A 55,897-nucleotide genomic window follows, 5' to 3' on the forward strand; every position below is an offset into this window, starting at 1 on the left:
GAGTGACGGTCGGATGCCCCGGCACGTCCCCGACCCCCCACACACCCCAGGGGCGCGGGGAACTGCGCGACCAGCCCCCACCAACCCGCACCCAACAAACAACCCACCCGCCCAACCGCCGGAGCCACCCCCACCCAGCCTCCAAAATCACCCACCCGGCCCCACCCCCAGGTAAAAAAACGGGCCCCGCCCACCCGGACGGGACCCGAAAACCGCAACCACCAACCGTCAGCCAACCACCGTCAGCCAACCGCCGTCAGAGCCGAGCCACACCCTCAGCCCGAGCCGCCGCGGCGACAGCCGCGGTAACCGCCGGAGCAACCCGCTCGTCGAACGGCGACGGAATCACGTAATCCGCGGCAAGGTCGTCCCCGACGACCGCAGCCAACGCCTCGGCCGCCGCGATCTTCATCCCCTCAGTGATCCGAGAGGCCCGAACCTGCAGCGCCCCGGCAAAGATCCCGGGAAACGCCAGCACGTTGTTGATCTGGTTCGGATAGTCGGAGCGCCCGGTGGCGACGACGGCCGCGTACTTGTGGGCGACGTCGGGATGCACCTCAGGATTCGGGTTCGCCATGGCGAACACGAACGCACCCTCCGCCATGGAGGCGACGGCAGGCTCAGGCACCGTCCCGCCGGACACCCCGATGAACACGTCGGCCCCGGCGAGCGCGGCCTCCAGCGACCCCGACAGCCCCGCCTTGTTGGTCAGCGAAGCCAGCTCCCGCTTGACCGGAGTCAGATCGTCCCGGTCGGCCGAAACGATCCCCTTGCGGTCCGCGACAGCGACATCCCCGAGCCCCGCCTCCAGCAGGAACTTGGCGATGGCGACCCCGGCCGCACCCGCACCCGAGATCACCGCCCGCAGATCCCCCAGCGTCCGCCCGGTCAGCCGAGCCGCGTTCCGCAGGGCGGCCAGCGTGACGACAGCGGTCCCGTGCTGGTCGTCGTGGAAGACGGGAATGTCCAGCCGCTCCTGCAGCCGCCGCTCGATCTCGAAGCACCGGGGTGCCGAGATGTCCTCCAGGTTCACGCCCCCGAAGGACGGCGCCAGCCGCACCACGGTCTCGACGATCTCGTCGACGCCCGTGCAGTCCAGCGCGATCGGCACGGCGTCGACCCCGCCGAACTGCTTGAACAGAATGGCCTTCCCCTCCATCACGGGAAGGGAAGCCTCGGGACCGATGTCCCCCAGCCCCAGAACCGCCGTCCCGTCCGTCACCACGGCGACGACGGACGACTTCCACGTGTAGTCGTAGACGAGCTCCGGCTTCTCCGCGATGGCGCTGCACACCTTCGCGACGCCGGGCGTGTACGCCAGGGACAGGTCGTCCTTGTCACGGACGGGCACCGTGGCCCGCACGGCCATCTTGCCGCCGCGGTGCAGCGCGAACGCGGGGTCGAAGGCGTCGAGGGGCTCGGCCCCGCCTTCCGGACCCGTATCGCCGCGCGTCTTGCCGCCCGCGCCACCGGCCGTACCGCCGACCGTACTGCTGTCGCTGCGAGGATTGACGATCTCCGCTGCCACTTTGTTTTACCCCTTAAGTCTTAAATGGTTGAGGGTCTCCGCTCCGGGTGAGGAACGGGCGGGCACCGCGCATGTCCCTGATGACTGTTACGTACGGGTACGTACGGCACATGCGCGACGGGCGCGCCGCACACGCGCCCTGAGCCCCGGATGAGGGGTGTAAGGAACCTTCTTACCGGACGGACCACACCGCGGACGAGTCCATAACGCGTAGATCACACGCCGACGAGCGAAGACCGCACGTCGGCGGGCGACGGGCGCGCACCGGAGAGCGGAAGGCCATATACCGGATAGCGAAGGTCACATACCGGTGACAGGACTCCCGGCCGAATATGCCGAACGCGCCCAGTTTGCGAGTGATCCACCGGTACGCCCCGAGGACGCGGCAAGTGCGAAGAAGCAGCCGCCCATATCGCGCGCCGCACCGAAGATCTTCCGGCCGTATCAGACATTTCCTGCACAAGATCCGGTCTTGTTGTACCGGCCTGGCGGGGTTCGGGGGTCACCCGTTATCCGATTTTGACATGGCGAGCACCCTGAAGGCGTAAGTCCGAATGGCAAGATGCCGTCATTACACGAGGTCGCGACACCCAATGGTGTGTGTTCTCGTCGACCCATCGGCTACTGCCGACCCATCGGCAACTCCACTCACCCGCCGGAGGAACCCACCATGACCGCAAGCTCCACCCGTCGTACGACCGCCGCGCAGTCCCGGATAGCAGCGGTCGGTGCGATCGCGGTCGCAGGCGCCCTGCTGCTCACCGGCTGCGGTGACCAGACCGACGACAGCAACGGCGGCTCGGACACAGCGGAGACCAGCGCGGCCCCGCTGGCCGACCAGCTGCCCAAGGCCGTCCGCGACAAGGGCGTCATCAAGGTCGGCTCGGACATCGCGTACGCGCCGGTCGAGTTCAAGGACGACTCCGGCAAGACGGTCGGCATCGACCCGGACCTGGCCGACGCGATGGGCAAGCAGCTCGGCGTGAAGTTCGAGTTCGAGAACGGCACGTTCGACACGCTGCTGGGCGGTCTGCGTTCCAAGCGCTACGACATCGCCATGTCGGCCATGACCGACACCAAGGACCGTCAGGAAGGTGTCGACTCCGACACCGGCAAGAAGGTCGGCGAGGGCGTCGACTTCGTCGACTACTTCACCGCCGGTGTCTCGATCTACACCAAGAAGGGCGACGACCAGGGCATCAAGACCTGGGCCGACCTGTGCGGCAAGAAGATGGTCGTCCAGCGCGGCACCGTCTCGCACGACCTGGCCAAGGCCGAGGCGAAGAAGTGCGCCAAGGACAAGCCCCTCGGCATCGAGGCCTTCGACAACGACCAGCAGGCCCAGACCCGACTGCGCTCCGGTGGCGCGGACGCGGGTTCCTCCGACTTCCCGGTCGCCGCGTACGCGGTGAAGACGTCGGGCGGCGGCAAGGACTTCGAGCTCGTCGGCGAGCAGGTCGAGGCGGCCCCGTACGGCATCGCGATCGCCAAGTCGAACACCGAGCTGCGGGACGCCATCAAGGCCGCGCTCGACGCGATCATCAAGAGCGGCGAGTACGACAAGGTCATCGCGAAGTGGGGCGTCGAGGCCGGCGCCGTCAAGCAGGCCACGGTCAACGGCGGCAAGTGATCGCGTACGACGGATCCCGTACGACGCGTCATTGAAAGGCAACATCCGTGACTGTTGACATCGGCAAGACCAGCCCGGAGGACACTCCGCCGGCCGGACCGGAGGCCATCAAGGCCATCCCGGTCCGGCACTACGGCCGGTACCTCTCGGCGGTCATCGCTCTGGGCATCTTCGGCCTGCTCGTCTGGGCCTTCGCCAACGGCGACATCAACTGGGGCGCGATCCCCGACTACTTCTTCGACGACCGCATCCTCAAGGGCGTCCGGGAAACCCTGCTGCTGACCGTCATCTCGATGGTCATCGGCATCGTCGGCGGCATCCTCCTCGCGGTGATGCGGCTGTCGAAGAACCCGGTGACCTCGTCGATCGCCTGGTTCTACATCTGGTTCTTCCGCGGCACCCCGGTCCTGGTCCAGCTGTTCGTCTGGTTCAACCTGGGCTTCGTCTTCGAGTACGTCAACCTCGGTCCGATCTACAAGGACCAGTGGGCCGACTTCATGACGCCGTTCCTGACGGCGCTGCTCGGCCTCGGCCTCAACGAGGCCGCGTACATGGCGGAGATCTGCCGCGCCGGTCTGCTGGCCGTCGACGAGGGCCAGACCGAGGCCGCGCACGCCCTGGGCATGAGCCACCAGAAGACCCTGCGCCGGATCGTGATCCCGCAGGCGATGCGCGTGATCGTGCCGCCCACGGGCAACGAGGTCATCAACATGCTGAAGACGACCTCGCTCGTCGCGGCGGTGCAGTACCCCGAACTGCTGCGGTTCTCCCAGGACATCGGCACGACTTCCGGTGCCACGGTGGAGATGCTCTTCCTCGCCGCCGCCTGGTACCTGATCCTGACGTCGACGCTCAGCGTCGGGCAGTACTACGTCGAGCGGTACTACGCGCGCGGTTCGAGCCGCCAGCTGCCGCCGACTCCGCTGCAGAAGATCAAGGCGAACCTGCTGTCCCTGTCCAACCGCCCGGCAGGAGGCGTCTCCGCATGACCGCCATGGTGAAGGCCGAGGGCGTCCACAAGTCCTTCGGCCACCTCGAGGTCCTCAAGGGCATCGACCTGGAAGTGAAGTCCGGCGAGGTGTTCTGCCTCATCGGCCCGTCCGGCTCCGGCAAGTCGACGTTCCTGCGGTGCATCAACCACCTGGAGCAGATCAACGCCGGCCGCCTGTACGTCGACGGAGAGCTGGTCGGCTACCGGCAGAAGGGCGACAAGCTGTACGAGCTGAAGGACAGCGAGGTCGCGCTGAAGCGGCGGGACATCGGCATGGTGTTCCAGCGCTTCAACCTGTTCCCGCACATGACGGCGCTCGAGAACGTCGTCGAGGCACCGATCCAGGTGAAGGGCGTCGGCAAGGCCAAGGCGCGGGAGCGCGCGGCCCAGCTCCTCGAGCGGGTCGGCCTCGCCGACAAGGCGGGCAGCTACCCGTCCCAGCTCTCCGGTGGCCAGCAGCAGCGTGTCGCCATCGCCCGGGCCCTCGCGATGGACCCGAAGCTGATGCTCTTCGACGAGCCGACGTCGGCCCTCGACCCGGAGCTCGTCGGCGACGTACTCGACGTCATGCGCGATCTCGCCGAGTCCGGCATGACCATGGTCGTCGTCACCCACGAGATGGGCTTCGCCCGCGAGGTCGGCGACAGTCTCGTCTTCATGGACGACGGCGTGGTCGTCGAGTCGGGCAACCCACGCGACGTACTGACGAATCCGCAGCACGAGCGCACGAGGTCGTTCCTGTCCAAGGTGCTGTAGCCTCCGGCGGCTGAGCGGGTGCAGGAAGGGGCGGTACGGAATCATCCGTACCGCCCCTTCCCCCCCCGCGACCGCACGTCCGGTCCACGGCCGGTGGGTGGATCACTACAGCCGGCGGGTGGATCACCGCGCGGGTGCGTGAGGGCTTGGCGCGCGGTTCCCCGCGCCCCTTACGGGGCCCGATCGACTCTGGTTACTTGAGGGCCAGTACCAGCGCGTCCGAAGGCGAGCGCCACACCGCCCGCGCCTCCGCGAAGCCCTTCTCGCGCAGTACGCGCGCGTGCCACTCGGCGGACGGGGTGTCGCCGTCGGCGTGCTCGCCGTAGATCTCGAAGCGGCGGGCGGTCGGCTCGGCGAGGACCGGGTCCTGGGCGGCGAGCTGCCACCACTCGGTCCAGCCGAGTACACCGGCCTCCTTGGCCCGGTTCATCCGCGCGTGCCGCTGCGCGCTGTCCGCCGCGTTGATCCCCGGAGTGGACTCGTCGGTCATGTGGTCCGCGTTCATGAACACACCGCCGTCGCGGACGACGTCCGCGATCTGACCGTAGAGGACCGCGAGGGGTTCGCTGTGCAGCCAGTGGAGGGCCGTGGCGGTGAGGACGGCGTCGTACGAGTCGTACGGCAGTCTGCTCGCCCAGTCCGGGTCCTTGAGATCGGCCGTCACGAAGGTGACCCGGTCGTCGCCCGCGAAGGTGCCCTCGGCGATGGTCAGCAGCGCGGGGTCCAGGTCGACGCCGGTGCTGACGGCGTTCGGGAACCTTTCGAAGAGCCGGGCCGTGATACTTCCCGTACCGCACGCGAGGTCCAGGACACGCGGCTCGGGGCCCACCAGGGCCTCGACCATGTCGAGCATGACCCGGAAGCGCTCCTCACGGTCCGGGAGGTACCACTCCTGCTGCCGGTCCCAGCTCTCCTGCCACGCGTGCCAGTCGGCTCCGGTGGTGGTCGTCATGAAATCCCCTCTCCCTCCAGTGTGTAATACCCTGGAAGCACGATCAGCCATTACCCGTCCGCACTCACGACCATAGAGCGCCCTCGTAAGGACTACAAGTGGAACTGGCCTATTACTCCGATTACGCCGTACGTCTCGTCAACAGCGAGGAACCGGCCCGGGGCAAGGACGCGCTCACCTCCGTCGAGGCCGTCCGCGACCTCTTCGGGGGCAACGCGTCGGCGGCCCGCCGCGCCACCGACGCGGACGTGACCCGCTTCCGGGGCGTACGGGCCCGGCTGCGCGCGGTCTTCGAGGCGGCCGACGGCGGCGACGAGACGCTCGCGGTGGACCTGCTGAACTCACTCCTCCTGGAGTTCCCGGTGAGCCCGCAGATCTCGGGCCACGACTTCCGGGACGACAACGGCCGCCCGCTGTGGCACATGCACCTGGCGGACCACCCCTCGAACGCGACCGCCGGCTTTGCCGCGATCGCCGCGATGGGCCTGGCCTTCCACCTCACCGAGTACGGCGTGGACCGCCTGGGCCTGTGCGAGGCGGCGCCGTGCCGCAACGCCTACCTCGACACGTCGACGAACCGCTCCCGGCGCTACTGTTCGGACCGCTGCGCGACCCGGGCGAACGTCGCCGCCTACCGCGCCCGCAAGCGCCTGGAGACGGACCGGTCGGACAGTACGAGCCGGGCGGCGGACAGCACCCAGCGCGCGACCGCGAACGGCGAGCGCTGATCCTTCTTCAGCGGCCGGTACCGGAACCGCACCTTCCCGAGGACGAGCTCCTCGGGCACGGTCCCGTAGTCGGTGCTGTCACCACCGGCGTACGCGTTGTCGCCGAGCACCCACCAGCCCCCCTCTCGCCGCTCGGCCGCGCGCTTGACGACCAGCAGGTCCTGTTGGAACGGATGACGCAGAACGATCACGTCACCGGGCCTGACCCGCGCCCCGTACTGCACGACGAGCTGGTCACCGTGATGGAGCGTCGGCACCATGGAAGGCCCCGTCACCTCGGCCACCCCAAAGGGCAGCACGGCCCTCCCGCGCTCGGTCTCCTGCGACAGCTCCGGCATCACCCGGCACCTCCCCGGTCCTATCCTCCACGAGTCCCAGTCTCACCCAGGACTTTTGTCCTAAGCCCATGGGGGCACTCGCGAAAACCCGTCCCTCACGGAGTAATGTCCCACCTGAGAAGACGATCACGAGGAAGGACAGCTATATGCTTTCCCGCCTGTTTGCCCCCAAGGTGAAGGTCAGCGCCCACTGCGACCTGCCCTGTGGTGTGTACGACCCGGCCCAGGCCCGCATCGAGGCGGAGTCGGTGAAGGCCGTCCAGGAAAAGATGGCCGCCAACGACGACCCGCACTTCCAGGCCCGCGCCACCGTCATCAAGGAGCAGCGCGCCGAGCTCGCCAAGCACCACGTCTCGGTGCTGTGGAGCGACTACTTCAAGCCTCCGCACTTCGAGAAGTACCCGGAGCTGCACCAGCTGGTCAACGACGCCCTCAAGGCCCTCTCGGCCGCGAAGGCTTCGACCGACCCGGCCACGGGCCAGAAGGCGCTGGACTACATCGCCCAGATCGACAAGATCTTCTGGGAGACCAAGAAGGCCTGATCCAGGGCCGGCTATTAGTTCGCCATGACCGGCGGGCGGTGCACCCTCGCAGGTCAGCGGGCATCTTGAAGGGGTTCGGCCGGATTTTCGGCCGGGCCCCTTCGGCATGCTGCGGGGCGTCACCTTCACCACGGAGAACTGCGGCGCGACGTACGAGCGCACGCGGTAGGGGAAGGCACCTGACTCAAGCGGCAGGAGACAGGGCCTGACTTACGATCGCCCGATGAGCGAGGGCGTCGTGAATGAGGGTGTTGAGGGTGCCATGAGTGAGGGTCCGATCCGCTGGACGTATGTCTTCGTCGACCGGCCCGCTGAGGGTTTCGGCCGCGCCTGTGACTTCTGGACGACGGTCACGGACACCCGGCTGTCCCCCCTCCGAGGCGAGCGGGACGAGTTCGTGACGCTCCTGCCGGACGGTGCGGACGCCTGCGTGAAGGCGCAGGGTGTGGCGGCGGGCGACGGGGGCGCGCACCTCGACCTCGCGGTCGAGGACGTTCCCGCACTGGTGGAGTCGGCGCTGCGGCTCGGTGCTTCGATGGTGTCCGATCACGCGGGCTGGGCCATACTGCGGTCGCCCGGCGACCAGTTGTTCTGCGCGGTCCCCTGGCACGGCGAGTCGGCCCGGCCGCCGGTGGTCGGGGCCCCCGACGGCACGACGAGCCGCCTGGACCAGGTGAGCATCGACCTGGCACCGGGGGCGTACGACTCCGAAGTCGCGTTCTGGACGGACCTGACCGGCTGGGAGTCGCACCCGGGCGCGCTCCCCGAGTTCCACGTGGTGAGGCCCCCTGCCGGGCTACCCGTCCGGATCCTCCTCCAACGCCTCGGCGACGACCGCCCCACCGCCGCCCACCTCGACCTCGCCTGCTCGGACATCGAGGCGACCCGCGCCCGGCACGAGAAGCTGGGCGCCACGTTCGTGAGCCGGGGCGCCCGGTGGGCGGTCATGCGCGACCCGGCCGGCGGCACGTACTGCCTGACGGGCCGGGACCCTGAGACCGGGAGCGCGCCCGCGAGCTAGTCCTTCGTCACGGACAACAGCGGTGCTGGAATGTTCTGTTGCTCAGGGGCGGACGGCGTCGGCGGCTCCGCCGAGTCCTGGAGCCACAGGGTGAGGGCACCGCCCACGAACACGGACACCGCCCAGACGACCGCAACTCGTCGCCATCGTCGACCCCCGGTCACGGATGCTCCCAGGGCTCCACGGCGGTCACCGCGTCCACCGGGACCGGCCCGTAGATGTGCGGGAACTCCTCGCCGCCCGGTTCCGGTGCCTCGTACTTCAGCGGCACCCCGAGCCGCTCAGCGTCGATGACCAGGACAACCAGTTCGTCGGGGCCCTCGTACGCGCCGTACAGGAAGTCGGCCACGCGCGGGAGCTGGGTCCGGGTCGAGCAGTGGATGAAGCCCTCTTCCTGGAGGGTGCGGCCGCGCGTCGACATCTTGTACGCACCGGTCTCGCGGGCCGCGTCCCACAGGGATCGCTCGGTGATGTGCAGAAGCTCGGGTATGGGTTCGGGCATGGGTTGGGGCATGGCCCACACGCTAAGCCCTTGATGCAGCCGAGACCTCAAGGCCTCACGACCGCCTCACAACCTCAAGGCCGCCTGACAACCTCAAGGCCGCCCTGACAACCTCAAGATCCCAAGACCTCAAGACCTCAAGGCCTCAAGCGGTCAGCTCGGGACTGGAGGTAGCGCTGTTCCGGGAGGCTGAGGGTCTTCGTGGCCGCCGACTCGTAGGCGGCGCGGGCCGCTTCGGGGTCGCCGGCGCGTTCCAGCAGGTGGGCGCGGACCGCGTCGAGGCGGTGGCTTGTTGTCAACTCGGCTTCCAGGGGAGCCAGTTCGGCCAGGCCCGCCCTCGGGCCGCGGACCATGGCGACGGCCACCGCGCGGTTGAGGCGTTCGACAGGGCCGGGGACGAGGCGCACGAGGACGTCGTAGAGGCCGAGGATCTCCTGCCAGCCGGTGGCGTCGGGCGAGGGCGCCTCGTCGTGGACGGCGGCGATCGCGGCACGCAACTGAAAGGGGCCTGGGCGATGTTGGGACAGGGCCCGCGTCACCAGCGCCACACCCTCCTCGATGGCCGCCTTGTCCCACAGTGCGCGGTCCTGCTCGTCGAGCGGTACCAGCTCGCCGTGCGGACCGGTGCGCGCGGCACGGCGGGCGTCGGTGAGCAGCATGAGCGCGAGCAGGCCGGTCACCTCGCAGTCGCCGGGCAGCAGGCGGTGCACCGTGCGGGTCAACCGGATGGCCTCGCCCGCGAGTTCGGCGCGCTGGAGCGCCGACCCGGACGTCGCCGTATACCCCTCGTTGAAGATCAGGTAGAGGACGTGCAGGACCGCCGGCAGCCGCTCCTCCCACTTCTCGGGACGCCCGAACCGTGTGCCCTTCACCTTCTGCTTGGCCCGGCTGATCCGCTGCGCCATGGTCGCCTCAGGCACCATGTGCGCGCGGGCGATCTCGGCCGTCGTCAGACCGCCGACCGCGCGCAGTGTGAGCGCGATCTGCGCGGGCGGGGTGAGGTCGGGGTGGCAGCACAGGAAGAGGAGGGTGAGAGTGTCGTCCTCGGAGGGCGCCCGGTCCGCACTGTCAGATCCAGGCGGTGGCACCCAGAAGGCATCACGCGGTGCGAGGGCCGCCGCCCGCTCCTCCCGCAGCCGCCGCGCCTCCTCACTGCGCAGGGCGTCCGTCAGCCGCCGCGAGGCCACCTTGATCAGCCAGCCGCGCGGATTGTCGGGCACTCCGCCCGCCGGCCACTGCCCGGCCGCGGCCAGCAGCGACTCCTGTACGGCGTCCTCGGCGGCGTCGAAGTGCCCGTACCGCCGTACGAGCGCGCCGAGGACCTGCGGCGCGTGCCGGCGCAGCAGGTCCTCGGTCTCGGTCATACGTCTCGGCGGACGCCCGGGCGGATGGCTCACACGTCGCCGCCGCCGTCGTCGATCGGCCGGATGACGACCGGGTAGTTCTTCACGCCTGCGGGTTCGGGGCACTCGAGGACGCGCTCGGCGATCTCCGTTACCCGCTCCAGGCTCGCGCAGTCCAGGACCCAGTAACCGGCGAGCAGTTCCTTGGTCTCGCTGTACGGCCCGTCGGTGATCACGGGCTTCCCGTCCGGTCCCTTGCTGACCAGCCGCGTCCGCGCCGGCTCCACCAGACCGTTGGCGTCGACCAGCTCCCCGGACTCGGCGAGGTCGTTGTTGATCGCTCCCATGTGTTGGTACATGGCCTGGATCTCCTGCTCGGTCCAGGCGGGTGCGTCGGCGGAGGCCTTGCCCCGCATGCCCTCGTAGTCCGCCTGCGACCACTGCACCATCACGAGGTACTTCATGAGTCCGCTCCTTCGGCTCGGGCCGCCCGCGGTGGGCGGCTCTCACACGGGACGTCGGAGCCGGCCCTGGATTCTCTACACGCCGGCGAAAAGAATTCTTCGGGCGGGAGGAAATCGCTCAGGAATCCTGCTCAGTCGGCTTGTCGGGTGCGTCGGTCGGCCCGGGCTCGGCCGTGAGAACGGGAGCCGTCTCGGACTCCGCCTCCTCGTACGCCGCGCACTTCGGGTTCTGGCAGGGGCCGGGGCCCCACACGGGCACGAAGACACCCAGGGTCTTGTGCCGACGCACGACCGTATCGACCGGCTGCTTACAGACCGGGCAGACATACTCATCGCTGGCCATGCGTCCAGGGTATGGCGGGATGGAGCAGGCGGACAGACGAGCGGCCGTACGGGCGCACGGCGCACGAGGGGGACGGGCGCACGAGGGGGACGGCATGAGCAGGCGAGGTGGTCCAGGCGGGCCGGGGTCAGCGCTTCCTGCTGTACTTCCGCACGACCGCCCCGTTCTTGAACGTACGCACCTCGCCGAGCTCGAACTCGCCGATCGCGAAGCCGGAGCCGAACATCGGCATGCCGGAGCCCAGCACGATCGGATACGACTTGACCACGAGCTCGTCGATCTCGTCGATCAGCTCGCCCGCGAGCCGCGAGCCGCCGCACAGGTAGATGCCGAACCCGCCGTCCTCCGCCTTGAGCTCGCGCACCTTGCCGACCAGATCCTCGGCGATGATCTCGACGTGCGGGTCGGGTGACTCCTTGAGACTGCGCGAGGCGACGTACTCGCGCATGTGGGCGTACGGGCTGGTGACGCCGATCTCCAGTGCCAGCTCGTAGCTGGCGCGGCCCTGGATGACCGTGTCGTACTTCTTGTTCACCAGGTCGTCGATGCCGAGAGCGCGGCGGCCGGGGGTCGGCAGGGTCTCCGGATACTCGGTCCTGAGGAACTCGAAGAACTCCTCGTCGACGAAGGGGACCATGAACTGCGCGTCGCCGCTCGGGTCGCCGATGAAGCCGTCGATCGAGCAGGCGATGAAATAGGTGAGCTTTCGCAAGCCGGTCTCTTTCCGTAGGCTGAGTGAACCACTCCACTAGTAGTGCTTCATTCATAGTGCTTCACCTGTAGTGGTTGCAAGGAGATTTTCGAGGGTTTCCCGTACGGGGACTCAAGTGGGAGAGGTGATTCCGCATGGCGAGCAACCCGGAGCGCCGGGCCGCCCTGGTCGACGCCGGTGTAGAGGTGCTGGCGCGCGAGGGGGCACGCGGGCTGACGTTCCGCGCGGTGGACGGCGAGGCCGGGGTGCCGGTGGGCACCGCCTCCAACTACTTCACCGGCCGCGACGACCTGCTCCGCCAGATCGACGCCCGCCTGCACGAACGGCTCGCCCCGGACCCGGCGGTCCTGGCCCAGCTCATGAAGGCACCGCGGGACCGCTCCCTGGTCACGGCGTTCATGCACGACCTCATGGCACGCGCACAACGGGACCGCACGGGCTACCTCGCGCTCCTGGAAATGCGCCTGGAGGCCACCCGGCGCCCGGAACTCCGAGCCTCGTACACGAAGACGATCCGCGCCGACCTCGAGTACGGCATGGAGTTCCACCGCACGGCCGGCCTCCCCGGCGGCGACGAAACGGTAACCGTCCTCTACCTCGCCATGCTCGGCCTGATCCTGGAACACCTGACACTGCCGGGTGTACTGGACGGCGTCCTACCGGGGGTGACCGTGCCGGAGGGCTTGGTGGAACGCATCGTGGAGACGGTGGTGCCAGACCTGGACGCCTGAGGCGCGCCCAGGCGCGTCCTTCAGGGGCGCGAGGAACTGTGCGACCAGCCCCCACCGACCCGCACGCTACTCACCGACCTACCCGCGGAGGGGCTCACGCCACATCGGCCACATCGAGGGGCCGGACGGGAGGTCGAGGGGATCGCCGACAGTGAAGCCGAGGCGTTCGTAGAGGACTCGGCTTCGCGAGCTGCTCGCCTCCAGGTACGCGGGCAGGTGCTCGCGGTCACACCGTTCGAGTACGTGCTCGATGAGCGCCGTACCGAGGCCCTCGCCCTGTCGTTCGGGCGCCACGGCGATCAGCCACAGGTACTCGTGGGCCCTGCCCGCCGGGTGGATCTCGGCGGTCAACCGGCCGATCAGCTCGACCCGTTCGTTCTCGGGGTCGACTGCCTCGCGCAACTGGGCCGGCCCGTCCTCGTCCTCCTCGTGGGCCTCCGCCGGCACCGACAACCACAGCGCACAGGCCGAACCGTCCTCGGTGACGTCCACGTACCCCTCGTCAAGCACAAGGTCGAGGAAAGCCCCCATGAGCAACGGATGCGTACGCCGACGGTGTTCCGCGTCGGGGAAGACCCAGCGGCTCACCGGGTCGTCCTGGAACGCCTGGTCAAGGAGCCGCGCCAGGACCTCCCGGTCACCCTCGCCCGCTCGACGTACCGCCACGCCCATGCCCCACCCCTCAGCCTCAACTGACCACGCCCACTCGGCTGTTGCAGCGTAGGCGATCGCCCCCTCACAGGGCAGCGGGCCCCGCACACCGTGGGGATGCGCGGGGCCCGCCTCAACCGGAACCCCTCCGCCACGCCGTGCCGTCAGGCGCCGCGCGGCATGAGTGGCTCCGGCGTCTCATGCGCGGCACAGGCCGCTACGCGGTGCAGGCCGCGAGATCCGTACGGCTTCATGCGTCCCGCCCTTTGCCTTTCCCCTGCCCCTCCTCTGCCTCTCCCCCGTCTTCAGCCATCGCGCCACTCAGGAAGCCGACAACCCGCCTGCACTCGCTCCCCCCACCCACGCTCGGACGCCGCACGGCTTGGACTGCCGCGTGATCGCGGGCACCGCACGGCGCCGACCGCCCCACCTCTACACGTGTCCCATCCGCTCACTCACGCTTCACTCGTCACCGCCCTTCACTCGTCACCGCTTCGAGCGCCCGATTCGGTGCTCCGCCGAATCAGTGCTCCGCCGAATCAGTGCTCCGCCGGTTCACGTGCTCCTTCGCGTCACGAACTCCGCCAGCGACAGGAGTCCTCCCGCCGCCTCCGGGTCAGGGACGGCACGGGACAGGTGGTGGAGGGACCGGGACATCCGGTCGGCGGCCTGGAGCTGGGCCCAGTCGCGACCACCCGCGCGCTCCACGGCCAGGACCGTGCGCTCCAGGTCTCCGTCGGTGTACGGACCCCGGTACAGCTCGGCGAGTTCGGCCGCGGCCGGTGTGCCGGAGGCGAGCGCGGCGACCACGGGCAGGGACTTCTTGCGGGCCATGAGGTCCGCTCCGGCCGGTTTGCCGGTGCGTCTCGGATCCCCCCAGATGCCGATCACGTCGTCGATGAGTTGGAAGGCGAGCCCGGCCTCACGACCGAACGCGTCCAGCGCCTCGACATCCGCCTCGTCCGCCCCCGCGTACAGCGCCCCGAGGGCGCACGCGCACCCGATCAGCGCCCCCGTCTTGGCCTCGGCCATGGCGAGAACCTCGTCGAGCGTGACGTCGTCGGGCCCCCGTCGCTCCATCGCGGTGTCCGCGTGCTGCCCCGCACACAGCTCGACGACACAGCCGGCGAGCCGCCCGGCCGCCGCCGAGGACGCCGGATGCCGGTCGTCGGCGAGCAGCTGATGAGCCAGCGCCTGCAGGGCGTCCCCCGCGAGGATCGCGTCGGCGTCGCCGAACACGGTCCACGCGGTGGGCCGATGCCTGCGGGTGGTGTCCCGGTCCATGACGTCGTCGTGCAACAGCGTGAAGTTGTGCACCAACTCCACGGCGGCAGCCGCCCGTACGGCTGTCGCGTGCTGCCCGCCGAGCGCCCGGACCGCGGTCAGCACGAGCGCGGGCCGGATCGCCTTGCCCGTGTTCCCGGCTGCCGGGGTGCCGTCCGCGTGCTCCCACCCGAAGTGGTAGAGCGCGACCCGCCGCATCGAACCGGGCAACGAATCGATGGCCCGGCGCAACTCGGGGTCGACCGACACCCGAGCATGCTCCAGAATCCCCACCGCTTCCTGTCCGTCGAGCGGATCGCGTCGCCCAGCGGGGCCGGGCCGCCCCACAGACTCCTGCCGCCCTGGACTCGGCAGGGGTCTGGGCACCGGCCTTCCCGTCGGCCCCGACTCTCGCCTGTCGGCCGACCCCAACTCTTGCCTGTCGGCCGACTCCGACTCTTGCCTGTCGGCCGGCCCTGCCCCTTGCCGATCGGCCGGCGCCTGCTCTCCGACGGGCCCTTGCCCGTCAACCGGCCCCAGTCCTCCGGCCGGCCCCGGTCCGTCAGCCGATCCCGGCCCTCGGACCGATCCTGGCCCTCGGACCGATCCTGGCCCTCCGACCGATCCCGGTCTTCCGATCGGCCGCTGCCCGTCAACCGCTTCCCGCCCGTCGGTCAGGTCCCGCCCGTCGATCGGATCCCGTCCTTCGACGGCCGCCGGTAACAGGCTCTGCCGCGTCTCCGTCATGGGCTCACCCGTGGATCCGCCTTGAAGGGTTCGCGGACGGTGGCGGCTCCGCTGCCGCCGGGCGCGTACCCTTCCGGTCCACCCGGGCGGGACGGGCAGACAGGCGGGAACACGGCACCCGGCGTACGGGACGTCACCGCCAGCGGCCGATCTCGACGTTCTCCAAGACCCCGAGTGCGTCAGGCACCAGGACCGCGGCCGAGTAGTAGGTCGTCACCAGGTACGACATGATCGCCTGCTCGCTGATGCCCATGAACCGCACGGACAGGCTCGGCTCGATCTCGTCCGGGATGCCGGCCTGCTGGAGTCCGATGACACCCTGGTCGGCCTCGCCGGTACGCATGGCGATGATCGAGGTCGTCCTGGCCTCGGTGACCGGGATCTTGTTGCACGGGAAGATCGGCACGCCGCGCCAGGTCGGGATGCGGTTGCCGCCCATGTCGATGGTCTCGGGGACCAGCCCCCGCTTGTTGAGCTCACGCCCGAACGCCGAGATCGCGCGCGGGTGGGCGAGCAGCAGCTTGGTGCCGCGCCGCCTGCTGAGCAGTTCGTCCAGGTCGTCCGGGCCGGGCACGCCGTCGTGCGGCTGCAGCCGCTGGTCGTACTCGCAGTTGCTGAGCAGACCGAACTCCCGGTTGTTGATGAGCTCGTGCTCCTGGCGCTCCTTCAACGCCTCGACGGTGAGCCGCAACTGCTGCTCGGTCTGGTTCATCGGCTGGTTGTAGAGGTCTGCCACACGCGTGTGGATGCGCAACACGGTCTGGGCGACGCTGAGTTCGTACTCTCGTGGCGCCGCGTCGTAGTCGACGTACGTCCCGGGGATGGCCGGCTCACCGGTGTGGCCGGCGGCGAGGTCGATCTCCTTCTCGCCGTACTTGTTGGTGCGCTGCTCGGGAATCGCGCGCAACTGCTGGAGGTGCTCGTTCAGCGACTCGGAGCGCTCGGCGATCTGGTCGAGGTCCCGGCGGGGCAGCGCGAGCACCGTACAGGCGGTGACCGCGCGGGCCGTGTACTCCCAGATGGCGTCCGGATCGATGATCGCCTGCTCGCCGAAGTAGGCCCCGTCGGCGAGGACTCCGAGAACCGCGTCGTCCCCGTAAGGACCCGTGCCGATCTTCTCGACCTTGCCGTGGGCCAGCAGGAATACCTCGTCGGCCTGGCTGCCGAAGGAGGCGAGTACGTCGCCCGGGGCGAACTCCCGCTGCTCGCAGCGCTGGGCGAGCTCGGCGAGCACCTCCTCGTCCTCGTACGTGCGCAGCGCCGGAAGTTCGCCGAGCTCCGCGGGGATGACCTGAACGCGGTCACCGGTCTTCACAAACGTGACGCGGCCGTCGCCCATGGCATAACTGAGCCTTCGGTTCACGCGGTATGTACCGCCCTGCACATTCACCCACGGAAGCATGCGCAACAGCCACCGTGAGCTGATCTCCTGCATCTGTGGCGCGGACTTGGTGGTGGTGGCCAGGTTCCGCGCCGCGGATGTGCCGAGACTCTTCTGCGGCTGATCCTGGTCCGCGCGGATCTCTTCGCCTACCGACATGAAAGTGTCCTCCCCATCGTGCAATGAGCTGCGACGACAAGCCTTCCATCACGGATGGCGTCGGTGCTATTACACGAAAGAGCGGGAATGGATCTTCGTTTTCGGGGCACAACGCAGGACCCGCCCGACCGGGCGGACGGGTCGGGGCGACAGGGCCGACGGGTCGGGGCGACAGGGCCGACGGGTCGGGCCGGCCAGGCGTGCGCGCGTTTTCAGCCGGGAACTCCAAGATCCGGTCGCCCGTTGAATCGGCAAGAGACGAACGACGAGGAGAGAGCAATGGCAGGCTTCCTGGACCGCGCCAAGGAACAAGCACAGCGCGGCCTCACGCAGGGCAAGCAGAAGATCGACGAAGTCCAGGAGAAGCGAGCGGGCAGTGATCTGCTGAAGAACCTCGGCGCGGCCTACTACGCGGAGCGGCGCGGCAGCGGCTCGCCGCAGACCACACAGCAGGCCCTCCAGGCGCTGGAGAGCCACATCGCGACGCACGGGGACGCTTTCCTGCGCGCCTGACGCGGTCCGCCCGCGTACCGCTGACCGGATCGGCTCGCACGCTGTGCGAACGATTGGTCCCGGCTCGGGAGTTCCGGGTAAAAGCAGCGGTACGAGGCGGCCGCGACCGGCGGCCGTCGCGCCCTGTGTAAGGAGGCGCTCATGGCCTCACCCATGTCCGCGGGCAGCTTTCTGGCCCGGCTCAAGGCAGAAGGACTCACCGTCGTCGAGGTCGGCGACTGGGAGCATCACAACCGCAATCACAAAGGGCCGTGGGGCCCCGTCCACGGCGTGATGATCCACCACACGGTGACGTCGGGAAGCTCGCGGACGGTCGAGATCTGCCGCGACGGCTACAGCGGCTTACCGGGCCCGCTGTGCCACGGTGTGATCACCAAGGACGGCCGGGTGCACCTCGTCGGCCACGGCCGCGCCAACCACGCGGGCCTCGGTGACGACGACGTACTGCGCGCGGTCATCGCGGAGAAGGCCCTCCCGCGGGACAACGAGGCGAACACCGACGGCAACCGCCACTTCTACGGCTTCGAGTGCGAGAACCTCGGCGACGGCGAGGACCCCTGGCCCGAGGCCCAGCTGGACGCGATCGAGCGGGCCGCGGCGGCGATCTGCCGTCATCACGGCTGGACGGAGCGCTCGGTGATCGGCCACCTCGAATGGCAGCCGGGCAAGGTCGACCCGCGCGGCTTCACAATGGCCGCCATGCGAGAGCGCGTCCGCGACCGCCTCAAGTGACAATGGCCGGGTGACCGGCCCCCACGTCCCCGACAACCCCGAAGCGCTCGACCTCGACGTCCTGCGGCCGCGACTACCGTCGCCGCTGCGAGAGACCGCGGACGAGCGCTTCGCGCGGCACGGCGTACGGCTGCTGCTCAAGCGGGACGACCTGATTCACCCGGAGCTGGTCGGCAACAAGTGGCGCAAGCTGGCCCCGAACCTGCGCGCGGCGGCGGGCCGCCCGATCCTCACCTTCGGCGGTGCGTACTCGAACCATCTGCGCGCCACCGCCGCCGCGGGCCGCCTGCTGGGGCTGCCCACCATCGGTGTGGTCCGCGGCCACGAGCTGGCGGACCGCCCGCTCAACCCGTCCCTGGCCCGGTGCGCGGCCGACGGCATGCGGCTCCACTTCGTCGACAGATCGATGTACCGCCGCAAGAGCGAGCCGGGGACGCTGGCCGCCCTCCGGCGCGCGAGCGCCGCCGAGGACGCGTATGTGATCCCCGAGGGTGGCAGCAACTCCCTTGCCGTACGCGGCTGTACGGCCCTCGGTGACGAGCTGCGCGGCCACGGCGGTATCGACGTGGCCGCGATCGCCTGCGGCACGGGCGGCACGCTCGCGGGCCTGGCCGCCGGTCTCGCCCCCGGGCAGCGCACGCTGGGCATACCCGTCCTCAGGGGCGGCTTCCTGGACGCGGAGATTCGTACGCTGCAGCGTGATGCCTTCGGCGGCCCTCGCGGCGACTGGTCCCTCGACGACCGCTTCCATTTCGGCGGCTACGCCCGCACCACCCCCGAACTCGACGCGTTCGCCGAGGACTTCGAACGACGCCACGCCCTGCGCGTGGAACGTCTCTATGTCGCCAAGTTGCTGTACGGGCTTGTCGCCCTCGTGGAGGAGCGCGCGTTCCCGCGCGGGACGACGATCGCGGCCGTCATCACCGGCAGCCCCGACTCCCGGGCGGCCCGCTAGGGCCTGTGGAAAGTCCCGTCGTCCGCTCGAAGGACGGGCCCAGCGGCGTCCGGTGCACGCTCTGGGGGTCCCCCCGGCCGAAGGCTGGGGAAGTGCCGGGTGCACGCCCTCGCACTGGACGTACCCGGGCTTGTGCCCGGTGCGGCGAGAGCGCGTGCCGGGCGTCGCCGGGCAGGCGGGCCTTTCGCAGCAGGCTCTAGGTCGTCTCGCGGAACGCCGCCGCCTCCTCCAGGTCCAGTCGGCGTAGCAGCGTGCGCAGCATCTCGTCGTCGATGTAGCGGCCGTCCCGCAGCCTCACGAACACCTCCCGCTCGGCCGCGATCATGTCGCGCGCCAGTCGCCGGTAGGTGTCGTCCGCCGTTTCCCCCGTCACGGGGTTCACCGTGCCGAGCCGCTCCCACACGGCGTTGCGGCGCCGTTCCAGGACCGCGCGGAGCCGGTCGGCGAGCGGTGGCGGCAGGGCGTTGCGCTCGTCGCTGAGGAGCTCGTCGAGGCGGTGCTCGGCGGCCCGGGACGCCTGTGCCTGGGCGTTGGCCTCGGCGAGCGTCTCGGCCTGGAGGTCACGCCCCGGCAGCTTCAGGAGGCGGATCAGCGGGGGCAGCGAAAGCCCCTGCACGACGAGCGTCCCGATCACCGTCGTGAAGGTCAGGAAGAGGATCAGATTGCGCCCCGGGAAGTCCTCCCCGCCGTGCATGGTGAGCGGGATGGAGAAGGCGATGGCGAGCGAGACGACGCCCCTCATCCCGGCCCAGGCGATGATGAACGGGCCCTTCCACGTGAGGTTCTGCTCGCGCTCCCGGATCCGCGCCGACAGCATGCGCGGCAGGAACGTCGCCGGATACACCCAGACGAAGCGGACCACGACGACGACCAGGAAGAGGGCCACCGCGTACCAGGCGGCGCGCCTCCCCTCGTACTCGCCGAGCCCTCTGAGGACCACTGGCAGCTGCAGGCCGATCAGCGCGAAGACCGCCGACTCCAGGATGAACGCGACCATCTTCCACACCGCCTCCTCCTGGAGCCGGGTCGCGAAGTCGACCGCCCAGTTCCGGTGTCCCAGGTAGAGCGCGACGACGACCACGGCGAGCACTCCGGAGGCGTGCACCTGCTCGGCCACCGCGTACGCGAAGAACGGGATCAGCAGCGACAGGGAGTTCTGCAGCAGCGCCTCTTTCAGATGCGTACGCATCCAGTGGATCGGCACCATCAGGACGAGTCCGACCCCGATGCCGCCGAGCGCCGCCAGCAGGAACTCGCCTATGCCGCCCGCCCAGGTCGCTCCCTCGCCGATGGCGGCGGCAAGCGCCACCTTGTAGGCGGTGATCGCGGTGGCGTCGTTCACCAGGGACTCGCCCTGCAGGATCGTGGTGACCCGCGAGGGCAGCCCGACCCGCCGCGCGACCGCCGTGGCCGCGACCGCGTCCGGTGGCGCCACGACGGCACCGAGCACCAGCGCCGCCGTGAGCGGCAGGTCCGGCACGATCAGGTACGCGGCCCAGCCGACGACGAGCGTCGCGAACAGCACGTACCCGACGGACAGCAGCGCCACGGGCCGGATCTGGGCCCGCAGATCGAGGTACGAACTGTCCGTGGCCGCCGTGTAGAGCAGCGGGGGCAGCAGCAGCGGCAGCACCACGTCGGGGTCGAGTGTGTACTCGGGCACCCAGGGCACGTACGAGACGATCAGGCCCGCCGTGACCAGCAGCAGCGGCGCCGGCACCGGCGTGCGGCGGGCGGCGCCGGCGACCACGGCGCTGCCGGCGATCAGCAGGAGCAGGGGCATCACATGCATCGGCTTCGGTCCGCCTTCGTTTTTGCGCGGCTTGCCGCACGCCCGACGTAATCTGGCAATCATGAAACAGTGCACGCACGCCGAGGCGCTGCCGCAGCCGGAACCCGCCCCCCAGAGCGAGACATGCCTCGAATGTCTGGCGGCGGGTACGCACCCTGTGCAGTTGCGGCTGTGTCTGGTCTGCGGTCACGTGGGCTGCTGCGACACGTCGCCGATGCGCCACGCGACAGAGCATTTCAAGGAGACAGAACATCCGGTGATGCGTACCTTCGAGCCCGGAGAGAGCTGGCGGTGGTGCTTCGTCGACCACGTTCTGGTGTGACACTGCGTCTTGACCGCTTGGTGCCGACGGTTCGACCGTCTGACGCCTGGGTACGTCAACCCGGCGCGCGCTCTTCCCAATTGGGCCCGCAGACCCCTAGCCACTGTGCGTATACATGGGTTTACTATGAGTGACGGCAAGGGGTTGGGGTCCCGAGGACAGAAAACCTGAGAGCGCGATAGCGTCACCGCTGAACCACGTTGCACGTTACCCCGGGGGGCGACCCTCGGCCCCCGAACGAGCTTGTACCACCTTGGAGGTGAGGGTGTCCCAGTTCGCAGGCGAGCCCGCGACCCAGGACTTCGTCGAAGTCCGGCTGCCGGCTGCGGGTGCCTACCTGTCGGTGCTGCGTACGGCCACGGCCGGCCTCGCGGCGCGGTTGGACTTCACCCTCGACGAGATCGAGGACTTGCGCATCGCTGTCGACGAGGCCTGCGCGATCCTGTTGCAACAGGCCGTGCCGGGCTCGGTGCTCAGCTGTGTCTTCCGTCTGATCGACGACTCGCTCGAGGTCACGGTCTCGGCCCCCACCACGGACGGCCACGCCCCCGCGCGGGACACCTTCGCGTGGACCGTGCTGTCGGCCCTCGCGGGCAAGGTCTCCTCCTCGGTGGCCGACGACAAAACCGTTTCGATCAGCCTCTACAAACAGCGCGGCGCCGGACCCGGGCCGGCGTGAGGAACGAGGACGGGCCGGTGCGGGACGAAGAGCGCGGCACACGGGAACTTCCCGCCGATGACAGAGACGGCCTGAGAGGGCCCCGGCGCCTGGCGGAGGGTGTCGACGGCATCCCCGAGCAGCAGGCACGGCCGCATCCCGAGGACGAATCCTCGGCGGCCGAAGCGTCTCAGCAGGAAGGACCGATCGGCCAGGACGAGCGCGAGTCGCTTTCCGGCCGTGACGGGCGACGGGATCCAGGCGTTGCCGCGCACCGGGGGTCCCCCCGGACGGAGTCTGGGGGAGCGTCCTCGGAAGGGCGGCGGCGGGTGACGGGCGGGATCATGAGCGAGCAGCACGAGCACGAACGCAATGCCGACAGCGGCGCATCGGGCGCGCGGCACGACCCTCACGACCGCAGCGGGGCGCGGGCGAAGTTCATCGAGCTGCGCAAGCTGAAGGAGGGCAGCGCCGAGTACGCGGAGCTGCGCAACCAGCTGGTCCGGATGCACCTGCCGCTCGTCGAGCACCTCGCGCGCCGCTTCCGCAACCGCGGTGAGCCGTTGGACGACCTCACACAGGTCGCCACCATCGGCCTCATCAAGTCGGTCGACCGCTTCGACCCGGAGCGCGGCGTCGAGTTCTCGACGTACGCGACACCGACGGTGGTCGGCGAGATCAAGCGGCACTTCCGGGACAAGGGCTGGGCGGTCCGCGTACCGCGCCGGCTGCAGGAGCTGCGGCTCGCGCTGACCACGGCGACCGCGGAGCTCTCGCAGCAGCACGGCCGCTCCCCCACCGTGCACGAGCTGGCCGAGAAGCTGGCCATCTCGGAAGAGGAGGTCCTGGAGGGCCTGGAGTCGGCCAACGCGTACTCCACGCTGTCCCTGGACGTCCCCGACACGGACGACGAGTCCCCGGCCGTCGCGGACACCCTGGGCGCCGAGGACGAGGCCCTGGAGGGCGTCGAGTACCGCGAGTCCCTCAAGCCGCTGCTCGAGGACCTGCCGCCCCGCGAGAAGCGCATTCTGCTCCTCCGCTTCTTCGCCAACATGACGCAGTCCCAGATCGCGCAAGAGGTCGGCATCTCCCAGATGCACGTCTCGCGCCTGCTGGCACGAACGCTTGCCCAGCTGCGCGAGAAGCTCTTGGTGGAGGAGTAGAAACCGCCTCGGGGGATGGGGCTCGGCCCCCAGCCCGCAGGCCTGACGTTGTCAGCCGCGCCCCGTGAGGGGCGCGGGGCAGTGACACTGTGCGGCTTCTCCCCCGCTCAGGGAATTCCCATCGTGGGCGCGGCCGGCCATGAACGGCCTACGGGGCCTGCGGCCGCTTTAGCGGCCTTCCCGCGGAGTGCTACGTACTACTTGGTTTCCCGTACCCCACCGGGCCCGGTGATCCCCAGCGCCCGCGTGGTCTCCGGGTTCACGATCAGCACCAGCGAAGCGACCGCCACGACCGCCAGAGCGATCCCGCCAGGGATCGCGAGACTGTCGGCCTGAAGCAGGTTGTACGCGACGGGCAGCGCCATGATCTGCGTGATGATCGCGGGTCCTCGGCTCCAGCCGCGCCGCAGGAGCAGCCCGCGCGCGGCCAGCAGAGGCAGCAGCGCGAGCACGACGAGCGTCACGCCTCCGGTGACGGCCTGGCTCCGGTCGTCCGGGCGGCCTGTGAGACCCATCACGAGCATGTAGACGCCGCCGGCGACAAGAGCGAGCCCCTCCAGCGCGGCCAGCGCCGCCGCGGCGGTCAGCCGCCCGGGGCGGGGTTCGGCGTCAGGGCTGTCGGGGGTGGGATTCCGCTCAGAGCTCACCCTTGAAGAGTAGCCGTCACCCGCCGCCCGCCGGAGCCCCCGGGGGCTCCGCGCTCTCACCTGATCCTCACCTCGGTATGGGCCGAGTACCACGCGGTAGGTACGCTGCAACGCATGCGTGCACTTCTCGTCGTCAACCCGGCAGCAACCACCACAAGCGCACGCACGCGTGATGTCTTGATCCACGCCCTGGCGAGCGAGATGAAACTCGAAGCGGTCACCACCGAGTACCGCGGGCACGCCAGAGACCTGGGTCGGCAGGCCGCGGAGAGCAAGGACATAGAACTGGTCGTGGCCCTCGGCGGCGACGGCACGGTCAACGAGGTCGCGAACGGCCTGCTGCACAACGGCCCCGATCTCGACCGCCTGCCCGGCCTCGCCGTCGTCCCCGGCGGCTCCACCAACGTCTTCGCCCGCGCCCTGGGCCTGCCCAACGAGCCCGTGGAGGCCACCGGCGCCCTCCTCGACGCACTGCGCGAGGGACGGGAGCGCACGGTGGGCCTGGGCCTCGCGGCGGGCACCCCGGGCACGGAGGACGAAGGAGTCCCGTCCCGCTGGTTCACGTTCTGCGCCGGCCTCGGCTTCGACGCGGGCGTGATCGGCCGGGTCGAGCAGCAGCGCGAGCGCGGCAAGCGCTCCACGCACGCCCTCTATCTGCGCCAGGTGATACGCCAGTTCCTGGGCGAGCCCCACCGCAGACACGGCACGATCACGCTGGAGCGGGCCGGCGAGGACCCGGTGACCGATTTGGTGGCGTCGATCGTCTGTAACACCTCTCCGTGGACCTATCTGGGCAATCGCCCGGTGTACGCATCACCTAAGGCCTCGTTCGAAACCGGCCTCGACGTACTCGCTCTCAGCCGCATGTCGACGGCCTCGGCTGCCCGGTATGGCACGCAGTTGCTCACTTCGTCCCCCGAGCGCGGACCTCATGGCAAGCACGCCACGTCCCTGCACGATCTGACGGACTTCACCTTGCATTCGAAGGCGCCGCTCCCCCTACAGATGGACGGCGACCACCTTGGACTGCGTACGAGTGTGACGTTCACAGGCGTTCGCCGTGCACTGCGTGTGATTGTGTGAGCGGAAAGGGCTAAAGTCCTTCCACTCGAACGTTTAGGCCAGGATCCACCCCATGGAAGTACGGCTGTGACCGAGCCGACACCGAGGAATCAAAAAAAACTTTCCGGTAGGGGTTGTATCCGCCGCTGAGGTTTGCGAGTCTCTACGTGGCGCTCGAGACGGCCCGCAACATCGGCCCCCACGGAGCGCCAGAACCCCTCCTCAAATCACAGGACCACGTCAGTCCGTCTGGCGGCAGGCCCTTCACTTGTTGAGGGATTCGTGAAAGCGTTCACATTCACAAGCTAACGTGTATGTAATACCAAGGAGAGGTAGCAGCCATGGACTGGCGTCACAACGCCGTTTGCCGCGAGGAAGACCCCGAGCTCTTCTTCCCCATCGGCAACACCGGTCCTGCGCTGCTGCAGATCGAGGAAGCCAAGGCCGTCTGTCGTCGCTGCCCCGTCATGGAGCAGTGCCTGCAGTGGGCGCTCGAGTCCGGCCAGGACTCCGGCGTCTGGGGTGGTCTCAGCGAGGACGAGCGCCGTGCCATGAAGCGTCGCGCCGCCCGCAACCGGGCCCGCCAGGCATCCGCCTGACAACCCGCCCCGTAACAGCCTGAGCTTGGCGGCGCGTACAGCGAGTACGCATCTCCCGCCCCCGAGCCGCAGCGCGCAGTACCCCCGATGCGCATCACAACGAGCACAACGAGCCCCGGACCAGCAAATGGTCCGGGGCTCGTTGCTGTTTGCGTCCGCATGGTCGGGGGCGGCCGAGCGCGCTTCCGAACATGGCGTGGCCTGCCCGGAGTTCACGGCGACTACACAGAGTGTGCGTGCGGTAGTGGAGCAATTGTGCGGATTACTTGTGGGCGCGCACCGGGATGTCCAGTACGACCTGCGTCCCGCGCTCGGGGGCCGGGACCATATCGAAGGTGCCGCCCAACTCGCCTTCCACCAGGGTCCGTACGATCTGCAGGCCCAGGTTGCCCGAGCGGTGCGGGTCGAAGCCCTCGGGGAGGCCCACGCCGTCGTCCTGGACGGTGACGAGGAGGCGGGTCTCCTTGGAGGTGCCACCGCGGACCGCGGACACCTCGACCGTGCCCCGGTCGCCCTCGCGGAAGCCGTGCTCCAGTGCGTTCTGGAGGATTTCGGTCAGGACCATGGAGAGCGGGGTCGCGACCTCGGCGTCGAGGATGCCGAAGCGGCCCGTGCGCCGGCCGGTGACCTTGCCCGGCGAGATCTCGGCGACCATGGCGAGCACCCGGTCGGCGATCTCGTCGAATTCCACGCGCTCGTCCAGGTTCTGAGACAGCGTCTCGTGCACGATCGCGATCGAGCCGACCCGGCGCACCGCCTCTTCGAGAGCTTCGCGGCCGCTGTCGGAGTCGATGCGGCGGGCCTGGAGGCGCAGCAGGGCCGCAACCGTCTGGAGGTTGTTCTTCACCCGGTGGTGGATCTCCCGGATGGTCGCGTCCTTGGTGATCAACTCGCGCTCGCGGCGCCGCAGTTCGGTGACGTCCCGCAGGAGTACGAGCGAACCGACGCGGGTTCCCTTGGGTTTGAGCGGGATCGCGCGCAGCTGGATCACGCCGTCGTTGCTCTCGATCTCGAACTCACGGGGCGCCCAGCCGCTGGCCACCTTGGCCAGCGCCTCGTCCACCGGCCCCCGGGACGGGGCGAGTTCGGCGGTGGTCTTGCCGAGGTGGTGGCCGACGAGGTCGGCGGCGAGGCCCAGGCGGTGGTACGCCGACAGCGCGTTCGGAGACGCATACTGCACGACACCGTCCGCGTCCAGCCGGATCAGGCCGTCGCCCACGCGAGGCGATGCGTCCATGTCGACCTGCTGGTTGGGGAACGGAAAGGAGCCGGCCGCGATCATCTGGGCGAGGTCGGACGCGCTCTGGAGATAGGTGAGTTCGAGGCGTGAGGGCGTGCGCACGGTGAGCAGGTTGGTGTTACGGGCGATGACCCCCAGGACGCGCCCTTCCCTGCGTACGGGAATCGACTCGACCCGCACGGGGACTTCTTCGCGCCACTCCGGGTCGCCCTCGCGCACGATCCGGCCCTCGTCCAGGGCGATGTCCAGCATGGGGCGGCGGCCGCGCGGGACGAGGTGGCCGACCATGTCGTCCTGGTACGAGGTGGGGCCCGTGTTGGGGCGCATCTGGGCGACAGAGACATAGCGGGTGCCGTCGCGCGTGGGGACCCACAGAACGAGGTCGGCGAAGGAGAGGTCGGAGAGCAGCTGCCACTCCGAGACCAGCAGATGCAGCCACTCGAGGTCGGAGGGACCGAGGGCGGTGTGCTGGTGGACGAGGTCGTTCATGGAGGGCACGTGTGCGAGCGTACCTGGGAGTTCGGACATGGCCCGAAATCGGTGACCTCCGGGCTTCCTGACCTCTGCGACTTCTGGCCCCTGGGACACCCGCGGGCCGCGGCGCCTGGGAGGGACCCTCAACCCTCCCGGCACCGCAGCCCGGAGCAACATCGGCCGCGGGGTGTGCGGTCCCGGTCGGCCGAAGGATGAGGAGCCGGAGCAGTCAGGGCAGAGAGCGCCGGTTCCTCGGTCCGCCTTCCTGTGCGGGGAAGACGGAGGCTCGATCATTCAGTTGCTTGATCATTCAGTTTCATTCTCAAGCCACTTCTCCGCATTGTGGACTAGACCACTCTCGCCTGTCCATGCGTTGGTGGATGTTTGTTGTTGTCTCTTTATCGAACAACTCCCGTCCTACATCCACCACGCAGCCTAGCCCCGGACGGTTCACGCGGGGGGCCAGATTCCCATGGCAAGTTCGGCGAGCGCCTCCAGCTCCGCCTTGCCGGCTCCGTCGCGGGCCTGCTGGGACATGCCCTGGATCATGGCTCCCGTGTGCCGGGCCAGGGCCGCCGCGTCGATGTCCGCGGGGAGCTCACCTGCGGCGACGCCGGCCCTTATGCGGCTCTCGATGGCGGCGATGTTGGCGTTGCGCCGCTCCCGGAGGGACTCCTCCACCTCGGGGGTGGCGCAGTTGGTGGCCGCGTGGACGACCAGACAACCGTGCGGACGGCCGGGTTCCGTGTACTCGGCCGCGGCCTCGCGCAGCATCCGCTCCACTCCTGCGCGGGCCGTCGGCTCCTCGGCGAGGGCGCGGTCGGCGAACGAGCCGTACCTCGCGCCGTACACGCGCACGACCTCGTCGAAGAGCGAGCGCTTGTCACCGAAGGCCGCATAGAGGCTGGGGGCGCCGATGCCCATGACCTTGGTGAGGTCGGAGACGGAGGTCGTCTCGTAGCCGTGCTCCCAGAAGGCGAGGATCGCCTTCTCCAGCGCGGTCTCACGGTCGAAGGAACGGGGCCGGCCGCGCCCCCGCTGCTTGGTCTCGGACTCCGGCCCGGTCTGCTGCCTGCTCACCATGGAGTGGATTTTATAGCGGGTGCTAGAGAAATGTCGGCGGGTTGTTGTACGGTTTTTATGCATCGACCACTACAGAAATGCGGAGGGGCGTCGGCATGGGCGTGCTCACAGGCAGGACGGCACTCGTCACGGGTGGCGGCAGGGGCATCGGACGAGGCATCGCCGAGCGGCTCGGGCGGGACGGCGCGCGGGTGGCCGTGCACTACGGCAGCAATGAGGCGGCGGCGAAGGAGACGGCGGCCCGGATCGAGGCGGCGGGCGGATCGGCCTTCGTCCTCGGGGTGGATTTGGGGACACCTGGGGACGCGCGGACACTGTGGGAAGAGTTCGACCGGCACGCGGACGGTCTGGACATCCTGGTGAACAACGCCGGGATCGGTACGTCGCGGCCGTTCGACGAGATCGACGAGGCGGAGTACGACCGGGTCTTCGCGGTGAACGTCAAAGCGCCGCACTTCATCACCAAGCTCGGCGCGTCCCGACTGCGGGACGGCGGGCGGATCATCAACATCTCCTCGGGCCTCGCGCGCACGGCGGTGATGCCCCACAAGATGGCGTACGCGATGACGAAGGGCGCCCTGGACATCTTCACGCGCGACCTGTCCAAAGTGCTGGGCCCCCGAGGCATCACCGTGAACACGGTCGCACCGGGGATCATCGACACCGACAACACGTCCGACTGGCTGCGGTCGAGCGACGAGACGTGGGCGGAGGCCGCGGCGATATCGGCGCTGGGGCGGGTGGGCGCACCGGCGGACGTCGCCGACGTGGTGGCGTTCCTCGCGTCGGACGAGGGGCGGTGGGTGACCGGGCACTGGATGGACGCAACGGGGGGTTCACTTACATGAGGGAGCCTGTGCGCACCGGGCATTGCGCGCAGGACATTCGGCACGACGGGAGTGGCGTGGCTCTGCTAGATTGGTCTATACCACATAGCCAGTTGACCCAGTTGACCCAGTTGAATCCCAGTTGAGTCCCCCTTCAGAACGGCAGGCCCAGCGTGGAAGTAGTCATCGTTTCGGACGCCAAGGCGGGTGGCGAGCTGATAGCCGAGGCCATGGCGGAGTTGCTCCGGCTCAAGCCCGACGCTCTGCTCGGGGTGGCCACCGGGTCGACGCCTCTGCCCATTTACCAAGCGCTGGTGGCGAAGGTCAGTTCCGGGGCCGTGGATGCCTCGAGGGCGCGGGTCGCACAGCTCGACGAGTACGTGGGGCTGCCGGCCGAGCATCCCGAGTCGTACCGCTCCGTGCTGAGGCGTGAGGTGCTGGAGCCGTTGGGACTGGGCATGGACGCGTTCATGGGGCCGGACGGGACCGCCGAGGATGTGCGGGCCGCGTGCGAGGTGTACGACAAGGCGCTGGCCGAGGCCGGAGGTGTGGACCTGCAGCTGCTGGGAATCGGGACGGACGGGCACATCGGGTTCAACGAGCCGTGCTCGTCGCTCGCCTCGCGCACGCGGATCAAGACGCTGACCGAGCAGACCCGCGTCGACAACGCGCGGTTCTTCGAGGGCGACATCGAGCAGGTGCCGCATCACGTGATCACCCAGGGGATCGGGACGATTCTGGAGGCGCGGCATCTGGTGCTGCTCGCCACGGGCGAGGGCAAGGCGGACGCGGTGGCGGCGACCGTCGAAGGGCCCGTCGCCGCGGTGTGCCCCGCTTCGGCGCTCCAACTGCACTCGCACGCGACGGTCGTCGTGGACGAGGCGGCAGCGTCCAAGCTGAAGCACGCGGACTACTTCCGGCACACGTACGCCAACAAGCCGGCGTGGCAGGGCATTTAGGGCAGAGCACTCAGGACAGGACGTTCAGGGGAGGGCAGTTCGGCGCGGGGCCATTCGGCACAGGGATTCAGGACAGGGATTCAGGGCGGCGCGTCGAGGCAACTCGTTCCGGGCAGCGCGCTCCAGGCTGGGCGTTCAAGCCGTTCGCTTCAGGCCGGGCGTAGAGGCAGCTCGCTTCAGGCTGGGCGTTGAGGCAGTTCGCTCCGGGACCGGCGTGTAGAGGCAGTTCTTCCATACCGGGTGCTCAGGCAGCGCGTTCCAGGCTCGGCGTAGAGGCAACACGTCCCAGACCCGGCGTAGCGGCAGCTCGGTCCAAGCTCGACGTTCAGGCCAGGCGCTCGGCCAGGTGTTCAAGGCGGGTGTTCAAGGCGGGTGTTCAAGGCCGCACGAAGATGCCGAGGTGCCGGGTCCCCGTGCTGGACCCGGCACCTTCGTCTCTGTGGGCGCCGCTTGCCTCCGTGAGGTGGGCGCGGCTCAGCGGCTCGCGCCTCTGCTCATGTCCCGGCGATGACCTCCGCCGCCGCCAGGCCGCACACGCGGGCCGCGCCGTGCGTGGCGATGTGGACGGCGCCCCGGGGCGGGGACTGCGGCACGCCCATCTCGACCACGACCGTGTCGGGGCGGGCGGCGAGGAGGGTGTCGAGGGCGTCCGCCATCCAGGTGTGGCGGTGGATGTCGCGGACCACGGCGACAACACGGCGGGGGCCTGCGGCCGCGAGCGCCTCGGTTCCGGCCCGCTCCCCCGCGAAGCTCCCGGTTTCCGTGCCCGGCAGCATGCGTCGCAGCTCGGCGGCGACGCCCCACGGGGTCTCGTCGCCGACGGCGATGTTGGCGACGGGGGTGAAGGCGGCGACGTACGGCGCCTCGGTGAGCGGCGTGAAGCGCTCTGTGCGGGTCACCGTCAGGGCACGCCGCGCCGCGACCAGGCCGACGTCGGCCCCGGACGCTCCGTCCGAGCGGCTGCCCGGCCCCGATTCCGTAGGCGCGGACGTTCCCCCCGCCGCGCTCCCGCTTCCGCTCCTCTCCGAAGCCGAAGCTGTCCAGGTGGCCAACGACCGTACCCGGGCCGCCGCGTCCGCCAGCCTCTCCTCCGACAGCTCGCCCGAGCGGACCGCCGACACCAGCGCGTCCCTCAGGCGCAGTACCGTCGCGTCGTCCGCGAGGCCGCCGCCCACGCAGATGGCGTCGGCGCCGGCGGCGATCGCGAGGACGCTGCCGCGTTCGATGCCGTACGTTCCCGCGATGGCCTGCATTTCCATGCCGTCGGTGACGATCAGGCCGTCGTAGCCGAGTTCCTCGCGCAGCAGCCCGGTGAGGATGCGGGGCGAGAGGGTCGCGGGACGGGACGGGTCCAGGGCCGGGACCAGGATGTGCGCGCTCATCACGGCGCGGGTGCCTGCCTCGATGGCCGCGCGGAACGGGACCAGTTCGCGGGACTCCAGGACCGACAGCTCCGCGTCGATGCGCGGCATCGCGTGGTGCGAGTCGACCGCCGTGTCGCCGTGGCCCGGGAAGTGCTTGGTGCAGGCGGCGACTCCGGCGGACTGGAGCCCGGAGACGTACGCGGCCGTGTGCCGGGCGACCAGCGAGGTGTCGGCGCCGAAGGACCGTACGCCGATGACGGGGTTGCCGGGGTTTGAGTTGATGTCGGCGGACGGTGCCCAGTTGAGGTTGACCCCGCAGGCGGCCAGCCGGCGGCCCAGTTCGCGGGACACCGCCTCGGTGAGCGCCACGTCGTCCACCGCGCCCAGCGCGTGGTTGCCGGGGAAGGAGGATCCCGTACGCACCTCCAGGCGCGTCACATCACCTCCCTCCTCGTCGATGGCGACCAGCACGTCGTCGCGTTCCGCGCGCAACTGGGCGGTCAGGGCCGCCAGTTGGGCGGGCGAGGCGATGTTGCGGCCGAACAGGCCGACGGAGGCGAGGCCCTCGCCGAGCCGCCGCAGCAGCCAGGAGGGAGCCGAGGTCCCGGTGAAGCCGGGCTGCAGAACGGCAAGGGCATCACGGGTCAGCGTGTCCGTGCCGGAGGCGATGGTGGTCATCGGAAGGCGTTATCCCTTCACCGCGCCGGAGGTGAGTCCGCTGACGGCCTTGCGCTGGAGGAAGACGAACAGGACCAGGATCGGGACGGCGAAGAGTGAGGCCGCCGCCATCGTGGCGCCCCAGTCGTCGCCGAACGTCGACTGGAAGCTGGAGAGCCACAGCGGAAGCGTCTGCTTCTCGGCGCTCTTGTTGAGGATCAGGACCAGGGGGAATTCATTCCACGCCGTGATGAAGCCGAAGAGCGAGGTCGCCATCAGCCCCGGTGCGAGCAGCGGGAAGATGACCTTCACGAAGGCCTGCCTGCGCGTGCAGCCGTCCACCATCGCCGACTCCTCCAACTCCTTCGGCACGGCGGCCACATAGCCGCGCAGCGTCAGGATGGTGAAGGGCAGCACCATGATCATGTAGAAGACCGTGAGCGGCACGAGGCTGTTGAGCAGGTCTGCGTCCCGCACGATCATGTAGATCGCGATGACCATGACCTCCCAGGGGGCCATCTGCGCGATCATGAACGTCAGGATGAAGCCGCGCCGCCCCTTGAACCGCATCCGTGCCAGCGCGAAGGACGCGAGCAGCGCGATGACGAGGGAGAAGACCACCGAAAGGACGGTCACCGTCAGGGAGTTGCCGACCAGGGTCCAGAAGTGATCGGCGTCGACGGCCCGTTGGAAGTGGTCGAAGGTGATGTTCGTCGGCAGGAAGACCGGATCGTCGGCGATGATGTCGCCGGTCGGCTTCAGCGCGGTCGCGAACATCCAGTAGACGGGGAACGCGAAGACGACGAAGAGGACGATCGCCGTCGCGTTGGGCCACAGTCGGGCCGCCAGTGAGCGCTTCACAGCTCGTCCTCCTCTTGCTTGAGAACGGTACGAAGGTAGTAGGCCGTCAGGCCGAGCAGGATGAGGATCGTCAGGAACGAGATGGCCGCGCCCATTCCGTAGTGCTGGTTGCCGGGGCCCTCGACGAACGCGTAGATCGGCAGGGTCTCGGTGAGGCGGTCGGGTCCGCCGGCGTTCATCGCGAAGATCTGCGGGAACGCCTTGAAGACCCAGATGACCTCGAGGAAGGTCGTGGCCCACAGGAACGGCCGCAGAAACGGCAAGGTCACCCAGGTGAAGCTCTTCCACACACCGGCGCCGTCGATCGCGGCGGCCTCGTACAGCTCTTTGGGGATCGTGGTCGTGGCGGCGTACAGGTTGATCGCCACGAACGGGATGGACTGCCAGACGATCAGCAGGGTGATCACGGAGAAGGTGGAGAACTGGGTGCCGAACCAGTTGTAGTCGGCCATGGAGTCCCAGCCGGCCTTGGCGAGCAGCCAGTTGACGACGCCGAAGCGCTGGGCGAACAGCCACTGGTAGACGGTGGTCGCGGCGATCACCGGCATGGCCCAGGCGAGCACGAGGCCGAGCAACAGCAGCAGCCGCATGCGCTTGCCGAGCCGGGCAAGGAGCAGGCCGACGAGCGTGCCGAGCACCATGATGAGGACGACGTTGGCGGCGGTGAAGACGACCGTCCGCTGGACGACCTTCCAGAAGTCCGAACTGCCCAGGACTTCCTTGTAGTTGTCGCCGCCGTTCCACTCGGTGAGGTGGAGGATCAGCTGGCGCGGGTTGAGGTTCTGGAACGACAGCATGCCGTTCTTGACCAGCGGCCAGCCGAGCATCACCACGGTGACGAGCAGGGCGGGGAGCAGGAGGAGGTACGGGCCCCAGGCGCCGCCGCGCCCGGTGGTTCGGCCCGCGTCGGGTGGACGTACATCGGTCTTACGGACACCGGGCTCACGGACACCGGGCGCCGCGGCCGTGTCCGTGCCCCTGTCCGTGCGTTCGGTCTGCACTGACATGCTCGCCATCTCTCCGGATCGCACTGGCACTTGCGGGAGCGCACCAGGGGGACGGCTGTCCGTCCCCCTGGTGCGAGGGTGATCAACTGCTCTGCGCGAGCCGCTTGTTGATCTCGGCCTCGACCTGCTTGGCTGCGTCGGCGGGCGACTTCCCCTTCAGGACGGCGGTCATGAACGTCTTGATCGGGTTCGGGTCGTTCTCGACGGCGGCCCACTCGGGGATCAGCGGCGTGGTGCCACCGCCGGCCGCGGCCGGGGCGGCGGCCTGGGCGGCAGCGTTGCCCGTGAGGTTGGACTGCAGCGACTCCTTGTTCGGGATGACGCCGTTCTCCTTGGCGAGCGCGCCCTCGAACTTGTCGGAGAGAGCCATCTTCAGGAACTCCTGGGCGAGCTCCTGCTTCTTGCTCCCCGCGGCCACCGCGAAGTTGGAGCCGCCGAGGAAGACACCCTCGGGCTTGTCGGCCGTCTCACCCGGGATGGTGAAGTAGCCGATGTCCTTCTCGATCTTCTTGTTGGCGGCGATGGCCGTGCCGGCCTCCCAGCCCATGCCGATGAAGGCACCGACGTTGCCCTTGGCGAAGACCTCGGCCTGCTGCGGGGTGGCCTCGTCCTTGTCCTTGGGGGCCTTGGAGTACGACTGGTACTTCTTGTAGATCTCCATGGCCTCGGCGACCTTGGGGTCGGCGAGGTTGGAGACGTACTTGTCCCCCTCCTTCTTCACCAGGTCGGCGCCCTGCCCGATGGTGAGGCCGTCGAAGAAGTACCAGTTCTGGCCGGGCAGGTAGATCGGCTCGGCGTCGGTCTTCTTCTCGATGGTCTCCAGCGCGTCGTAGAACTCGTCCCGGGTCTTCGGGGTGCCCTTGAGGCCCGCGTCGGCCCAGACCTTCTTGTTGTAGAGGACGACACGGTTGGCGAAGTACCACGGGGCCGCGTACTGCTTGCCGTCGAAGACCGAGGACTCGTTGAGGGCCTCGGTCCAGTCGGCGCCGATCTCCGCCTTGAGGTCCGTCAGGTCGGCGAGGCCGCCGGTGGCCGCGTAGGCCGGGGTCTGCGTGTTGCCGACCTCGATGACGTCCGGCGGGTTCTCCTCGGAGAGCGCGGTGGTGATCTTCTGCTGGATGTTGTTCCACTGCTGGGTCTCGAACTTCAGCTCCGCACCGGTCTTCTTCTCGAAGGCCGCCGTCAGGTCCTTGGTCCAGCCGGGAGGCGTCGAGCCGTCCATGGCCCAGACGGTAAGGGTCTCGCCCTTGAAACCGTCGGCCCCCGTCTCCTTGCCGCTGTCACCGTCGTCGCCGCCACAGGCCGCGACCGACATCAACATCCCTGCGACACCGACGGCCGCGATGAGCTTGCGCTTCATGTCACCCCTCCTCGCCTGGCCCTCAGTGGTGTAGACCAGTAGGCCGGAGCTTGGCCTAGACCTAGAGGGGTGTCAAGGGTGAGCAGACCCGTCCAGAAGTCCGTTATGGGAACTACATATGCAAGAACCTTTAAGCAGGAAGGTGGCAAAAAGAGCAGGTGCCCTCGTTGCCACCGAGTGGACCACTTCGACGCGGTGGACTAGACCAAAAGCGACCCCGCCGGTATACAGAGGGGATCACGGAGCGTGCGGGGGGACACTCGCAGGGCAAGCCGTGCCACGATGTGAGCCGTGGCCGACGCGTACGTCGGCCACATCGGCACCCGGAGCCGGGAAGGCAGAGTATGAGCACCGACGTCAGCAGTGCGGAGAACGAGGGTGGGGCCCCCATCCGTACCGCGCGCGTGCCCAAGTACTACCGCCTCAAGAAGCATTTGCTCGACATGACGGAGACGCTGCCGCCCGGCACGCCGGTACCGCCCGAGCGCACCCTCGCCGCCGAGTTCGACACCTCGCGCACGACCGTGCGACAGGCCCTCCAGGAGCTGGTCGTCGAGGGCCGGCTGGAGCGCATCCAGGGCAAGGGCACCTTCGTCGCCAAGCCGAAGGTGTCGCAGGCGCTCCAACTCACCTCGTACACCGAGGACATGAGGGCGCAGGGCCTCGAACCCACCTCCCAGCTCCTGGACATCGGCTACATCACCGCCGACGACACCCTCGCCGAGCTGCTCGACATCACCACCGGCGGACGCGTCCTGCGCATCGAGCGCCTGCGCCTCGCGAGCGGCGAGCCCATGGCCATCGAGACGACCCACCTGTCCGCAAAGCGCTTCCCCGCGCTCCGGCGCAGCCTCGTCAAGTACACGTCCCTCTATACGGCGTTGGCCGAGGTGTACGACGTCCATCTCGCCGAGGCCGAGGAGACCATCGAGACGTCGCTGGCCACCCCGCGCGAAGCCGGCCTGCTCGGCACGGACGTGGGACTTCCGATGCTGATGCTGTCGCGGCACTCGCTGGACAAGGACGGGCAGCCGGTGGAATGGGTGCGGTCGGTGTACCGGGGGGACCGGTACAAGTTCGTGGCCCGACTGAAGCGGCCCACCGAGTAGCAGCGCAGAGCGGAAGCGCCGAGCAGAAGCCACTAGTAGAAGCCACGAGTAGTGCGCGCGGTGTAGCGCAACCGCTGTTCCTGCTTTACGGTCCTCCCGTCGCTGCATGGACGGGAGGACTCCCCGGTGCGTACCGCGAACCCTCGAACCATCGTCATCTGGACCCTCGTCGCGCTGGTCGGCGCGACGGGGTGGTCGGTGCTCGCGCTCTCGCGCGGCGAGGAGGTCTCGGCCGCCTGGATGGTGGCGGCCGCTCTCGGCTCGTACGCCATCGCCTATCGCTTCTACGCGAAGTTCATCGTCAACAAGGTCCTCAAGGTCGACAGGACCCGGGCCACGCCCGCCGAGCGACTCAACAACGGCATCGACTTCCACCCCACCGACCGACGGGTACTGCTCGGCCACCACTTCGCGGCGATCGCGGGGGCGGGGCCGCTGGTGGGGCCCGTACTGGCCGCGCAGATGGGGTACCTGCCCGGCACCATCTGGATCATCGTCGGCGTGATCTTCGCGGGTGCGGTCCAGGACATGGTCGTCCTGTTCTTCTCCACCCGCCGGGACGGACGGTCCCTCGGCCAGATGGCGCGCGAGGAGATCGGACCGTTCGGGGGCGCGGCCGCCCTGCTCGCCGCCTTCGCCATCATGATCATCCTGCTCGGGGTGCTCGCGCTGGTCATCGTCAACGCACTCGCCGAGTCGCCGTGGGGCACCTTCTCCATCGCGATGACGGTCCCGATCGCCCTGCTGATGGGCTTCTACCTGCGGGTGCTGCGGCCCGGCCGGGTCTCCGAGGTCTCGCTGATCGGCGTCGCGCTGCTGCTGCTCGCGCTGATCGCCGGACGCTGGGTCGCCGAGTCGTCGTGGGCCGACACGTTCACGCTCGCGCCCTCGACACTGGTGATCTGGCTGGTGGCGTACGGCTTCATCGCGTCGATCCTGCCCGTGTGGATGCTCCTGGCCCCCCGCGACTACCTCTCCACGTTCATGAAGATCGGCACCATCGGGCTGCTCGCGATCGGTGTCGTCGTCGCGCTGCCCACGCTGAAGATGGACGCGGTCACGGACTTCGCCTCACGCGGCGACGGGCCGGTCTTCGCGGGCTCGCTCTTCCCGTTCGTCTTCATCACGATCGCCTGCGGGGCGCTCTCCGGCTTCCACTCCCTCATCTCCTCCGGCACGACACCGAAGATGATCCAGAAGGAGACGCAGGTCCGGATGATCGGGTACGGCTCCATGCTCATGGAGTCGTCCGTGGCGGTCATGGCGCTGGTCGCGGCCTCCATCATCGACCCGGGCCTGTACTTCGCGATGAACGCGCCGGCGGGTGTCATCGGGGACAGCGTCCAGAACGCCTCGCAGGTGGTGGGGAGTTGGGGCTACCAGATCTCCCCCGAGGACCTGGCGGCCGCGGCGCGCAACGTCGAGGAGTCGTCCCTGCTCTCGCGGACCGGCGGCGCGCCCACGCTCGCGATCGGCATCTCGGACATCTTCTCCGAGGTGACCGGGGACAGTCTGCGCGCGTTCTGGTACCACTTCGCGATCATGTTTGAGGCGCTGTTCATCCTCACCGCGCTCGACGCGGGCACCCGGGTCGGCCGCTTCATGCTCCAGGACACCCTGGGCAATCTCTACAAACCCTTCAAGAACGTGAGCTGGAAGCCCGGACTCGTCATCACGAGCGGCATCGTCTGCGGTCTGTGGGGCTACTTCCTGTGGGTCGGCGTCCACGAACCGCTCGGCGGAATCAACCAGCTGTTCCCGATCTTCGGCATCTCCAACCAGTTGCTCGCGGCCGTCGCGCTGGCCGTCTGCACGACTCTGCTGGTGAAGTCCGGACGCCTCAAGTGGGCCTGGATCACCGGGATTCCGCTCGCCTGGGACGCCACGGTGACGCTGACGGCCAGCTGGCAGAAGGTGTTCTCCAGCGACCCGCGCGTCGGCTTCTTCAAGCAGCGCTCGGTCTACCAGGACGGCATCGACCGGGGCGAGGTCATCGCGCCCGCCAAGAGCATGGACGACATGCACACCATCGTCACCAACTCCACCGTGGACGGTGTCCTCTCGGCGGTTCTCGCCCTTCTCATCGTCGTGGTGATCGTGGACGCGGGAAGGGTATGCATCAGGCACGTACGCCGCCCCGCGCTCTCCACGCTCAGCGAGGCGCCGTACGTCGAGTCGAAGATCGTCGCTCCGGCCGGGCTGATTCCGACCAAGGAGGAGAAGGAGGAGGCGCGCGATGCTGTCGGGGCTGCTCCGGGTCCTTAGGGCGGTGCGGTGGTACGTACGCGAGTTGACCGATGAGTCCGCGTACGACCGCTATGTCGCCCACATCCGCACGAACCATCCGGGCGCGCTCGTACCGACCCGCCGTGCCTTCGAGCGGGACCGTACCGAGCGTCAGGAGGCGGACCCACGGCAGGGATTCCGCTGCTGCTGACGGCTCGGCACCGACGCTGCCAGCGGTTCTTCACCAAAGGCATACACCTCTGCCCGAATTACGGACGGGGGTTCCATAAAGCCGAACCGTCCCTTAGATTTCCTGCGCGTTGCACAGGTGATCAGCGAGGGGACGGAGCCGCCGTATGTCCGAAGTGCCGGATGCGCCAAGTGCGCCTGAAGTGAGACCGCCGGTGGTGACACCGATGCGCGTGGTGATCGCCGTCTGCCTGCTCGCGCCGTTCGTGGCAATGCTCTGGGTCGGTTCGTACGCGAAGGTCGACCCGGCCTTCATCGGCATCCCGTTCTTCTACTGGTACCAGATGCTGTGGGTGTTCATCTCCACGGTGCTCACGATGACCGCGTACAAGCTGTGGCAGCGTGATCAGCGCGCCCGCGCCGCGACGAAGGGCGGGGCCGACGCGTGAACGACGGCGTGAACGGCGTGGCACTCGCCGTCTTCATCTTCTTCTTCCTGGCCGTCACGGTCATGGGCTTCCTGGCCTCGCGCTGGCGCCGGGCCGCGGACGAGCAGAGTCTCGACGAATGGGGCCTGGGCGGACGGTCGTTCGGCACCTGGGTCACCTGGTTCCTGCTCGGCGGCGACCTCTACACGGCTTACACGTTCGTGGCGGTCCCGGCGGCGATCTACGCGGCGGGCGCGGCCGGCTTCTTCGCCGTCCCGTACACGATCCTCGTCTACCCGCTGATCTTCACCTTCCTGCCGCGGCTGTGGTCGGTGTCGCACAAGCACGGGTACGTGACGACCTCGGACTTCGTGCGCGGCCGCTTCGGCTCGAAGGGCCTGTCGCTGGCCGTCGCCGTGACCGGCATCCTGGCGACGATGCCGTACATCGCACTCCAACTGGTCGGCATCCAGGCCGTTCTTGACGTCATGGGCGTCGGCGGCGGCGAGGACACCAACTGGTTCGTCAAGGACCTGCCGCTGCTCATCGCCTTCGGTGTGCTGGCCGCGTACACGTACTCGTCCGGTCTGCGCGCTCCCGCCCTGATCGCGTTCGTGAAGGACACGCTGATCTACATCGTGATCGCGGTCGCGATCATCTACATCCCGATCAAGCTGGGCGGCTTCGACGAGATCTTCGCGAAGGCGGGCGAGGCGTTCGCCCAGCCCAACCCGGCCACCGGCGCGCCGCGCGGGGCGCTGGCACCGGGAGAGGCTGGCCAGTGGACGTACGCGACCCTGGCCCTCGGCTCGGCGCTCGCCCTGTTCATGTACCCGCACTCGATCACGGCGACGCTGTCCAGCCGCAGCCGTGAGGTGATCCGCCGCAACACGACGATCCTGCCCCTGTACTCGCTGATGCTGGGCCTGCTGGCGCTGCTCGGGTTCATGGCGATCGCGGCCGGGATCAAGGTCGAGAACGGCCAGTTGGCGATCCCGCAGCTCTTCGAGACCATGTTCCCCGACTGGTTCGCGGGCGTGGCCTTCGCGGCGATCGGGATCGGAGCCCTCGTCCCCGCGGCCATCATGTCCATCGCGGCGGCGAACCTCTTCACCCGCAACATCTACAAGGACTTCATCAAGCCCGACGCGACGCCCGCCCAGGAGACCAAGGTCTCCAAGCTGGTCTCGCTCCTGGTGAAGGTGGGCGCGCTCGTCTTCGTCCTGACGATGGACAAGACGGTCGCGATCAACTTCCAGCTGCTGGGCGGCATCTGGATCCTGCAGACCTTCCCGGCCCTGGTCGGCGGCCTCTTCACCCGCTGGCTGCACCGCTGGGCGCTGCTCGCGGGCTGGGCGGTCGGCATGCTGTACGGCACGCTCGCCGCGTACGGTGTGGCCTCCCCGGCGCAGAAGCACTTCGGGGGCTCGTCGAAGGAGATCCCCGGGATCGGGGAGATCGGCTACATCGGCCTGACGGCGTTCGTGCTGAACGTGGTGGTGACGGTCGTGCTCACCTTCGTCCTGAAGGCACTGAAGGCACCCGAGGGCATCGACGAGACGTCTCCGGGCGACTACACGGCGGACGCGGGCGACAAGGGCGTGCAGGTGGAGCTGCCGCCGGCCACGGCGGGCGCCGGGCACTGACATCTGCCGATACGTGACACGGGCCGCCGGAAATCCGGCGGCCCGTTGTCGTGCCCTTCCGGCACACTGCGAAGCATGGACATCGTGATCAGGCAGGCCGAGCCCGAGGAGTACACGGCGCTGGGAGAGATCACCGCGCAGGCCTATCTCGGGGACGGGCTGCTCGACTTCGGGGAGAGCGACGAGTATCTCGGCGAGCTGCGGAACGTGGCGAAACGGGCGGCCGCGGCCGACGTACTGGTGGCCGTGGAGGGCGCCCGGCTCCTCGGCGGTGTGACGTTCGTGCCGTCCGGCGGGCCGATGGCGGACATCGCGCGCCAGGGCGAGGCCGAGATACGGATGCTGGCGGTGGCGAGGGAGGCCCGCGGCCGAGGTGCGGGCGAGACCCTCGTACGCGCCTGCGTCGACCGCGCCCGCGCCACGGACGGCTGCGTACACGTCGTCCTGTCCACCCAGCGCTCCATGCACAGCGCCCACCGCGTCTACGAACGTCTCGGCTTCACCCGCACCCCCGAGCGCGACTGGAACCCCATTCCGCACCTCGACGACGTCACGCTGCTCACCTACGAGTTGACGCTCTGACACCCTCCGAAGTCGACACGACACAACATGTGGGGGGTGCTTCCCGAGCCCGACACAAGATGTATGCTCATGCTCGCTGTCGCCGCAGGGGAATCCGGTGCGAATCCGGAACTGTCCCGCAACGGTGTACTTGTGCGCGTCTGTCCCCAGGGAACCCCCGGAGGAAAGCCGCGTACTCGGTCAGTCCGAGGACCTGCCGACAGCGCGCCCAGGCCGTCCGGTCCGGGCGCCGATGACGTCCGGGCCTCGCGGAGTGGGCCGGTGGACGCGGCGTACCGCTGCGCAGAGCGCGTACTCCCGTGTGCCCCGAATCCCCCTCTCCCCGCAGGCCCCCGTGCCAAGCGAGGGAGAGCCCCACGTGACCATCGCGCCAGCCGATCCGGTCTCAGCTACAGAGACAGGGACAGCGACAGGAGCAGCGACAGCGACGCCGGCCAAAGCCGAGGCCGACGGGCCAGGGACCGCGTTGCTGCGTACCCTGACCGGCCTCACCGCCGACCTCCCCGACGCCGATCCCGGCAAGGTCGCCGCCGCCGCGCTGCGCGGCCGGTCCGCCGCCGCGGACGAGGCGGAGTTGCGCGAGCTGGCCACGGAGGCGGCCGCCGGCCTCATCTCCGAGGACCCGGTGTATTCGAAGCTGGCCGCGCGCCTGCTGACGATCAGCATCGCCGCGGAGGCCGCCTCGCAGGGCGTTCGGTCCTTCTCCGAGTCCGTCGCGGTCGGGCATCGGGAAGGACTGATCGCGGACCGCACCGCCGAGTTCGTACGGATCCACGCGGCCCGCCTCGACGCGCTGATCGACCTCGACGGCGACGACCGCTTCGGCTACTTCGGTCTGCGCACGCTGCACGGCCGGTACCTGCTGCGGCACCCGATCACCCGGTACGTCATCGAGACGCCGCAGTTCTTCATGCTGCGGGTGGCCTCCGGTCTCGCCGAGGACGACACTTCGCGATCCGTCGACGAAGTGGCCGCCCTGTACCGGCTGATGAGCCGCCTCGACTACCTCCCCTCCTCCCCCACGCTCTTCAACTCCGGTACACGGCACCCGCAGATGTCGTCCTGCTACCTCCTCGACTCCCCACTGGACCAGCTGGACTCCATCTACGACCGCTACCACCAGGTGGCCCGCCTCTCGAAGCACGCGGGCGGCATCGGTCTCTCGTACTCCCGTATCCGTTCCCGGGGTTCGCTGATCCGCGGCACGAACGGGCACTCCAATGGCATCGTCCCGTTCCTGAAGACCCTCGACGCCTCGGTCGCCGCCGTGAACCAGGGCGGCCGGCGCAAGGGCGCGGCCGCGGTCTACCTGGAGACCTGGCACTCCGACATCGAGGAGTTCCTTGAGCTGCGCGACAACACCGGAGAGGACGCCCGGCGTACGCACAACCTGAACCTCGCGCACTGGGTCCCGGACGAGTTCATGCGGCGGGTGGACGAGGACCGCGTGTGGTCGCTGTTCTCGCCCTCCGACGTGCCCGAGCTGGTCGACCTGTGGGGCGAGGAGTTCGACGCCGCGTACCGCAAGGCCGAGGAGGCGGGGCTCGCGAAGAAGTCGATCCCGGCCCGCGATCTGTACGGCCGCATGATGCGCACCCTCGCGCAGACCGGCAACGGCTGGATGACCTTCAAGGACGCCGCCAACCGCACGGCCAACCAGACCGCGCTACCCGGTCACACGGTCCACTCCTCCAACCTCTGCACGGAGATCCTGGAGGTCACGGACGACGGGGAGACGGCGGTCTGCAACCTGGGGTCGGTCAACCTCGGCGCCTTCGTGGACGCCGACTCCAAGGACATCGACTGGGAGCGGCTGGACGCCACCGTCCGTACCGCCGTCACGTTCCTCGACCGCGTCGTCGACATCAACTTCTACCCGACCGAGCAGGCGGGCCGCTCCAACGCCAAGTGGCGGCCGGTGGGCCTGGGCGCGATGGGTCTGCAGGACGTCTTCTTCAAGCTGCGGCTGCCGTTCGACTCGCCGGAGGCCCGCGCGCTCTCCACCCGGATCGCGGAGCGCGTCATGCTCGCCGCGTACGAGGCCTCGGCCGACCTGTCCGAGCGCAACGGCCCGCTGCCGGCCTGGGAGAAGACCCGTACGGCCCAGGGTGTGCTGCACCCCGACCACTACGACGTGGAGCTGACCTGGCCGGAGCGCTGGGCGGCGCTGCGGGAGCGGATCGCGGCGACGGGCATGCGCAACTCCCTGCTTCTCGCGATCGCCCCCACCGCGACCATCGCGTCGATCGCGGGCGTCTACGAGTGCATCGAGCCGCAGGTCTCCAACCTCTTCAAGCGCGAGACGCTGTCCGGCGAGTTCCTCCAGGTCAACTCCTACCTGGTGGCCGAGCTGAAGAAGCTCGGCGTGTGGGACGCGCAGACCCGCGAAGCGCTGCGCGAGTCCAACGGCTCGGTGCGGGGCTTCACTTGGGTACCGCAGGACGTCCGCGACCTGTACCGCACGGCGTGGGAGATCCCGCAGCGCGGCCTCATCGACATGGCCGCCGCCCGGACCCCGTTCCTGGACCAGGCCCAGTCCCTGAACCTCTTCCTGGAGACGCCGACCATCGGCAAGCTCTCCTCGATGTACGCGTACGCCTGGAAGTCGGGCCTGAAGACGACGTACTACCTGCGCTCGCGCCCGGCGACGCGCATCGCCCGCGCGGCCCAGGCGCAGCCTGAGAAGACCGTCCCCGTCCAGCAGGTCGCCGATCCCGACGCGGTCGCCTGCTCCCTTGAGAACCCCGAGTCCTGCGAGGCCTGCGAGTAATGACCAGCACCACCAAGAACCTTCTCGACCCGGGCTTCGAGCTGACCCTCCGCCCCATGCGTTACCCGGACTTCTACGAGCGCTACCGGGACGCGATCAAGAACACCTGGACCGTGGAGGAGGTGGACCTCCACTCGGACGTGTCGGATCTCGCGAAACTGTCACAGGGCGAGCAGCACATGATCGGCCGACTGGTCGCGTTCTTCGCGACGGGTGACTCGATCGTCGCGAACAACCTCGTGCTGACCCTCTACAAGCACATCAACTCCCCCGAGGCGCGGCTGTACTTGAGCCGTCAGCTCTTCGAGGAGGCCGTACACGTCCAGTTCTACCTGACGCTGCTCGACACCTATCTGCCCGACCCGCAGGACAGGGCCGCGGCCTTCGACGCCGTGGAGAACATCCCGTCGATCCGCGAGAAGGCCGAGTTCTGCTTCAAGTGGATCAACGAGGTCGAGAAGCTGGACCGCCTCGAGACCAAGGCCGACCGCCGCCGCTTCCTGCTCAACCTCATCTGCTTCGCCGCGTGCATCGAGGGGCTGTTCTTCTACGGGGCCTTCGCGTACGTCTACTGGTTCCGCAGCCGGGGCCTGCTGCACGGCCTGGCGACCGGCACCAACTGGGTGTTCCGCGACGAGACGATGCACATGAGCTTCGCCTTCGAGGTCGTGGACACCGTCCGCAAGGAGGAGCCGGAGCTCTTCGACGACGAGCTCCAGCGGCAGGTCACCGACATGCTCCGGGAGGCGGTCGAGGCCGAGTTGCAGTTCGCGCGCGACCTGTGCGGCGACGGCCTGCCGGGCATGAACACCGACTCGATGCGCCAGTACCTGGAGTGCGTCGCCGACCAGCGCCTCGTACGCCTCGGTCTGGCTCCGGTCTACGGCTCCGAGAACCCCTTCTCCTTCATGGAGTTGCAGGGAGTCCAGGAGCTGACCAACTTCTTCGAGCGCCGGCCTTCGGCGTACCAGGTGGCGGTGGAGGGCTCGGTGTCGTTCGACGACGAGTTCTAGGTCTCCCGAGGACCGCATGTCATGTGGGCTGCCCTTCGCCATGGGGAGAGGGGCAGCCCCGCCACGCGGCGGCGAACTCCCGGACCGTCCGGAACCGCCGCCCCGGATCGGCGCGGGTGGCCCGCTCCAGCACGGTCAGCTGTGCGGGGCTCCCCCGCCAGGCGCGCTCCTCGTCTCCGGCATCCAGCAGGAGCCGGGCCGCGCGGCCGAGCGTGAACACCGTTGTGCGTACGTCGATGACCGCCCCCCGCCGGAACTCTTCGGGGGACATGAACCGCCGTGATCCGGGCAGCCGTTCCGCGTCCAGGACGAAGGGGCCCGGCCGGTACTCGTCGAGGTCGACCAGGTGCAACGCGTCTCCGGCGAAGTCGTACAGCAGCGCGCCGTCGTAGAAGTCGACGGCGACATGACCGGCGTCCTCGACGGCGAGATGCGCGGCCAGGATCCGGTCGACGGCGCGCAGCACGCGGGGAACCGGGAGGGCGCGGAACCGGGCCATCGCGCTGCCCGGGCTCCCGCGGTCCCCCGTCCGGCCCAGGGTGGCGGGATACAGCACTTCGCCGTCGTGCCACGGCATGACCGCCGCCCATGTGCCGCTCACGGCGATCCTGTGGACGTGGGGGACGACCGCCGGATGCCGCACGGCCCGGTGGAAGGCCCACGCGCGCTCCAGTGACCGCCGTCCGCTGTCGGTGACGGCCTCCTTGACGAACCACCGCTCGCCGCCTGGCAACCGAACGCCGTAGGACACGCAGCCCGAGTCCTGCTCCCGGAAGGCCGTGAACACCTCGCCCACCCGGTCGAGATACGGCTCAACCGCCTTGACTTCCTTGACGTCGAGCAGGGGATGCGGGGCCATGTGGTCATGGTCCCGCATCCCCTGCGCAAACGCCGAGCTCACGGTGACGGTGGTGCTCAGGCCGCCCGGGCGACGTGATGCGCGGCGAGATCACGGCGGACACGGCTCGTCGGGGCCGGGGCGGGCCGGAGTTCCGCCTCGCGGAGCTGGCGGTCGATACGGCGCTCACGGACGTACCCGGCGAACGCCGGAGCGGTGAGGACGGCGGCGAGGATCAGGACGGTCAGGTAGCCGAGGAATGTGTTCATGGACACCACTGTCGCGCCGATTACCCCTTACCGGCAGTGGCAGAACTGCCGCACACCCTCGAATTCCTGCCAGCTGGGGTGCACACTGGCAGCATGCTGAAAAACGTGGCCACCGTCCTGCTCGACGGCGTACATCCCTTCGAACTCGGCGTCCTCTGCGAGGTGTTCGGCCTTGACCGGAGCGACCAGGGTCTGCCCGTGTACGACTTCGCGGTCGCCTCGGCCGAGGGCCCGGGCGCGACGCTCGGCACCCACGTCCCGGGGCTGACGATCTCCACTCCGCACGGCCTCGACCGGCTGGAAGAGGCGGACCTGATCGCCGTGCCGGCCGGCAGCGACTACGTCACGCGCAGCTATCCGCCCGAGCTCCTCGACGCCCTGGTCAGGGCCGTCGACCGCGGTGCCCGGGTGCTCAGCGTCTGCTCGGGGGTGTTCGTGCTCGGCGCGGCGGGCCTGCTCGACGGGCGGCGCAGCGCGGTCCACTGGAGCCAGGCGGAGGAGCTCACCCGGCGCCATCCACGGGCGATCGTCGAACCGGATGTGCTGTACGTCGACGAGGACCCGGTGATCACCTCGGCGGGCACCGCCTCCGGCATCGACGCCTGTCTCCACATCGTCCGCAAGGAGCAGGGCCCGGAGGTCGCCAACACCATCGCGCGCCGCATGGTCGTGCCTCCGCACCGGGACGGCGGGCAGGCCCAGTACATCGAGCGGCCGCTGCCGCACTCCCGGTGCGACACGGTCGGCGAGGTGCTCGTCTGGATGGAGCACCACCTCGACGAGGAGATGACCGTCGAGCAGCTCGCCGCTCGCGCGCACATGTCCCCGCGCACCTTCGCGCGCCGCTTCCAGCAGGAGACGGGGACGACGCCGTACCGCTGGCTGTTGCGTCAACGCGTGCTGCTGGCCCAGCAGTTGCTGGAGGCCACGGACGAGACGATGGACTCCATCGCGGGCCGCACCGGGTTCGGGAACGCGGCGGCGCTGCGCCATCAGTTCGTACGGTCGCTGGGGACGACCCCGAACGCGTACCGGCGCACGTTCAGGGGCCCGCAGGCCGCCTGAACGCGCGCCGGTACAGCAGGCAGTCGACTCAGCGCCACCGGCTGAGCGCCACCGGTTCAGCTCCGCCGGCTCAGCGCCACCGGCTGAGCGCCACCGGTTCAGCTCCGCCGACTCAGCGCCACCGGCTCAGCGCGGCACGGCCTTCAGCAGCAGCCGGTGCGGCCGGAGCGTGATGCCGACCCGTGTCGCGTCGTTGGATTCGGAGACCTGCTCGAGGCGCAGGCGCGTCGCCACCGCGGCCGTGATGAGGGTGAGCTGGGCCATCGAGAAGTGGTCGCTCGGACACTTCCGGTTGCCCGTGCTGAACGGGCTCATCGCGTGCTTCGGCACGTCCTTGGAGCGTTCCGGAAGCCAGCGGTCGGGGTCGAACTCCAGATGCCCGTCGTACGAACGCGGATCGCGCTGGATCGCGTACGGACTGTAGACGATGTCGGCACCGGCAGGAATGCGATACCCGCCCAGTTCGGTTTCGGTCACGGCCCGGCGCGTCAAAATCCATACGGCGGGACGCAGCCGCATGGCCTCGACGACGACATTGTTCGTGTGGGACAGCTTCCGCACGTCCTCGAATGCGACAGGCCGGTCCCCCGCGACGGATATGACCTCTTCGCGCACCCGGTCCGCGTGTTCCGGATGTTCAGCGAGGACCTGCAGGATCCACATGATCGTGGACGCGACGGTTTCGCTGCCGGGGGTGAGTATCGCGACGACCTGGTCGTGGATCTCCTGTTCGCCGATGGGGTCGCCATTCCCGTCCTTCGCTTCCAGCAATGCCGTCAGCAAATCGTCCGGCTTTTGACCAGATGCCCGGCGCTCGGCGACGATCTCGTCGACCAGGAGGTGCAAATCGGCCAAGGCGCGGTCGAATTTGCGGTTGGCCGGAAGTGGCAGCCGATAGAGCGGTCCCGCCGGTATCACCATGCGCCGGTACATGCCTCGGAACACGGTGGCGAGCGCGATGCTCAGCCGCTCGGCCCGCTCGTCCATGTACTCGCCACGCAGCAGGCAGCGGGCCGCGATGCGGACGGCGACACGGAACGACTCCGACGTGCAGTCGACCGTCTCCCCGGACTGCCAGCGCTCCGCCAGCGCGTGCGCCTCCTCCTCCATGATCGGTCCGTACTCGGGGATGACGCCGAGCCGGAACGCGGGCTGGATCGTCCGCCGCTGGCGCCGGTGCGTGGGCCCGTTGGCGGTTGCCACGCCCTCCTTGCCGAGCAGGCCTTCGAGGGATTCCCAGAGCGGTCCACCGATCTTGAAGTCGGTGCTCAGCGCCAGTGCCCCGGTGAGGGCCGGCGTGGTGACCGCGTACACCGTCTTCGGGCCCAGCTTCAGCCGGACGACGTCGCCGTGCTCGCGCAGCCGGCCCAGGAAGCCCAGCGGGTCGCGGACGAGTTTCCAACCGTGGCCGAGACCGGGGACGCCGCCCCCGGCGAGGGGTGGCGCGGGCAGCTCGGCCGCCCGGGGTGCCGCGGGTTTGACGGACTCTACGGTCATTTCTCACCAGCCGCTTCGTTGTTGACGTACGGGGGTGTGGAGCGGTCGTCCCAGCTGTCGACCATGTACCGGCCGGACTCGTGGTGGAACCAGTACACGGAACTGAACCAGTTCCGCATATTGAGGATGCACGCCCGCACGGAGGCCGCCAATTCGGCGCCCCGCAGGGACCCGTTGTCGATCCGGTCGGCGTACCTTAATACCTCCTGTTCGACGTCGAGGAATTCGGTGATGCATTCCTCGACCCGGCACCGCACTTCCTTGACCGCTTCTTCCAGCCGCATTCCTTCGTGATGAATGAGACTGATTCCGAGATTGTGCACCTCGTCGCCCGCTATTTCTTTGGGGAGCGAACAGAGATCGTTGTACCAGGCGGCGAAATCCTGGCACAGAAGGGAAGCCCGCGCGTATGCGGGATTCTTCCTTACGGCGGTGGGGAGTTCGTAGTCCGCGCTCGGCTCGAGCAGGTCGATCCAGATCCAGTGCGCGAAGGTCAGCCGCCGCAGTTCGAGATAGTCGTCGACGGTCGGAACGATTCCCGACGTACGGTTGTGGAATTCCCGGTCGTACGCCTCGATGACCGCGTGGAAGTGCTGGGCGAACCGCTTGTTCCACCCGGCGCCCAGGAACGAGTACAGCCGCACCATGCTGTCCGCGAAGCCCGCGACCAGGGGATCCCTGTGGTGCAGATGATCCCGGGGGGAGTCGAGGGCCCTGTGCAGTTGGAACCTGAGCCTCCGCCAGGCCGTCGGCCTGCCGTGGATCACATCGCGGTCGTGGCGGTCGTCCCAGACGAAGAACCACGCGCTGTAGTCCCCTATCGCCTGGAGGACCTCGTCGGACGCGCCAATGTAGTAGCCCGCCATGAGGTCGGTGTAGCAAAGCCCGTCGGCATATGCCTCAATCTTGTCCGCCGACATGAGTCGCTTTTCCAGTAGCCAGGCCCTGGTCTCCTCCTGGAGTTTCGGCCAATACGGATGGAGTTGACGGGGAAAATCGGTCTCGATCACCGGGAGAGAGAGCGCCGGTGGGACCGCGACCGCAGTGTGTGTCGTTGTGGTGCTCTGTGAGAAAGCAGGCACGAACAAACCCCTCTCAGCCGCCTGTTGACGACACGCCCCTCCCGCCGTGCCGGGCGTGCGCCGTTGCGTATCCCCGCACTTCCATTCAGCACCACAACTGACCATTTTGGGAACGGATTTGCTCCCTTCACTACCCCACCGTGCCGAGAATCCCCCCTTGCGTGACTGAATACGGATCACTACAGGCACAGATGGGATCGAACGTGCGACGGACACACGAACGGCGCCTGGTCGGACCGAGATCCGACCGGGCGCCGCGGGTGCGGGACACTCACGTCCCAGCTGTCATTCTCTTTCTCAGTCGTTCGCGACCACGGCGTACCGGGGCTCGTTCTCGGCCATCTGCCGAAGCGCGTCCTTGCGTTCACGCTTGGAGAGCCGGTCGATGTAGAGGTACCCGTACAGGTGGTCCGTCTCGTGCTGGAGGCAGCGCGCGAAGTAGCCGGTGCCCCGCACCTTGACCGGGTTGCCCTTCTCGTCCTGCCCGGTGACCTCGGCGTAGTCGGGGCGGGCGAGCGGCGCGTACGCGGTCGGCACCGACAGGCAGCCCTCGTTGCTCTCGTCCAGGTTGCGCCGCTCGGCGGGCAGCTCGACGAGCACGGGGTTGCAGACGACGCCCGTGTGCCGCTTGCCGTCGTCGTCCGGGCAGTCGTAGACGAAGACCTTCAGGTCGACGCCGATCTGGTTGGCGGCCAGGCCCACACCCTCGGCGGTGTGCTGGCTGGCGAACATGTCGGCGACCAACTGGTCCAGCTCCGCGCCGAACTCGGTGACGTCCTTGCACTCCTTGTGCAGCACCGGGTTCCCGACGACCGTGATGGGCCGCGAGGTGCCGCGCGCGCGGTAGGCCTCCTCGCGCTCCGCACAGTCCTCGGTGTCGATGACGAAGCCGTCGTCGTCCACGGGGAGCACCCCGGAGTGCTGCTGCTCAGTGTCCTGCTGGGCCATGACCGACGTACGCCTTCCTAGAAAACAGGGCTGTGATGCTGATACAGGGTACGGGGAAACGCGCCCCCGAAGGGGCGCGGGCCTGCGTCGATATGCGGCTCCGCCGCGATGGGGGTCCCCCCGCTCGAGCGAAGCCGAGAGTGGGGGAGCGACCAGCCACGACGAGCCCGCAGCCGACAACCATTCCTCGCGGTCCCTAACAGACCTCTTCCAGATCCCGCCAGTCCCGGGTGTCCGGACTGTCGGCCACCCACCCGTCCAGCAACCCCCTCACCAGCGAAGCCGGCGCAGCCAACCCGCACTCCCGCTCGGGCACCCACAGCACCCCGTCCGTGCGGTGGCCCAGCGGACCGGGATGCCCGGGCTCGCTGTGATCGTGCGGGTCGAGGTGCTCGCCGTCACCCTCGTCGGAAGGCATCCGGGACTCGGAGCACATCCGGCACAGCAGCCGCACGGAAGAAGACCAGTCCTCCGCGGCGAACCCGGCGTCGGCCGCCAGCCGCTCCAGGGCGTCCCGGTCGTCCTCGGTCTCCGCCTCCAGGAGCACGACCCAGGTGGGGACCGGCGAGGGCGCCCACAGCTCGATCTCGTCGAAGACGGGGTACGCGTGCCCGGCGGCGGTCGTCCGCTCGCCGTGCGGGACACCGTCGTGCAGCACGACCTCGCCCCAGCGCCGCCCGGAGGACGGCAGCGGAATGGACAGGACCTCGATCCTGGCGGGGTCCAGCCTGCGCCCCCACACCACCTCGGCCTCACCCTCGGGCGACAGCCGTACGGCGGCGCTGCCCAGCTCCATCCCGACGGGCTCGCCGGCGGCGGTGGCACCGCCCGGCACCCGCAGCCCGTACGCCTGCCAGGACCGCCGGGCGAGCGGCCAGTCCTGGAGGGCGGTGGCCGCGATGCCGACGTTCCACCAATCAGGGGCCCCGGTCTCCCGGTCGAGCAGTGCGACGGCCCGCAGACCGGCGGCTCGCGCCTGCTCCCAGTCGTGCCGGAACTTGTGCAGCAGGGCGAGGTTGAACCAGGACTCGGAAAGCCACGGCTCCAGGTCCGCCGCACGCGTGAGCAGTGCTCCCGCGTCCTCGTACCGGCCGTCGCCGATCAGCGTGAACGCACGGTCGGTGGCCTGCCGCCATGAGGCGGAGGGCCGGTGCCGTCCCTTGCCGAAGATCCTCACGATTCCCGCCTGCCAGTTCGTTGAAGAGCGTGCAGCCTCGGGCTGGACTGTGCCCCCTGATGTCCTCTTCCTCGCATCCAACCACGGACGGTCGGACGGGCGCTCATTACCCATGGGTTACCCAGCCAACGGCAAGGTCAGACCGTCTCGCGCGAGCACACGGGCCAGCGACTCGACGACCTCGGGATGGTAGTCCCGGGCGGTGCCGAGCCGCAGCTCCTCCAGCGCTGTGAGAGCCCCACCGGGACCCGCTTCCCGGACTTTCTCCTCGTACGCGTTCACGGCCCGTACGATCCTGGCACTGACCGGCTGTTCGCGGTACGGGTCCGCCTGCCGTTCCACCACCACGGCGACCTCCGCGTCCACCCCTGTCTGGCGCACCACGGCCCCGCCGAGCAGGGCGATGCGCCGCTGGTCGTCGGCGGCGAGGGCGGCGGTGGCTCCGGCGGGCACGGGGTCGACGAGGGAGAGCTGCCCGATGTCGTGCATCAGGGCCGCGTACTCCAGAACGGTCAGCTCGGGCTCGGACAGCCCCAGCTCGCGCCCCACGGCCCGGCTGAGGGCGGCCACGCGGCGGGCGTGTCCGGCCGGGGTACAGCCGGCGATCTCGGTGGCCCGCGCGAGGGAGGCGATGGTCTGCCGGTAGGTGGCCCGCACGGCCGCGTACCGCCGGAAGGACAGCTGGGTGAGCAGCAGCGGCAGAGAGAAGACGGGCAGCGCCCACAGGCCCGCGACGGCCACCGCGAGCGCCATCACGGCGCCGGTCGCGCAGACCGCCGACCCGATGCAGAGCGTGGCCCGCAACTCGTCCCGCAGGAGCGGGCCGAAGGGCCAGCGGGTCCGCGCGTGCGCCATGGCGGCGGCGAGCACGGCGTCCCACAGCGCGGTGAGCACGAGCAGCGCGACGACGAGCGCCGCGTACGAGGGCCCGTCCCCGGCCCACTCCCTCAACCTGCCCTGGTTGTAGAGGGGTTGGAAGCACACGGCGGCGAAGGCGACGGTCAGGATGCGCCGGGTGAGGTGGTCGGCGGTGGGGCCGTGCCCCTTGGCCACGTGGGGCACGCATCCCAGGAGCGAGGCCGCCGCGACGACGGCGACGACCTGCGTCACACCGTGGTGGGTGGGCTGCCCGGCGTCCTCCCCGAGCAGCGCGTACGCGAGGGCCCCGGCGGCCGCGAGGGGCGCCGACTCCCGTTCCTCGGCCCCGCTCCACCGGGCGAGCTCGCCGACGGCGATGAGCAGCCCGAAGGCGAGCGCGACACCGCGTTCGTCGATGCCGTGCCAGAGGGTGTCGGCGAGGGAGCCCGTGGCGAACAGGAGGGCACCGCCGTGCACGAGACGGGTCGTCGGGTGCACGAGCGGAAGTCCCGGCGCTGTCATGACGTGGTCTCCGCACGCGGGGAGTCGGCGGAGTCGGCCGGCGCCGGAGGCGGTACGTTTCCCCGCGCCTCATCGGCGGTGCGCGGCTCGTCGGCCGTGACGGCCGGGTGCCAGCCGTGCCGGCTCAGCGCACGCACGAGGGCGGTCACCATCCGCGGATCGAACTGCGCCCCCGCACACCGCTCCAGCTCCTTCAACGCCGCGACAACGGGCCGCGCCCTCCGGTACGACCGAGTCGACGTCATCGCGTCGAAGGCGTCGGCGACCGCCACCACCCGTGCGAACTCCGGAATCTGGCCCCCGACCAGCCCGTACGGATACCCGCTCCCGTCCAGCCGCTCATGGTGATGCAGGATCGCCGACCGGGCCTCCCCCAGGAAACCGATCCCCCGGACCATCTCGTGCCCGTACTCGGGGTGCAGCTCGATCACCCGTCGCTCCTCGGGCGTGAGCGGCCCGTCCTTGCGCAACAGCCGGGTGGGGACGCCGAGTTTGCCCACGTCGTGCAGGATGCCGGCGAAGCGCAGCACCTCGGCGCGCTCGTCGTCCATGCCGAGTTCGCGCGCGATCATCATGGACGCCTGCCCGACCCGCTCGCTGTGGCCGCGCGTGTAGCCGTCCTTGATGTCGACGGCCTGCACGAGCGCCCGGATGGTGGCCTGATGGGCGGCCCGCTCCCGGTGGTACTGGGCGAACACCCACCAGGAGACGTACATCGGCAACAGCACGAGCAGCGCGGCGACCGGCCCGTACGGACTGCGCCAGAGCACCGCCATCATCAGCCCGGCCAGGCCGTGCACGGCGACGGGTGCGAGGGACCGCGGGAAGAGCCCGCGCCAGGCGGTCCGTACCGGCACGCGCTCGGCGGTCGCCAGGATCCCGCCGTCGAGGACGGTCAGTACGGCGCAGAAGGCGAGGACCGCGGCTCCGGCGGGCACGAGCGCGTACGGGAAGTCGGCCTGGACGACCGCGTCCCGCCCGCCGAGCGCCCAGTGCACCCGCGACGCCGCCCAGGCGCCGAGCATGAGCTGGGCCGCCCGCCACACCCGGCGCAGCCACCGCGGCCGCTGCTCGACACAGGACAGCAGTGCCCCCGGCAGCGCGACGAGGGCCGCGGCGGGCGGCGGCAGCAGAAAGGCCCCGGCGAGGAGTACGGGGAAGAAGGTGCCCATGCCGTGGAGGGCGTGCCGTCCGGCGAAGCGCCACCGACTGACCTGCTCGCATCCGGCGTACAACGCGGCGAGCAGCACCACGGCACCCCACGGAGTGTGGGTGTCCGCCAACCGGGCCGGACAGGCCACGGCGCCCAGGACGACACAGGCGACGTAGAGACGGGCCCGTGGCGGAATCGACCCCATCGCGCGCCTCCCGGTCAAGCCCGTACAGGCTCCGGAGAATAGGGCGGCTGGAGTGGCGTGGGGGCGTCAATCTCTGATTTCGCGGCCCGACGAACCGTGGATTCGCACGTTCGAGTGACACCTGGCACGTGACGCCTGACATGACTGACGCCTGGCGCAACTGACTGCCGACATGACAACAGGCCACGACGAACCGTCGTGGCCTGGGTGTCAACTACTGAGCATCCTCAGGGGAGTTCAGGACTCCTGAGTCGCCGCCCCCACGTCGTGCTCGGGCACGGTCTGTCCGGAGCGGATCAGGTCGATGCGGCCCATGACCTTCGAACGCAGGTCGGTCGGCACGTCGTCGTGGCCGCAGCACCGCTTGACCAGCTTCTTCACCGCCTGCTCGAGGCCGTACTTCTCCAGGCACGGCGAGCACTCCTCGAAGTGCGTCTCGAACTTGGTGCAGTCGCTGTCGGGCATCTCACGGTCGAGGAACTCGTAGAGATGATCGAGTACTTCACTGCAGTCCGTCTCGTGCGGCTCTCCGCAGCTCATGAGCCCGAACCTTTCGTTCCGTCCGACTCTCCGGCGCCCGCCGGGACCAGGCCGCGGTCCTTGGCGTAGTCCTCGAGCATGCCGCGCAGTTGGCGGCGGCCCCGATGCAGCCGGGACATCACCGTACCGATGGGTGTCCCCATGATGTCCGCGATCTCCTTGTACGCAAAGCCCTCTACGTCAGCGAGGTAGACCGCGATGCGGAATTCCTCGGGGATCGCCTGCAACGCTTCCTTCACGTCCGAGTCGGGCAGGTGGTCGAGCGCCTGCGCCTCGGCGGAGCGCAGACCGGTCGACATGTGCGACTCGGCGCGCGCGAGCTGCCAGTCCTCGATCTCCTCGGCGGCGGAGCGCTGGGGCTCGCGCTGCTTCTTGCGATACGAGTTGATGAAGGTGTTGGTGAGAATCCTGTACAGCCACGCCTTGAGGTTCGTGCCCTCGCGGAACTGGTGGAAGGACGCGTACGCCTTCGCGTACGTCTCCTGCACCAGGTCCTCGGCGTCGGCCGGGTTGCGCGTCATGCGCAGCGCGGCCGAGTACATCTGGTCGAGGAATTCCATCGCGTCCCGCTCGAAGCGCGCACTGCGCTCGGCGGACGTCTCGGCACCGCCCGGGCCCTCGGGCTGCTCCGCCTGGCCGTTTTCGGTCCCTGCGTCGGTCCCAGTGACCGGACCCACCTCCTCCAGAGTCTGGGCAGCACCGAAACCGATGCCGCCAGAATCG

Annotated in this window: 55 protein-coding genes and 1 riboswitch; of the genes, 26 read left to right on the forward strand and 29 right to left on the reverse strand. The window is 69.1% G+C overall.

The window, feature by feature from the left end:
• Positions 1-256: 256 nt before the first annotated feature.
• Positions 257-1,528, reverse strand: a complete 1,272-nt coding sequence (locus ACTWQR_RS39115; protein ID WP_443232008.1) for an NAD(P)-dependent malic enzyme — start codon at positions 1,526-1,528, stop codon at positions 257-259.
• Between the two features lie 670 nt (positions 1,529-2,198).
• Here ACTWQR_RS39115 and ACTWQR_RS39120 point away from each other — a divergent pair.
• From ACTWQR_RS39120 to ACTWQR_RS39130, 3 genes are read left to right on the forward strand one after another with little or no spacing between them, the layout of a single operon-like run.
• Entirely contained in the window at positions 2,199-3,158 is a 960-nt protein-coding gene (locus ACTWQR_RS39120; protein ID WP_443232009.1) for an ABC transporter substrate-binding protein, read from the forward strand.
• A gap of 47 nt (positions 3,159-3,205) precedes the next feature.
• Positions 3,206-4,147: an amino acid ABC transporter permease gene (locus ACTWQR_RS39125; RefSeq protein ID WP_443232010.1), complete on the forward strand. Its 942-nt coding sequence runs from the start codon at positions 3,206-3,208 to the stop codon at positions 4,145-4,147.
• The gene (locus tag ACTWQR_RS39130; protein ID WP_443232011.1) at positions 4,144-4,905 is read left to right on the forward strand and encodes an amino acid ABC transporter ATP-binding protein; all 762 of its coding nucleotides are present in this window, start codon (positions 4,144-4,146) and stop codon (positions 4,903-4,905) included. Before ACTWQR_RS39125 ends, ACTWQR_RS39130 begins: the two co-directional genes overlap by 4 nt.
• Before the next feature lie 193 nt (positions 4,906-5,098).
• Here ACTWQR_RS39130 and ACTWQR_RS39135 read toward each other — a convergent pair whose 3' ends face one another.
• Positions 5,099-5,857, reverse strand: a complete 759-nt coding sequence (locus ACTWQR_RS39135; protein WP_443232012.1) for a class I SAM-dependent methyltransferase — start codon at positions 5,855-5,857, stop codon at positions 5,099-5,101.
• A gap of 98 nt (positions 5,858-5,955) precedes the next feature.
• Here ACTWQR_RS39135 and ACTWQR_RS39140 point away from each other — a divergent pair, with 98 nt between their 5' ends.
• On the forward strand, positions 5,956-6,585 hold the full coding sequence (locus ACTWQR_RS39140; RefSeq protein WP_443232013.1) for a CGNR zinc finger domain-containing protein: 630 nt from the start codon (positions 5,956-5,958) through the stop codon (positions 6,583-6,585).
• Here ACTWQR_RS39140 and sodX read toward each other — a convergent pair.
• Positions 6,489-6,923: a nickel-type superoxide dismutase maturation protease gene (sodX, locus tag ACTWQR_RS39145; RefSeq protein ID WP_443232014.1), complete on the reverse strand. Its 435-nt coding sequence runs from the start codon at positions 6,921-6,923 to the stop codon at positions 6,489-6,491. The two genes, ACTWQR_RS39140 and sodX, sit on opposite strands and share 97 nt — an antisense overlap.
• A gap of 146 nt (positions 6,924-7,069) precedes the next feature.
• Between sodX and sodN the strand changes: the two genes are divergently transcribed.
• Positions 7,070-7,465, forward strand: a complete 396-nt coding sequence (gene sodN / locus ACTWQR_RS39150) for a superoxide dismutase, Ni (RefSeq protein ID WP_020123534.1) — start codon at positions 7,070-7,072, stop codon at positions 7,463-7,465.
• Between the two features lie 262 nt (positions 7,466-7,727).
• Positions 7,728-8,486, forward strand: coding sequence for a VOC family protein (locus tag ACTWQR_RS39155; RefSeq protein WP_443232015.1), 759 nt, complete (start codon positions 7,728-7,730; stop codon positions 8,484-8,486).
• A gap of 160 nt (positions 8,487-8,646) precedes the next feature.
• Here ACTWQR_RS39155 and ACTWQR_RS39160 read toward each other — a convergent pair whose 3' ends face one another.
• The 5 genes from ACTWQR_RS39160 to ACTWQR_RS39180 form a co-directional block, all read right to left on the reverse strand.
• Positions 8,647-8,988, reverse strand: coding sequence for a DUF952 domain-containing protein (locus ACTWQR_RS39160; RefSeq protein WP_443232071.1), 342 nt, complete (start codon positions 8,986-8,988; stop codon positions 8,647-8,649).
• Between the two features lie 137 nt (positions 8,989-9,125).
• Positions 9,126-10,352 (reverse strand): RNA polymerase sigma factor, encoded by a 1,227-nt coding sequence (locus tag ACTWQR_RS39165; protein ID WP_443232016.1) that lies wholly within the window; start codon positions 10,350-10,352, stop codon positions 9,126-9,128.
• 29 nt (positions 10,353-10,381) lie between these two features.
• The gene (locus tag ACTWQR_RS39170; protein ID WP_443232017.1) at positions 10,382-10,795 is read right to left on the reverse strand and encodes a YciI family protein; all 414 of its coding nucleotides are present in this window, start codon (positions 10,793-10,795) and stop codon (positions 10,382-10,384) included.
• Between the two features lie 118 nt (positions 10,796-10,913).
• Positions 10,914-11,138 carry a hypothetical protein gene (locus ACTWQR_RS39175; protein ID WP_443232018.1) on the reverse strand — a complete coding sequence of 75 codons (225 nt, stop codon included), beginning with the start codon at positions 11,136-11,138 and terminating at the stop codon, positions 10,914-10,916.
• Between the two features lie 127 nt (positions 11,139-11,265).
• Positions 11,266-11,850 (reverse strand): dihydrofolate reductase family protein, encoded by a 585-nt coding sequence (locus ACTWQR_RS39180; RefSeq protein WP_443232019.1) that lies wholly within the window; start codon positions 11,848-11,850, stop codon positions 11,266-11,268.
• Positions 11,851-11,984: 134 nt separating this feature from the next.
• Between ACTWQR_RS39180 and ACTWQR_RS39185 the strand changes: the two genes are divergently transcribed.
• Complete coding sequence (locus tag ACTWQR_RS39185; RefSeq protein WP_443232020.1) at positions 11,985-12,581, forward strand: TetR/AcrR family transcriptional regulator; 597 nt, start codon at positions 11,985-11,987, stop codon at positions 12,579-12,581.
• Positions 12,582-12,659: 78 nt separating this feature from the next.
• On the opposite strand, the gene ACTWQR_RS39190 is transcribed toward ACTWQR_RS39185, so the two are convergent.
• From ACTWQR_RS39190 to ACTWQR_RS39200, 3 genes are all read right to left on the reverse strand, one after another.
• Entirely contained in the window at positions 12,660-13,253 is a 594-nt protein-coding gene (locus ACTWQR_RS39190) for a GNAT family N-acetyltransferase (protein ID WP_443232021.1), read from the reverse strand.
• Between the two features lie 534 nt (positions 13,254-13,787).
• Positions 13,788-14,870: a family 2 encapsulin nanocompartment cargo protein polyprenyl transferase gene (locus tag ACTWQR_RS39195; RefSeq protein ID WP_443232072.1), complete on the reverse strand. Its 1,083-nt coding sequence runs from the start codon at positions 14,868-14,870 to the stop codon at positions 13,788-13,790.
• A gap of 505 nt (positions 14,871-15,375) precedes the next feature.
• The gene (locus ACTWQR_RS39200; protein ID WP_443232022.1) at positions 15,376-16,782 is read right to left on the reverse strand and encodes a family 2B encapsulin nanocompartment shell protein; all 1,407 of its coding nucleotides are present in this window, start codon (positions 16,780-16,782) and stop codon (positions 15,376-15,378) included.
• A gap of 279 nt (positions 16,783-17,061) precedes the next feature.
• On the opposite strand from ACTWQR_RS39200, the gene ACTWQR_RS39205 reads away from it, so the two are divergent.
• The 3 genes from ACTWQR_RS39205 to ACTWQR_RS39215 all read left to right on the forward strand — a co-directional run bounded on the left by ACTWQR_RS39205 (position 17,062) and on the right by ACTWQR_RS39215 (position 18,982).
• A complete protein-coding gene (locus ACTWQR_RS39205; protein ID WP_443232023.1) occupies positions 17,062-17,295 on the forward strand; it encodes a hypothetical protein in 234 nt (77 codons plus the stop codon).
• A 141-nt stretch (positions 17,296-17,436) separates the two neighbouring features.
• Positions 17,437-18,027, forward strand: coding sequence for an N-acetylmuramoyl-L-alanine amidase (locus tag ACTWQR_RS39210; RefSeq protein WP_443232024.1), 591 nt, complete (start codon positions 17,437-17,439; stop codon positions 18,025-18,027).
• Positions 18,028-18,037: 10 nt separating this feature from the next.
• The gene (locus ACTWQR_RS39215) at positions 18,038-18,982 is read left to right on the forward strand and encodes a 1-aminocyclopropane-1-carboxylate deaminase/D-cysteine desulfhydrase (RefSeq protein ID WP_443232025.1); all 945 of its coding nucleotides are present in this window, start codon (positions 18,038-18,040) and stop codon (positions 18,980-18,982) included.
• 196 nt (positions 18,983-19,178) lie between these two features.
• On the opposite strand, the gene ACTWQR_RS39220 is transcribed toward ACTWQR_RS39215, so the two are convergent.
• Positions 19,179-20,774 carry a Na+/H+ antiporter gene (locus tag ACTWQR_RS39220; RefSeq protein WP_443232026.1) on the reverse strand — a complete coding sequence of 532 codons (1,596 nt, stop codon included), beginning with the start codon at positions 20,772-20,774 and terminating at the stop codon, positions 19,179-19,181.
• 61 nt (positions 20,775-20,835) lie between these two features.
• Between ACTWQR_RS39220 and ACTWQR_RS39225 the strand changes: the two genes are divergently transcribed.
• From ACTWQR_RS39225 to ACTWQR_RS39235, 3 genes are all read left to right on the forward strand, one after another.
• Complete coding sequence (locus ACTWQR_RS39225) at positions 20,836-21,096, forward strand: UBP-type zinc finger domain-containing protein (protein WP_443232027.1); 261 nt, start codon at positions 20,836-20,838, stop codon at positions 21,094-21,096.
• Positions 21,097-21,361: 265 nt separating this feature from the next.
• The gene (locus ACTWQR_RS39230; RefSeq protein ID WP_307536691.1) at positions 21,362-21,775 is read left to right on the forward strand and encodes an anti-sigma regulatory factor; all 414 of its coding nucleotides are present in this window, start codon (positions 21,362-21,364) and stop codon (positions 21,773-21,775) included.
• A complete protein-coding gene (locus ACTWQR_RS39235; RefSeq protein ID WP_443232028.1) occupies positions 21,772-22,917 on the forward strand; it encodes a SigB/SigF/SigG family RNA polymerase sigma factor in 1,146 nt (381 codons plus the stop codon). Before ACTWQR_RS39230 ends, ACTWQR_RS39235 begins: the two co-directional genes overlap by 4 nt.
• A gap of 197 nt (positions 22,918-23,114) precedes the next feature.
• Here ACTWQR_RS39235 and ACTWQR_RS39240 read toward each other — a convergent pair whose 3' ends face one another.
• Positions 23,115-23,564, reverse strand: coding sequence for a hypothetical protein (locus tag ACTWQR_RS39240; RefSeq protein ID WP_443232029.1), 450 nt, complete (start codon positions 23,562-23,564; stop codon positions 23,115-23,117).
• A gap of 114 nt (positions 23,565-23,678) precedes the next feature.
• Here ACTWQR_RS39240 and ACTWQR_RS39245 point away from each other — a divergent pair, with 114 nt between their 5' ends.
• Entirely contained in the window at positions 23,679-24,647 is a 969-nt protein-coding gene (locus tag ACTWQR_RS39245) for a diacylglycerol/lipid kinase family protein (RefSeq protein ID WP_443232030.1), read from the forward strand.
• A 320-nt stretch (positions 24,648-24,967) separates the two neighbouring features.
• Positions 24,968-25,225, forward strand: a complete 258-nt coding sequence (locus tag ACTWQR_RS39250) for a WhiB family transcriptional regulator (protein WP_016639615.1) — start codon at positions 24,968-24,970, stop codon at positions 25,223-25,225.
• Between the two features lie 262 nt (positions 25,226-25,487).
• Here the strand turns inward: ACTWQR_RS39250 and ACTWQR_RS39255 are convergent, their stop codons facing one another.
• Positions 25,488-26,954, reverse strand: a complete 1,467-nt coding sequence (locus ACTWQR_RS39255; protein ID WP_443232073.1) for a sensor histidine kinase — start codon at positions 26,952-26,954, stop codon at positions 25,488-25,490.
• A gap of 435 nt (positions 26,955-27,389) precedes the next feature.
• Entirely contained in the window at positions 27,390-28,022 is a 633-nt protein-coding gene (locus tag ACTWQR_RS39260) for a TetR/AcrR family transcriptional regulator (RefSeq protein ID WP_443232031.1), read from the reverse strand.
• 95 nt (positions 28,023-28,117) lie between these two features.
• On the opposite strand from ACTWQR_RS39260, the gene ACTWQR_RS39265 reads away from it, so the two are divergent.
• Positions 28,118-28,870: an SDR family oxidoreductase gene (locus ACTWQR_RS39265; protein WP_443232032.1), complete on the forward strand. Its 753-nt coding sequence runs from the start codon at positions 28,118-28,120 to the stop codon at positions 28,868-28,870.
• Between the two features lie 152 nt (positions 28,871-29,022).
• Entirely contained in the window at positions 29,023-29,808 is a 786-nt protein-coding gene (gene nagB / locus ACTWQR_RS39270; protein WP_443232033.1) for a glucosamine-6-phosphate deaminase, read from the forward strand.
• Between the two features lie 494 nt (positions 29,809-30,302).
• On the opposite strand, the gene ACTWQR_RS39275 is transcribed toward nagB, so the two are convergent.
• From ACTWQR_RS39275 to ACTWQR_RS39290, 4 genes are all read right to left on the reverse strand, one after another.
• Complete coding sequence (locus ACTWQR_RS39275; protein WP_443232034.1) at positions 30,303-31,850, reverse strand: glycoside hydrolase family 3 protein; 1,548 nt, start codon at positions 31,848-31,850, stop codon at positions 30,303-30,305.
• Between the two features lie 9 nt (positions 31,851-31,859).
• On the reverse strand, positions 31,860-32,690 hold the full coding sequence (locus ACTWQR_RS39280) for a carbohydrate ABC transporter permease (protein WP_443232035.1): 831 nt from the start codon (positions 32,688-32,690) through the stop codon (positions 31,860-31,862).
• Positions 32,687-33,697, reverse strand: a complete 1,011-nt coding sequence (locus ACTWQR_RS39285; RefSeq protein WP_443232036.1) for a carbohydrate ABC transporter permease — start codon at positions 33,695-33,697, stop codon at positions 32,687-32,689. Before ACTWQR_RS39285 ends, ACTWQR_RS39280 begins: the two co-directional genes overlap by 4 nt.
• Positions 33,698-33,779: 82 nt before the next feature.
• The gene (locus ACTWQR_RS39290) at positions 33,780-35,057 is read right to left on the reverse strand and encodes an extracellular solute-binding protein (protein ID WP_443232037.1); all 1,278 of its coding nucleotides are present in this window, start codon (positions 35,055-35,057) and stop codon (positions 33,780-33,782) included.
• Positions 35,058-35,401: 344 nt separating this feature from the next.
• Between ACTWQR_RS39290 and ACTWQR_RS39295 the strand changes: the two genes are divergently transcribed.
• The 8 genes from ACTWQR_RS39295 (at position 35,402) to ACTWQR_RS39330 (ending at position 45,020) form a co-directional block, all read left to right on the forward strand.
• Positions 35,402-36,166 (forward strand): GntR family transcriptional regulator, encoded by a 765-nt coding sequence (locus ACTWQR_RS39295; protein ID WP_443232038.1) that lies wholly within the window; start codon positions 35,402-35,404, stop codon positions 36,164-36,166.
• A gap of 126 nt (positions 36,167-36,292) precedes the next feature.
• Positions 36,293-38,431, forward strand: a complete 2,139-nt coding sequence (locus ACTWQR_RS39300; RefSeq protein ID WP_443232039.1) for a carbon starvation CstA family protein — start codon at positions 36,293-36,295, stop codon at positions 38,429-38,431.
• Complete coding sequence (locus ACTWQR_RS39305) at positions 38,403-38,603, forward strand: YbdD/YjiX family protein (protein ID WP_443232040.1); 201 nt, start codon at positions 38,403-38,405, stop codon at positions 38,601-38,603. The genes ACTWQR_RS39300 and ACTWQR_RS39305 overlap by 29 nt, the downstream gene beginning before the upstream one ends.
• Positions 38,604-38,808: 205 nt before the next feature.
• Positions 38,809-39,030, forward strand: coding sequence for a DUF3311 domain-containing protein (locus ACTWQR_RS39310; protein ID WP_443232041.1), 222 nt, complete (start codon positions 38,809-38,811; stop codon positions 39,028-39,030).
• Complete coding sequence (gene mctP / locus ACTWQR_RS39315) at positions 39,027-40,655, forward strand: monocarboxylate uptake permease MctP (RefSeq protein WP_443232042.1); 1,629 nt, start codon at positions 39,027-39,029, stop codon at positions 40,653-40,655. The genes ACTWQR_RS39310 and mctP overlap by 4 nt, the downstream gene beginning before the upstream one ends.
• 75 nt (positions 40,656-40,730) lie before the next feature.
• A complete protein-coding gene (locus ACTWQR_RS39320) occupies positions 40,731-41,237 on the forward strand; it encodes a GNAT family N-acetyltransferase (protein ID WP_443232043.1) in 507 nt (168 codons plus the stop codon).
• A gap of 63 nt (positions 41,238-41,300) precedes the next feature.
• Positions 41,301-41,452, forward strand: a riboswitch (cobalamin riboswitch).
• Positions 41,453-41,595: 143 nt separating this feature from the next.
• A complete protein-coding gene (locus tag ACTWQR_RS39325) occupies positions 41,596-44,007 on the forward strand; it encodes a ribonucleoside-diphosphate reductase subunit alpha (RefSeq protein WP_443232044.1) in 2,412 nt (803 codons plus the stop codon).
• Positions 44,007-45,020, forward strand: coding sequence for a ribonucleotide-diphosphate reductase subunit beta (locus ACTWQR_RS39330; protein ID WP_443232045.1), 1,014 nt, complete (start codon positions 44,007-44,009; stop codon positions 45,018-45,020). The genes ACTWQR_RS39325 and ACTWQR_RS39330 overlap by 1 nt, the downstream gene beginning before the upstream one ends.
• 19 nt (positions 45,021-45,039) lie before the next feature.
• On the opposite strand, the gene ACTWQR_RS39335 is transcribed toward ACTWQR_RS39330, so the two are convergent.
• A complete protein-coding gene (locus ACTWQR_RS39335; RefSeq protein ID WP_443232046.1) occupies positions 45,040-45,879 on the reverse strand; it encodes a serine/threonine protein kinase in 840 nt (279 codons plus the stop codon).
• A gap of 56 nt (positions 45,880-45,935) precedes the next feature.
• Complete coding sequence (locus ACTWQR_RS39340; protein WP_443232047.1) at positions 45,936-46,127, reverse strand: hypothetical protein; 192 nt, start codon at positions 46,125-46,127, stop codon at positions 45,936-45,938.
• Between the two features lie 93 nt (positions 46,128-46,220).
• Between ACTWQR_RS39340 and ACTWQR_RS39345 the strand changes: the two genes are divergently transcribed.
• Positions 46,221-47,192 (forward strand): helix-turn-helix domain-containing protein, encoded by a 972-nt coding sequence (locus ACTWQR_RS39345; RefSeq protein WP_443232048.1) that lies wholly within the window; start codon positions 46,221-46,223, stop codon positions 47,190-47,192.
• Positions 47,193-47,318: 126 nt separating this feature from the next.
• Here ACTWQR_RS39345 and ACTWQR_RS39350 read toward each other — a convergent pair whose 3' ends face one another.
• The 8 genes from ACTWQR_RS39350 to sigR all read right to left on the reverse strand — a co-directional run bounded on the left by ACTWQR_RS39350 (position 47,319) and on the right by sigR (position 55,851).
• Positions 47,319-48,689, reverse strand: a complete 1,371-nt coding sequence (locus ACTWQR_RS39350; protein ID WP_443232049.1) for a bifunctional albaflavenone monooxygenase/terpene synthase — start codon at positions 48,687-48,689, stop codon at positions 47,319-47,321.
• Positions 48,686-49,771, reverse strand: coding sequence for an epi-isozizaene synthase (gene cyc1, locus ACTWQR_RS39355; protein WP_443232050.1), 1,086 nt, complete (start codon positions 49,769-49,771; stop codon positions 48,686-48,688). The genes ACTWQR_RS39350 and cyc1 overlap by 4 nt, the downstream gene beginning before the upstream one ends.
• Before the next feature lie 297 nt (positions 49,772-50,068).
• Complete coding sequence (gene def, locus ACTWQR_RS39360) at positions 50,069-50,719, reverse strand: peptide deformylase (RefSeq protein ID WP_443232051.1); 651 nt, start codon at positions 50,717-50,719, stop codon at positions 50,069-50,071.
• Positions 50,720-50,915: 196 nt separating this feature from the next.
• Positions 50,916-51,896, reverse strand: a complete 981-nt coding sequence (locus ACTWQR_RS39365; protein WP_443232052.1) for a tetratricopeptide repeat protein — start codon at positions 51,894-51,896, stop codon at positions 50,916-50,918.
• A 117-nt stretch (positions 51,897-52,013) separates the two neighbouring features.
• The gene (locus ACTWQR_RS39370; protein ID WP_443232053.1) at positions 52,014-53,276 is read right to left on the reverse strand and encodes an HD-GYP domain-containing protein; all 1,263 of its coding nucleotides are present in this window, start codon (positions 53,274-53,276) and stop codon (positions 52,014-52,016) included.
• On the reverse strand, positions 53,273-54,634 hold the full coding sequence (locus ACTWQR_RS39375) for an HD-GYP domain-containing protein (RefSeq protein ID WP_443232054.1): 1,362 nt from the start codon (positions 54,632-54,634) through the stop codon (positions 53,273-53,275). Before ACTWQR_RS39375 ends, ACTWQR_RS39370 begins: the two co-directional genes overlap by 4 nt.
• Before the next feature lie 237 nt (positions 54,635-54,871).
• On the reverse strand, positions 54,872-55,174 hold the full coding sequence (rsrA, locus tag ACTWQR_RS39380) for a mycothiol system anti-sigma-R factor (protein ID WP_443232055.1): 303 nt from the start codon (positions 55,172-55,174) through the stop codon (positions 54,872-54,874).
• Complete coding sequence (gene sigR, locus ACTWQR_RS39385) at positions 55,171-55,851, reverse strand: RNA polymerase sigma factor SigR (RefSeq protein WP_443232056.1); 681 nt, start codon at positions 55,849-55,851, stop codon at positions 55,171-55,173. Before sigR ends, rsrA begins: the two co-directional genes overlap by 4 nt.
• Between the last annotated feature and the right edge of the window lie 46 nt (positions 55,852-55,897).

It is taken from the genome of Streptomyces sp. 2A115, from assembly GCF_052245575.1.
Taxonomy (GTDB): domain Bacteria; phylum Actinomycetota; class Actinomycetes; order Streptomycetales; family Streptomycetaceae; genus Streptomyces.

Coding starts and splice junctions, on each gene's coding strand:
- ACTWQR_RS39155 (WP_443232015.1), top strand. CDS start 7,728: ATGAGTGAGGGTCCGATCCGCTGGACGTATGTCTTCGTCGACCGGCCC.
- ACTWQR_RS39245 (WP_443232030.1), top strand. CDS start 23,679: ATGCGTGCACTTCTCGTCGTCAACCCGGCAGCAACCACCACAAGCGCA.
- ACTWQR_RS39370 (WP_443232053.1), bottom strand. CDS start 53,276: ATGACAGCGCCGGGACTTCCGCTCGTGCACCCGACGACCCGTCTCGTG.
- ACTWQR_RS39340 (WP_443232047.1), bottom strand. CDS start 46,127: ATGAACACATTCCTCGGCTACCTGACCGTCCTGATCCTCGCCGCCGTC.
- ACTWQR_RS39190 (WP_443232021.1), bottom strand. CDS start 13,253: ATGGGCGTGGCGGTACGTCGAGCGGGCGAGGGTGACCGGGAGGTCCTG.
- ACTWQR_RS39375 (WP_443232054.1), bottom strand. CDS start 54,634: ATGGGGTCGATTCCGCCACGGGCCCGTCTCTACGTCGCCTGTGTCGTC.
- ACTWQR_RS39160 (WP_443232071.1), bottom strand. CDS start 8,988: ATGCCCGAACCCATACCCGAGCTTCTGCACATCACCGAGCGATCCCTG.
- ACTWQR_RS39265 (WP_443232032.1), top strand. CDS start 28,118: ATGGGCGTGCTCACAGGCAGGACGGCACTCGTCACGGGTGGCGGCAGG.
- ACTWQR_RS39185 (WP_443232020.1), top strand. CDS start 11,985: ATGGCGAGCAACCCGGAGCGCCGGGCCGCCCTGGTCGACGCCGGTGTA.
- ACTWQR_RS39130 (WP_443232011.1), top strand. CDS start 4,144: ATGACCGCCATGGTGAAGGCCGAGGGCGTCCACAAGTCCTTCGGCCAC.
- ACTWQR_RS39285 (WP_443232036.1), bottom strand. CDS start 33,697: ATGTCAGTGCAGACCGAACGCACGGACAGGGGCACGGACACGGCCGCG.
- ACTWQR_RS39290 (WP_443232037.1), bottom strand. CDS start 35,057: ATGAAGCGCAAGCTCATCGCGGCCGTCGGTGTCGCAGGGATGTTGATG.
- ACTWQR_RS39220 (WP_443232026.1), bottom strand. CDS start 20,774: ATGCATGTGATGCCCCTGCTCCTGCTGATCGCCGGCAGCGCCGTGGTC.
- sodX (WP_443232014.1), bottom strand. CDS start 6,923: ATGCCGGAGCTGTCGCAGGAGACCGAGCGCGGGAGGGCCGTGCTGCCC.
- ACTWQR_RS39250 (WP_016639615.1), top strand. CDS start 24,968: ATGGACTGGCGTCACAACGCCGTTTGCCGCGAGGAAGACCCCGAGCTC.
- ACTWQR_RS39275 (WP_443232034.1), bottom strand. CDS start 31,850: ATGACCACCATCGCCTCCGGCACGGACACGCTGACCCGTGATGCCCTT.
- def (WP_443232051.1), bottom strand. CDS start 50,719: ATGGCCCAGCAGGACACTGAGCAGCAGCACTCCGGGGTGCTCCCCGTG.
- ACTWQR_RS39330 (WP_443232045.1), top strand. CDS start 44,007: ATGACCAGCACCACCAAGAACCTTCTCGACCCGGGCTTCGAGCTGACC.
- ACTWQR_RS39205 (WP_443232023.1), top strand. CDS start 17,062: ATGGCAGGCTTCCTGGACCGCGCCAAGGAACAAGCACAGCGCGGCCTC.
- ACTWQR_RS39310 (WP_443232041.1), top strand. CDS start 38,809: ATGCGCGTGGTGATCGCCGTCTGCCTGCTCGCGCCGTTCGTGGCAATG.
- ACTWQR_RS39255 (WP_443232073.1), bottom strand. CDS start 26,954: ATGAACGACCTCGTCCACCAGCACACCGCCCTCGGTCCCTCCGACCTC.
- ACTWQR_RS39350 (WP_443232049.1), bottom strand. CDS start 48,689: ATGACCGTAGAGTCCGTCAAACCCGCGGCACCCCGGGCGGCCGAGCTG.
- ACTWQR_RS39120 (WP_443232009.1), top strand. CDS start 2,199: ATGACCGCAAGCTCCACCCGTCGTACGACCGCCGCGCAGTCCCGGATA.
- ACTWQR_RS39210 (WP_443232024.1), top strand. CDS start 17,437: ATGGCCTCACCCATGTCCGCGGGCAGCTTTCTGGCCCGGCTCAAGGCA.
- ACTWQR_RS39170 (WP_443232017.1), bottom strand. CDS start 10,795: ATGAAGTACCTCGTGATGGTGCAGTGGTCGCAGGCGGACTACGAGGGC.
- ACTWQR_RS39200 (WP_443232022.1), bottom strand. CDS start 16,782: ATGTCGGTAGGCGAAGAGATCCGCGCGGACCAGGATCAGCCGCAGAAG.
- ACTWQR_RS39320 (WP_443232043.1), top strand. CDS start 40,731: ATGGACATCGTGATCAGGCAGGCCGAGCCCGAGGAGTACACGGCGCTG.
- sodN (WP_020123534.1), top strand. CDS start 7,070: ATGCTTTCCCGCCTGTTTGCCCCCAAGGTGAAGGTCAGCGCCCACTGC.
- ACTWQR_RS39345 (WP_443232048.1), top strand. CDS start 46,221: ATGCTGAAAAACGTGGCCACCGTCCTGCTCGACGGCGTACATCCCTTC.
- rsrA (WP_443232055.1), bottom strand. CDS start 55,174: ATGAGCTGCGGAGAGCCGCACGAGACGGACTGCAGTGAAGTACTCGAT.
- ACTWQR_RS39305 (WP_443232040.1), top strand. CDS start 38,403: ATGCTGTCGGGGCTGCTCCGGGTCCTTAGGGCGGTGCGGTGGTACGTA.
- ACTWQR_RS39295 (WP_443232038.1), top strand. CDS start 35,402: ATGAGCACCGACGTCAGCAGTGCGGAGAACGAGGGTGGGGCCCCCATC.
- ACTWQR_RS39135 (WP_443232012.1), bottom strand. CDS start 5,857: ATGACGACCACCACCGGAGCCGACTGGCACGCGTGGCAGGAGAGCTGG.
- ACTWQR_RS39225 (WP_443232027.1), top strand. CDS start 20,836: ATGAAACAGTGCACGCACGCCGAGGCGCTGCCGCAGCCGGAACCCGCC.
- ACTWQR_RS39260 (WP_443232031.1), bottom strand. CDS start 28,022: ATGGTGAGCAGGCAGCAGACCGGGCCGGAGTCCGAGACCAAGCAGCGG.
- ACTWQR_RS39165 (WP_443232016.1), bottom strand. CDS start 10,352: ATGACCGAGACCGAGGACCTGCTGCGCCGGCACGCGCCGCAGGTCCTC.
- ACTWQR_RS39175 (WP_443232018.1), bottom strand. CDS start 11,138: ATGGCCAGCGATGAGTATGTCTGCCCGGTCTGTAAGCAGCCGGTCGAT.
- ACTWQR_RS39335 (WP_443232046.1), bottom strand. CDS start 45,879: ATGGCCCCGCATCCCCTGCTCGACGTCAAGGAAGTCAAGGCGGTTGAG.